Source organism: Streptomyces sp. NPDC018000, from assembly GCF_044328025.1.
In the GTDB taxonomy this organism is placed as follows: domain Bacteria; phylum Actinomycetota; class Actinomycetes; order Streptomycetales; family Streptomycetaceae; genus Streptomyces.
The window spans coordinates 817,783-873,914 of the sequence record NZ_JBIRGM010000002.1 but is presented as its reverse complement, the minus strand read 5'-3'; the positions used below and the strand labels follow the sequence as shown (position 1 = coordinate 873,914).

Sequence of the window (56,132 nt, the reverse complement as noted above, 5' to 3'; positions counted from 1 at the left end):
GGGCCGGACCGTCTTCGGTACCGCGCCCGACGGGTCCGTGTTCGCCGTCGACGGACAGGACCCCGCTCACTGGTGAGAGCGGGGTCCTGCGGCAGCGTTCGCGGCTGCCTCGGTCAGCCTTGTTCAGCCTTTTTCAGCCTTTTTCAGCCTTTTTCAGCCGAGCCTGGACACATCACGCACCGCGCCCCGGTCCGCGCTCGTCGCCATCGCCGCGTACGCACGCAGCGCCGCGCTGACCTTGCGGTCGCGGTCCTTCGGCGCGTACACGCCGTTCAGCGCCTCGCGGCGGGTGGCCAGCTCGGCCTCGGGAACGAGGAGCTCGATCGAGCGGTCGGGGATGTCGATCCTGATCCGGTCGCCGTCCTCGACCAGCGCGATCGTGCCGCCCGATGCGGCCTCCGGCGATGCGTGGCCGATGGACAGGCCGGACGTGCCACCGGAGAAGCGGCCGTCGGTCACCAGGGCGCAGCTCTTGCCGAGGCCCCGGCCCTTGAGGAAGGAGGTGGGGTAGAGCATCTCCTGCATGCCGGGGCCGCCGCGCGGGCCCTCGTAACGGATGACGACGACGTCGCCCTCCTTGATCTCCTTGCGCAGGATCTTGTCGACGGCCTCCTCCTGCGACTCGCAGACGACCGCCGGGCCCTCGAAGGTCCAGATCGACTCGTCGACACCCGCCGTCTTCACGACGCAGCCGTCCACGGCGAGGTTCCCCTTGAGGACCGCGAGGCCGCCGTCCTTGGAGTACGCGTGCGCCAGGTCGCGGATGCAGCCGCCGGCCGCGTCCAGGTCAAGGGTCTCCCAGCGCTCGGACTGGGAGAAAGCGGTCGCGGAACGGACGCATCCGGGGGCCGCGTGCCACAGCTCGACAGCCTCGGGGGACGGGGAGCCGCCGCGGATGTCCCAGTTCTTCAGCCACTCGGCGAGGGAGTCGGAGTGGACCGAGTGCACGTCCTCGTTGAGCAGGCCGCCGCGGTGCAGCTCGCCGAGGATGGCGGGGATGCCGCCGGCCCGGTGCACGTCCTCCATGTAGTACGTGCCGCCGGGGGCCACGTTGGGCGCGACCTTCGACAGGCAGGGGACGCGGCGCGAGACCTCGTTGATGTCGTCGAGGTCATAGGCCAGCTCGGCCTCCTGAGCGGCGGCGAGCAGGTGCAGGATCGTGTTGGTGGAGCCCCCCATGGCGATGTCCAGCGCCATGGCGTTGTCGAACGCGGCGCGGGTGCCGATGGACCGCGGCAGGACCGTCGCGTCGTCCTGCTCGTAGTAGCGCTTGGCGATCTCGACGACCGTACGGCCGGCCTCCTCGTACAGCGCCTTGCGGGCGGTGTGCGTGGCGAGGACGGAGCCGTTGCCGGGGAGGGAGAGGCCGAGGGCCTCGGTCAGGCAGTTCATCGAGTTGGCGGTGAACATGCCGGAACAGCTGCCGCAGGTGGGACAGGCGTTCTCCTCGATACGGAGGATGTCCTCGTCCGAGACGTTCTCGTTGACCGCGTCGGTGATCGCGTTGATCAGGTCGAGCTTGCGGACCGTACCGTCGACGAGGGTGGCCTTGCCGGCCTCCATCGGGCCGCCGGAGACGAAGACCGTCGGGATGTTGAGACGCATCGCCGCCATCAGCATGCCGGGCGTGATCTTGTCGCAGTTGGAGATGCAGATCAGCGCGTCCGCGCAGTGCGCCTCGACCATGTACTCGACGGAATCCGCGATCAGGTCGCGGGAGGGAAGGCTGTACAGCATCCCGGCGTGGCCCATCGCGATGCCGTCGTCGACGGCGATGGTGTTGAACTCGCGCGGCACGGCGCCCGCGGCCTTGATGGCGTCGGAAACGATCCGGCCGACCGGGGCCAGGTGGGTGTGGCCGGGGACGAACTCGGTGAAGGAGTTGGCGACCGCGATGATCGGCTTGCCGATGTCCTCGCTCGCTACGCCCGAGGCCCGCATAAGGGCGCGGGCGCCCGCCATGTTGCGACCATGGGTGACAGTGCGGGACCTCAGCTGGGGCATCGTCTCTCGCTCCTTCGACAGAAAAGACTGCTTTCGAGCCTACGCCTCCTGCTCCAAGATCTGGACACAGTGTCCGGTATGCGGGATGGGGTGCTCGGTGGGCGGGCAGTGCGCCCTGGTGATATCGCCGGGGCCGGTGTGGCCACCGGTCATGGGCGCGGCGCCTCGGCCGAGGACGACGCCAGGTGGAGCCGGGTGAAGGCCAGCGCCTCCGCCAGGTCGGCCTCGCGTTCGGCGGTGGACATGGCGCGGCGGGTGTTGACCTCGATGACGACGTGGCCGTCGAAGCCGGTACGGGCCAGGCGTTCCAGAAGTTCGGCGCAGGGCTGGTCGCCACGGCCGGGCACCAAGTGCTCGTCCTTGTTGGAGCCCTTGCCGTCGGCGAGATGGACGTGGGCGAGCCGGTCGCCCATCCGGTCGACCATCGCCATGCCGTCCGTGCGGGCCGTCGCGACGTGCGAGAGGTCCACGGTGAAGTGGCGGTAGTCGTCGTTGGTGACGTCCCAGGCAGGGGCGTACGCAAGCATCTCGCGGTCCCGGTAGCGCCATGGGTACATGTTCTCGACGGCAAACCGCACATCGGTCTCGTCCGCCATGCGCCAGATCCCGCTGACGAAGTCGCGCGCGTAGTTGCGCTGCCAACGGAACGGCGGGTGGACGACGACGGTCGTCGCCCCGAGCTTCTCCGCGGCGGCACGGGCCCGCTGGAGCTTCACCCACGGATCGGTGGACCAGACGCGCTGCGTGATCAGCAGGCAGGGCGCGTGGACGGCCAGGATCGGCACCTGATAGTAGTCCGAGAGCCGTCGCAGCGCCTCGATGTCCTGGCTGACGGGGTCGGTCCACACCATGATCTCGACACCGTCGTAACCAAGACGCGCGGCGATCTCGAAGGCCGTCGATGTCGACTCCGGGTAGACCGAAGCCGTCGACAGGGCGACCTTCGCATCCGGGATGCGCACCACTGGTTCTGCCACTGGGACAGCGTACGGGCAGTGCGACGCCGCGCCGAGAGACCCGGGCGGAAAGTGAGGAGGGCCATGGCGGGCTTCTGGCCGCCCCGGCGCTGCTCAGCCGGGCGAGGCTTACGACCTCGCCCACGATTGGCAGCGGGAGAAGGAGCGGCGTCTGGGGCCTTCGAATCCAAGGCGGAGGAGGGAGTGATGGCGGAGTCATCGCGACTGACGACAACGCGGGAGGCGGAGGCCCCAGACGCCGCGACGCCGCTGCCAATCGTGGGCGAGGTCGTTACTCCGTCGGCTCCGTCGGCATGTGGTCCAGGCGGCGCAGGATGACGCCCTCGCGCAGCGCCCAGGGGCAGATTTCCAGCTCCTCGACCCCGAACAGATCCATGGCTCCCTCCGCGACCAGCGCCCCGGCCAGCAACTGCGCGGCCCGGCCCTCGGAGACCCCGGGCAGAGTGCTGCGCTGCTCGACCGTCATCGCGGCCAGCTTCGGCACCCACTCCTCCAGTGCCTTGCGGGTGAGGACGCGCTGCACGTACAGGCCCTCGGTGGAGCGTGCGGCGCCCGCGATCCTGGCGAGCTGCCTGAAGGTCTTGGAGGTGCCGACGACATGGTCCGGACGCCCGAGGCGGGCGAATTCCCCGACGCTCCGGGCGATCCTGGCCCGTACATGGCGGCGCAGCGCCTTCACCTCCGCCGAGCCCGGCGGATCGCCCGGCAGCCACTCGGCGGTGAGCCGGCCGGCCCCGAGCGGCAGCGACACCGCGGCGTCCGGCTCCTCGTCCATGCCGTACGCGATCTCCAGCGAGCCGCCCCCGATGTCCAGGACCAGCAGCCGCCCGGCCGACCAGCCGAACCAGCGGCGCGCGGCGAGGAAGGTGAGCCGGGCCTCCTCCGCACCGCTGAGGACGCCGAGGTCGATGCCCGTCTCGTCCCGCACCCGGACCAGTACCTGGTCGGCGTTGCTCGCCTCCCGCACCGCGGACGTGGCGAACGGCAGAACGTCCTCGCACCCCTTGTCCTCGGCGGCCTGGAGCGCGTCGGTGATCGTCGCCACGAGCCGGTCCACACCGTGGGGGCCGATCGCCCCGTCGTCGTCGAGAAGCTCGGCCAGGCGCAGCTCCGCCTTGTGCGAGTGCGCGGGCAGCGGGCGGGCGCCGGGGTGTGCGTCCACCACCAGCAGATGCACTGTGTTCGAACCCACGTCGAGGACTCCGAGTCTCATACACGGAACGCTACCGGGACTGCGGACTTACTCTTGGCCCGTGCCAAAGACGAAAAAGGCGAAGCCGGGCAAAATCACGAAGAAGCAGAAAATGAAGCAGGAGATGCAGCAGCAGGAAGCGAACGGGCCGAACCGGTCCGAAGACGAGACGGGGATCGACTTCGCACGCGCCTGGGTCGAATTCCCCGACCCCGCGGACGACGAACAGATCTTCCGCTGCGACCTGACCTGGCTGACGTCCAGGTGGACCTGCATCTTCGGCAGTGGCTGCCAGGGCATCCAGGCAGGCCGTGCGGACGACGGATGCTGCACGCTGGGCGCGCACTTCTCGGACGAGGACGACGAGAAGCGGGTGGCGGGCCATGTCGAACGCCTGACCCCCGATCTGTGGCAGTTCCACGACGTCGGTACGGAGACGGGCTGGGTAGAGGTCGACGACGACGGGGAACGCCAGACGCGGCGCTGGAAGGGTTCATGCATCTTCCAGAACCGTCCCGGGTTCGCGGGGGGCGCGGGCTGCTCGCTGCACATCCTGGCGCTGCGGGAGGGCAAGGAGCCCCTGGAGACCAAGCCGGACGTCTGCTGGCAGCTGCCGGTCCGGCGTACGTACGACTGGATCGACCGGCCCGACGACACACGCGTGCTCCAGGTCTCGATCGGCGAGTACGACCGCAGGGGCTGGGGTCCGGGCGGCCACGATCTGCACTGGTGGTGCACATCGGCGACCTCGGCGCACGGCGCCGGGGAGCCGGTGTACGTGTCGTACCGCCCGGAACTCATCGAGCTGATGGGCAAGAAGGGGTACGACCGGCTGGTCGAGCTGTGCGAGGAGCGCCTGTCCTCGCTGCTGCCGATGGCACCGCACCCGGCGGATCCGGTCGATCCTGTGTGACGGCGTGACGGCGTGACGGCCGGGATGCCTTCCGGTGGCTCGGCGGTCACGTCGCGCGGGCTGCCGCAGCCGCGGACGGACTGTTTCAGCGCCTCCGGGCAGCAGCCGTACCCGGTTCGGCCGGGGTCGTGGAGCGGGACGGGTCCGGGGACGGCGTCGGACCGGTCGTGGACGGGTCCGTCGGTGACGGCGTGGGGGCTGTCGGGTGAGGGGTCGGGGCGGTCGGCTGCGTGGGATCCGGCGAGGACGAGGGGGTGGAGGGGTGGGCCGTACCCGGGTGGCCCGGGCCGCCGGGTGACGGTGTCGCCGCCCCGTATCCGCGGATCGCCACCGCCGAATAGGAAGGGGCGAGGGCGATGCGTGCGCTCCAAGGACCGGCGGGTTCCCGCAGGTGGTCCACACGAACGCGGATCGTGATGCTCTCGCCCGCGGCGAGCGTGCGCGAGGAGCTGCTGAGACGCAGCCAGGACGCATCCGCGCGGGCCGACCAGGCGACGGGTGCGCCGCCCGAGGCGGTCAGGCGGATCAGTGTCGTGCCGCCGGACGAGCGGGCCTCGACGGTGAGCCCGCCGGCGCCGCCCCGGCCAGGGCCCGAGCTGATCACCTCGGCCGAGACGCCCGGGGTGTGACCGTCCTTGAAACGGGCGCCGGACCGGGGACGGACGTTGCCCGCGTTCTCGTAGTGGCCGTCCGGGGCGCCGTCGAGGTCATGACGGACATCCGTCTCGGTCGCGGCGACCGACGAGCCGCCGTGGCCCTCTCCGGTCTGCGGCGCTCCGCGGTACGCCGTCCACAGCGCGATCACCGGGGCGGCGACGACCGTCGCCACCACCGTCGTCGTCACGACCCTGGCCCGCAGCCGGTCCCGCCGAGCGGCGTGGTCCTTCGGGTCCATGGGGAAGCCCGCCCGGTCGAAGCGCGGGCCGCCGGACCGGTTCCGCTGGGCTTGGACCATCGCGACGTAGGCGGAAGGCCGTGGCGCCTCGACGACCGGCAGCGCGGCGGCCGGGGTGACAGCCGCGCCCGGCCAGGGGCCCTCGGCGCCGGCCCGCTCGGCGGCCCGGCGGCAGCGGGGGCAGTCGTCGACATGGCGGACGAGTTCGCGACGCAGGGTCGCGGAGAGCAGGACGCGGTGACCGCCCGTGAACCGGGCGGCAGCGGGGCAGCTGCCGCTCTCGACGACGGCGAGGGCTGCGCAGGTGCGTTCCACCTCGCAGACCGCGGCAGCCAGGAGCTCACGGGCGGTCGCCGGTTCGAGGCCCAGGACGGAGGCGACTGCGCGGGGGGCGAGGCGGTGGCGCACGGCGAGCTCGAGCGCTTCTCGCTGTTCGGGGGTGGTGCCTGCGGCCTCCGGCCAGGCCAGCTGGGCAAGTTCGCGGCGCTTCGCCTCCCGCTTCGTCTCCTGCTTGGCCGGCTGGCTTCCCGACGGCTTCCCGGCATTGTGGCAGTGCGCCCGACGGCCCTGTTTCTGCTCGGCGATCTTGCGTAGACACGTCCATCTGGCCAGCGCATACAGCCAGGATTTACGTTCCTCCTCGTCGGCCGGGCACCGGCCGTCCTGCCGTTCCGCGATCGCGAGCACACCGCCGAGCGCCTCGGTGGCGGCATCGTGGTCGCAGAGCACGGAGAGGCAGTAGGTGAACAGGCCGTCGAGATGCGGCTCGTAACGTGCAGGCGGCCGCCGCGGCGAAGGCTGCGCCGAGGAGTGGGGCGCACGGCTCCGCGCCCGGTGTGCGCCGGTGGTGTGTGTAGGGGGCTCCAGCCTGCTGCTCGTCACCCGGCGACCGTAGGCAGCACAGAGCATGCTCTTAGAGCCTCCTCGGCTCATTTAATCCTTACGGGTGAATGTATCGCTCAAAAGGGGACAGGAATCCCTGATTGAGTCACCCGCGTCGGCGGCCTCTGCGGACCTCGCCCGGCGGCGTTGTCGGACCCCGCCTATACGGTTGCGCCATGGCTGCCCGTACGAAATCCGCGAAGGACCGGCCGTCCTACCGCTGCACCGAATGCGGCTGGACGACCGCCAAATGGCTCGGCCGCTGCCCCGAATGCCAGGCCTGGGGGACGGTCGAGGAGTTCGGCGGCGCCCCCGCCGTGCGGACCACCGCGGCCGGCCGGGTCAGCACCGCCGCGCTCCCCATCGGCCAGGTCGACAGCCGGCAGGCCACCGCCCGGTCGACCGGCGTCGGCGAGCTGGACCGGGTGCTCGGTGGCGGTCTCGTGCCGGGTGCCGTCGTGCTGCTCGCGGGCGAGCCGGGCGTCGGGAAGTCGACCCTGCTGCTCGATGTGGCCGCCAAGGCGGCGAGCGACGACCACCGCACGCTCTATGTCACCGCCGAGGAGTCCGCGAGCCAGGTGCGCCTGCGCGCCGACCGGATCCGGGCGATCAACGACCATCTGTATCTCGCCGCCGAGACCGACCTGTCCGCGGTCCTGGGCCATCTGGACGCCGTCAAGCCGTCGCTCCTCATCCTCGACTCCGTACAGACCGTCGCCTCGCCCGAGATCGACGGGGCGCCCGGTGGCATGGCACAGGTCCGAGAGGTCGCCGGAGCCCTCATCCGGGCCTCCAAGGAGCGCGGTATGTCGACGCTCCTGGTCGGCCATGTCACCAAGGACGGGGCGATCGCCGGGCCGCGGCTGCTGGAGCATCTCGTCGATGTGGTGCTGTCCTTCGAGGGCGACCGCCATGCCCGCCTGCGGCTCGTACGGGGCGTCAAGAACAGGTACGGCGCGACCGACGAGGTCGGCTGCTTCGAGCTGCACGACGAGGGCATCACCGGCCTCGCCGACCCGTCCGGGCTGTTCCTCACCCGCCGCGACGAGCCCGTGCCCGGCACCTGCCTGACCGTCACCCTGGAGGGCAAACGCCCGCTCGTCGCCGAGGTGCAGGCGCTGACGGTCGATTCCCAGATCCCTTCGCCCCGGCGCACCACCTCGGGTCTGGAGACGTCCCGGGTGTCGATGATGCTGGCCGTTCTGGAACAGCGCGGCCGGATCAGCTCGCTCGGAAAGCGGGACATCTACAGCGCGACGGTCGGCGGCGTGAAGCTCTCCGAGCCCGCCGCGGACCTCGCGGTCGCGCTGGCGCTGGCCAGCGCGGCAAGCGACACACCACTCCCCAAGAACCTGGTGGCAATCGGCGAGGTGGGCCTGGCGGGCGAGGTCAGAAGGGTTACGGGGGTCCAGCGCAGGCTGGCCGAGGCGTACCGCCTGGGCTTCACGCACGCGCTGGTTCCGACCGACCCCGGGAAGGTCCCGGCCGGTATGAAGGTCACAGAAGTCGCCAACATGGGTGATGCGCTGAGAGTGCTCCCGCGCCGGTCCCGCGCACAGGCCCCACAGGAGGAGAACGCGCGCCGGTAGACTTTGCCCTGGTCTCGCCCGTCCGTACGAACGGTATGAGGGACGTAAGGGCACCGCAAACCTGTGACCGGAGGAGTGCAGTGGCAGCCAGCGACCGGGCAGCAACGCCCGGAAAGTCCGGCCAAGGCACCGGTAATGAGGCGCTCATGCGCGCCTCATTGAGCGCCGTCGCGCCCGGAATGGCGCTGCGGGACGGCCTGGAGCGCATCCTCCGTGGCAACACCGGCGGACTGATCGTCCTGGGCATGGACAGAACCGTCGAGTCGATGTGCACCGGCGGATTCGTGCTGGACGTGGAGTTCACCGCGACGCGCCTGCGCGAGCTGGCCAAGCTCGACGGGGCACTGATCCTCGACAAGGACATGACCAAGATCCTGCGGGCCGGTGTGCAGTTGGTCCCTGACGCCTCCATCCCCACCGAGGAGACCGGCACCCGGCACCGCACGGCGGACCGGGTCTCCAAGCAGTGCAACTTCCCGGTCGTCTCGGTCTCGCAGTCGATGCGTCTCATCGCGCTGTACGTGAACGGGGAGCGCCGGGTCCTGGAGGAGTCCGCCGCGATCCTCTCCCGCGCCAATCAGGCACTCGCCACCCTGGAGCGGTACAAGCTCCGGCTGGACGAGGTCGCGGGCACCCTCTCGGCGCTGGAGATCGAGGACCTGGTGACGGTCCGCGATGTGACGGCCGTCGCGCAACGGCTGGAGATGGTCCGCCGGATCGCGACCGAGATCGCGGAGTACGTGGTGGAGCTGGGCACCGACGGCCGGCTCCTCTCGCTCCAGCTCGACGAGTTGATCGCGGGCGTCGAGCCGGAGCGTGAGCTGGTCGTGCGCGACTATGTGCCGGAGCCGACCGCGAAGCGGTCCCGTACGGTCGCCGAAGCACTGACCGAACTCGACGCGCTCTCCCACACCGAACTGCTCGAACTCCCGGTCGTGGCACGGGCGCTGGGATACAGCGGCTCGCCGGAGACGCTGGATTCGGCGGTCTCGCCGCGCGGCTTCCGGCTGCTGGCGAAGGTGCCGCGACTGCCCGGGGCGATCATCGACCGGCTGGTGGAACACTTCGGCGGTCTGCAGAAGCTCCTTGCCGCCAGCGTGGACGACCTTCAGACGGTGGACGGGGTCGGCGAGGCCCGGGCGAGGAGCGTGCGCGAGGGGCTGTCGCGACTGGCCGAGTCGTCGATTCTCGAGCGGTACGTGTAGCGGTACGCGCAGCGGACACAGGCGGTGTCGGGGCCCGGGAGACCGGGCCCCGACGTGTTTTCCGGGCCCGGGCCCGGCCCTCTTCTCAGTCCTTCGCGAGGACGAACGAGGCGCGCTGCACCGGCTCGCCCGGCGCCTTCGCCTCGACCAGGTACGTACCGGGCCCCGCGGTCCCCGCGGGCGGCGTCCCACACTGCGGGGTGCTCTTTCTGCGGTCCCATTCCACGGTGTGGGCGATGGTCGAGCCCGCCGGGACCTTCAGCAGCAGACTGCCCGCGTCGCGCGGGCAGTCCTTGGAGGACCACACCTGGCTGTCGTCGCCACCGGCCTCGGTGATGGTGAGCACCGCGCTCTTCGCCCCGAGGTCGGCCTTGCAGGTGGTGGACGAGGTGTTCTCGGCAACCAACCGGAACTTCGGCTTCTCGCCGGGGCTGTAGTTGAGTTCGGTGCTCAGGCTCAACTGCAATGCGCCGGCGGTGCAGTCGGGGAGCGAGGAACCTGCCGGAACCTGCTCCCCTTCCGTCGCGCCCTTGCCGATCGCGCCGCCGGCTCCGGTGCCGGACCCGCTGCCGGTCTCCGTGCCGCTGCCGGTCTCCGTGCCGCTGCCGGTCTCCGTGCCGCTGTCGCTCGCGCCGCCGTCCGAGCCTGTGCCCGTACCGCTGCTGTCTCCGCTGCCGGAGTCGCCCGACTCGTCGCGCCCGCCCGGCTGTTCACTGATGGCCGGCCCCGACCGGGAGGGGCCGGGAGTGATCGAGCGCGCGGGACCCGATCCGCCGGGCCGGGAGTCGTCCGTGCTCTCCTTGCCGCCCCCGGAGGTGACGGCCCACACGATCAGCAACGCGAGCAGCGCAACCAGCGTCGCCGCTACAGCCCTCCGCCGCCAGTAGATGGTGGAGGGAAGCGGCCCGATCGGATTACGCAAAGATCCCACGGCGCAAACTGTACGAGAGATCGGCGCCAACTCCCGCTCCACCCGCCGCCCGACCCCCAAGTTTTACGGATCATCATCCCGGTACGGCCTGCTCCGGCCCGGTACTTCCGTCGACTTGGGCCCTGGGGATCGCCGAAGGTGACCACCCGGTTTTGTTGACTACCCTCTGTCACATGGATAGTTCAATTACTGCCCCGCTCTACCGGGACATCACCGACTTCGCGCATGACATGCCGTCATGGGTGCAACACCTGGCCGAGATATGGACGGAGCTCGGGCTCCTGGTCTTCGGCGTCCTGTTCATAACCGGGTGGTGGCGTGCCCGACGGGCGGACGACGGCGCTCTGGCGCTGGCGGTCCTCGCGCCCATTGCGACAGCCTTCGCCTATGTGAGCAGCGAGATGCTCAAGTCCGTGGTGGACGAGGAGCGCCCGTGCCGGGCGGTCGTCGGGGCGGCGGCCTCGCTGGTGCCGTGTCCGCCGACGGGCGACTGGTCGTTCCCCAGCAACCACTCAGCGATCGCCGGCGCGGCAGCCGTCGCCCTGGCGATCGCCCGGCCCCGGCTGGCCTGGCTCACCGCGCCGCTTGCCCTGCTGATGGCCTTCTCCCGGGTCTTCGTCGGGGTGCACTATCCGCATGACGTGGCGGTCGGTCTGCTGCTGGGTGCGGCAGTGGCCGCCGTGGCGGTCGCCGTGCTGTACCGCCCGGCACGGTCGCTCGTCCGGACAGTGCGGAGCAGCGGGGCGCCACTGGCCGTCTGGGCGTCGGGCCCCGGTGCGGCGACGGCCGGCCGGTCCCGGCGGCGGGGCAAACGGCACTGAGGGCCCGGGGGAGTCTGCTTGGGCCGGTTGCCGGATATCGCGGGGACAGACGGGTGGCAATATCACCCCAAGGGCCCTCAGGAGGAACGACACCACCGTACGCGGAGCCATTGTCTGCCCGTCCGTGTCAGGATCGGCGATGCGATGACTGCCATGACTGCGACACAGACGCCCCCCGCCTCCCTCCACACTCCCGTCATCGGGTGGTTCGAACAGCACGCCCGCGATCTGCCCTGGCGCCGCCCCGAAGCGGGCGCCTGGGGTGTGATGGTGAGCGAGTTCATGCTGCAGCAGACCCCCGTCAGCCGGGTCCTCCCGGTGTACGAACAGTGGATGGCCCGCTGGCCGCGCCCGGCCGATCTGGCCGCCGAGCCGCCCGGCGAGGCGGTCCGCGCCTGGGGCCGACTCGGCTACCCGCGCCGGGCACTCCGGCTGCACGGGGCCGCACAGGCAATAACTGAACGGCACGGCGGCGACGTGCCGAGCGAGCACGGCCAGCTGCTCGCACTGCCCGGGATCGGTGAGTACACCGCGGCGGCCGTGGCCTCGTTCGCGTACGGACAGCGGCACGCCGTACTCGACACGAACGTCCGCCGGGTGTTCGCCCGGGCCGCGACCGGCATCCAGTACCCGCCGAACGCGACCACCGCCGCCGAGCGCAAGCTCGCCCGGGCTCTGCTCCCCGAGGAGGACGAACGGGCCGCCCTCTGGGCCGCCGCGACGATGGAGCTCGGCGCCCTCGTCTGCACCGCCAAGAACGAGGACTGCACACAGTGCCCGATCGCCGGGCAGTGCGCCTGGCGGCTGGCCGGGAAGCCCGCCCACCAGGGGCCCCCGCGGCGCGGTCAGACCTACGCCGGCACGGACCGGCAGGTGCGCGGAAGGCTGCTCGCCGTGCTGCGCGAGGCCGTGGCGCCGGTTCCGCAGTCGGCACTGGACGCGGTGTGGGACGAACCGGTGCAGCGAGCCCGTGCGCTGGACGGCCTGGTCGCCGACGGCCTGGTCGAGCCGCTGGCCGACGGCCAGTACCGACTGCCGCTGAGCTGAAGGTCCCTGCCGTCCTCTCCCGCGCTGTTACACAACCGATGGACAGCCGTGCGTCAGCGTATGGCTGCTCCGCACAGCCTCGTGACAACAGCTCCGTAGCGTCAGCGCAGTCAGCCCGGCCATTGATGGCCGGCGGCGGTTCTACGGGGTTCTACGGGGACGGAGGCGGTTGGAATGGCGCAGGGCGAGGTGCTCGAATTCGAGGAGTACGTACGCACTCGGCAGGATGCACTGCTGCGCAGTGCACGCCGGCTGGTCCCCGACCCCGTGGATGCGCAGGACCTGCTGCAGACCGCCCTGGTCCGTACGTACGGCCGCTGGGACGGCATCGCCGACAAGTCCCTCGCCGACGCCTATCTGCGCCGCGTCATGATCAACACCCGTACCGAGTGGTGGCGGGCCCGCAAGCTGGACGAGGTCCCCACCGAGCAACTGCCCGACGCGAGCGTCGAGGACGGCACCGAGCAGCGCGCCGACCGTGCCCTGCTGATGGATGTGCTGGGCGTACTGGCTCCCAAGCAGCGCAGCGTCGTTGTGCTGCGACACTGGGAGCAGATGAGTACGGAGGAGACGGCTGCGGCGCTCGGCATGTCGGCCGGTACGGTGAAGAGCACGCTGCACCGTGCGCTGGCGCGACTGCGCCAGGAGCTGGAGAGCCGTGAGGCAGCGAGCAGGGAGGCCCGGCTCCGGGAGGAGCGGGGCCTGACGGGGGCCGACCGTGCTCCGGCCGTCGGCGCTCCGATGAGTGCGCGGGCGACGGCGCGGGGACGGGCGCGGACGGGCAGGCGTATGGACGAACGGGGGCGGGAGCGGTGCGCGGCCTGACAGCCAGCGGTGACAGTGGCAACAGCAACGGCGACGGCGAGCGTGGCGGCGGAAGAGACGGTGGTGGCCGCGGGGCCGCCGGCAGACGTGGCCGGGTCCTGGCCGGCCGGGCGGCGAGCACCACGACCCTGGTCGGGCTCGCCGCCTTCGGGCTGCTCGTCGCCGGCTGCTCCACCGGTGGCACCGGCACCCGGGACGAGGGCCCGGCAGGCACCCAGCCGGTCGTCCAGGCCACGCCGAGCACCGACGCGCGGTCCACGGCGAAGCCCCCGCCCCGCATCGATGCCGTGGCGCTGCTCAAGCGGGACCCCAAGGTCAGCGAGCGGGTCAGGACGGATCTGAAGCCCTGCAGCGGCTCCGAGTACCCGGTGGACACCTCGTACGGCACCATGACCGGCGGCCCCTCGGCCGACGTCGTGGTGAACGTGATGACCTGCGGCGATTCGGTGGGCGTCGGCACCTACGTGTACCACCGACGGGGCAACGGCACGTACGAGAACGTGTTCGCCGTCGAGCAGCCCGCGGTGTACGGCACCATCGACCGCGGTGATCTGGTGGTGACGGCCCAGGTGTACGAGAAGAAGGACTCGGTCGAGTCCCCCTCCGGCGAGGAAGTGATCACCTACCGCTGGGCGGGCAACCGGTTCATCGAGCACGACCGGGTGCACAACGACTTCAACCAAACCGTCGGCAACGGAGGAGCCGGTCTTCCGGAACCCTCTGAACCGGCGGGGAACTGAGAGCAGTCCGATGGCCGAGACCCACGTCCTGTTCGTCGAGGACGACGACGTCATCCGCGAGGCCACCCAGCTGGCGCTGGAGCGCGACGGCTTCGCGGTCACCGCGATGCCCGACGGGCTGTCGGGCCTCGATGCGTTCCGGGCCGACCGCCCCGACATCGCCCTGCTCGATGTGATGGTGCCGGGCCTCGACGGGGTCAGCCTCTGCCGTCGCATCCGCGACGAGTCGACGGTCCCGGTGATCATGCTGTCGGCCCGGGCCGACTCGATCGACGTGGTGCTCGGCCTGGAGGCCGGCGCCGACGACTACGTCACCAAGCCCTTCGACGGGGCGGTCCTGGTCGCCAGGATCCGTGCCGTGCTGCGCCGCTTCGGGCATGCGTCGGGCGGGCAGCCGGGCAGCGGGGAGCCGGAGACGCAGCCCGTCGGCGGGCTGCTGGTCTTCAGCGATCTGGAGGTCGACACCGAGGGCATGGAAGTCCGCCGGGGCGGCCGGCAGGTGGCACTGACCCCGACCGAGATGCGTCTGCTGCTGGAGTTCTCCGCTGCGCCGGGCACAGTGCTCTCCCGCGACAAGCTCCTGGAGCGGGTCTGGGACTACGGGTGGGGCGGTGACACCCGGGTCGTGGATGTCCATGTGCAGCGGCTGCGCACAAAGATCGGCCAGGACCGGATCGAGACGGTCCGCGGCTTCGGCTACAAACTCAGGCCATGAAGCAGTTCGCCCTGCGGACGGGTGTCCGCTGGAAGATCAGCATCGCGATCGCGGCGGTCGGCGCGCTGACCGCCGTCGCGCTCAGTTTCGTCGTCCACAACGCCGCCCGGGTCTCGATGCTGGAGAACGCGCGCGAGGTGCAGCTGGAGCGCCTGACGTACGCACAGCTGCTGTACGAGGCGAAGAAGCCGCAGAAGGCCGACCCCCGGTTCGGCGCCAAGCTCAACGACCCGGCGATGCCGCGCAGCCTGCGTGCGGAGACCAGCAGGAACCGGCGCGCCACGCATGTCGAGCAGACCGGGAACGGTACGCCCGATGTATGGGCGGCCGTGCCGGTCGGCAATGGCGATGTGCTCTCGCTGCACACCCGTTTCGCCAACCGCAGCGCCACGATCATGAGCGATCTCGACCGGGCGCTGATCATCGGCTCGGTTTCTGTGGTGTTCGGCGGCTGTGCGCTGGGCGTGCTCATCGGCGGGCAGCTGTCGCGTCGGCTGCGCAAAGCGGCAGCCGCGGCGGGCAGGGTCGCACAGGGCAATACCGATGTACGTGTCAGGGAGGCCGTCGGCGGTGTCGTCCGGGACGAGACCGATGAACTGGCCCGCGCGGTGGACGCGCTGACGGACGCATTGAACGAACGCATCCAGGCGGAGCGCCGGGTCACCGCGGACATCGCGCACGAGCTGCGCACCCCGGTGACGGGTCTGCTGACGGCGGCCGAGCTGCTGCCGCCGGGCCGCCCCACCGAGCTTGTACGGGACCGGGCGCAGGCGATGCGAACCCTGGTCGAGGATGTGCTGGAGGTGGCCCGGCTGGACAGTGCGTCGGAGCGGGCCGAGCTGCAGGAGATCGCGCTGGGCGAGTTCGTCAGCCGGCGGGTCGCGCTGCTGGACCCGGATGTGCGGGTGCAGGTCGTCCACGAGTCCTGGGTCAGCACCGATCCGCGCCGGCTGGAGCGGATCCTCGGCAATCTGCTGGGGAACGCCGCCAAGCACGGTGCCACTCCGGTGGAGGTCACGGTCGAGGGCCGGGTGGTGCGGATCCGCGATCACGGTTCCGGGTTCCCGGCGGCGCTGCTGCGTGAGGGCCCGAGCCGGTTCCGTACCGGAAGCAGCGACCGGGCCGGACACGGACACGGTCTGGGGCTGACGATCGCGGCCGGTCAGGCGCGAGTCCTCGGGGCCCGGCTGACCTTCCGCAACGCGGCGCCGGAAGGCGCGGCGAAGGGCGCGGGCGGGGCGGTCGCCGTGCTGTGGCTGCCCGAGCACGCACCGACGAACACCGGCAGCTTCCCGATCCTGCGCGAACTGCGCACGCCGGGCAGCGGCAACAAGGAAAGCGCGGACCCCGGGCGCACAACCCGGGGTCCGTCGAGCAGCGGGATGCATCCCGGTCGGGTCAGATCCTGACGCCTTGCTTGTGCAGGAACGAGACCGGGTTGATCGCGGAACCGTAGTTCGGCGAGGTCCGGATCTCGAAGTGCAGGTGCGGGCCGCTGGAGTTTCCGGTGTTGCCGGAGAGGGCGATGTGCTCACCCGTCTTCACGGTCTGGCCGATGTGCACATCGATCCGCGACAGGTGGGCGTACTGCGAGTACACGCCGTTGCCGTGGCTGATCACGACGGCATTGCCGTACGCGGGACCGTCGCCGCCGCCGTTCGGACCGGCCTTCACTACGGTGCCGCTGTGCGCAGCCTGGACCTCGGTGCCGGTCGGCACGGCAAAGTCCTGGCCGGAGTGCTTGTGGGCCCAGCGGGCGCCGTCGTTGCCGTAGCTGGCGCTCAGCACGTAGCGGCTCACCGGGGCCTCCCAGGCGGCGGCCTTCTTCACGGCCGCCGCCTGGGCCGCCGCGCGTTCGGTCTCGGCCGCCTTGGCCGCCTGGCGCTGCACGGCCGCCTGCTTGGCGACCGAGTGGGCCGCGCCGTTATCGATCAGGCTCGCGGCGCGGGGGGCACTCGCCGGGTCGGCCGCGAACGCAGCGCCCACGCCGAGAACCATCGATGTCCCCACGCCGGCTGCAACCACGGCGCCACGGACACGGGACAGAGACGGGCGACGGGAGTGCTGGAACGAAACGCGCTTCGACATAGGCGGAGATCCTCCGGAGATGACTGGACCCGGCGCTTGGGCCGGGCTGGCCATTCCTTGGTAACCCGCACCTCCACCGATGCCCAAACACCCCATCTACGAACAAAAGCCGTAGCCGAAGCCTCGGGAATTCGCCGGAAGCGGTGTGGCGCGTGCCGCTTCCGAACTCATCGAAACTCTTTTTCGGACAGGTTTAACCCCAGCTCAAAACCGCTTGAATCGGACTAAACATAGCGATCCCGACTTCTCTCCCTCCGCCCGCGAAAGCCCCTCCCCGCGCAGGGGCACAAGCCCCTGCGGCGATCACGGCGCTTCGCCCTATCGCCCCTAGTAGGCCCCGAACGGGCTGTGCGCCTTGTCACTTCCGGTGGGACCAAGGGCCGTCCGATTCGGGACTTTCGGCCCGCTCGACGGCTGGATGCTCCTGAACGGCCTCCGGCTGGAAATCCTCCGCTGCGGGCAGGGGCTGCCCCTGCCCGCAGCGCGTGGCGGGCACGGCGGGCGCCGCGCCACGGCAAAGGGGCTGCCCCGGACCGTTCTCACGGTTCCGGGGCAGCCCCTTCAGATGCTCAGGCGCTCGGAGGCGTCCTTACACGTCCTTCGACATGTTCGGGCCTGCGCCGCCTGCCGCCTGCTCGATCGGGGGGACGTCGGGCAGAGCCGACTTCTCCTCGCCGCGGAAGGTGAACTTCTTCTCCTCACCCTCGCCCTCGGTGCCGACGACCACGATGTGGCCCGGGCGCAGCTCACCGAAGAGGATCTTCTCGGAGAGGATGTCCTCGATCTCGCGCTGGATCGTCCGGCGCAGCGGCCGGGCGCCCATCACGGGGTCGTAGCCCTTCTTCGCCAGGAGCGACTTGGCTTCCGAGCTCAGCTCGATGCCCATGTCGCGGTCCTTGAGGCGCTCGTCCACCTTGGCCAGCATGAGGTCGACGATCTGGATGATGTCTTCCTCGGTGAGCTGGTGGAAGACGACCGTGTCGTCGACACGGTTGAGGAACTCGGGGCGGAAGTGCTGCTTGAGCTCTTCGTTGACCTTGTTCTTCATCCGCTCGTAGCCGGTCTTGACGTCGCCCTGGGCGGCGAAGCCCAGGTTGAAGCCCTTGGAGATGTCCCGGGTCCCGAGGTTGGTCGTCATGATGATGACCGTGTTCTTGAAGTCCACGACCCGGCCCTGGGAGTCGGTCAGCCGACCGTCTTCCAGAATCTGGAGCAGGGAATTGAAGATATCGGGGTGGGCCTTCTCGACCTCGTCGAAGAGGACGACGGAGAACGGCTTGCGGCGCACCTTCTCGGTGAGCTGGCCGCCCTCTTCGTAACCCACGTAGCCGGGGGGAGAACCGAAGAGGCGGGAAACCGTGTGCTTCTCGCTGAACTCCGACATGTCGAGGGCGATCAGCGCGTCCTCGTCGCCGAAGAGGAATTCGGCGAGCGTCTTGGAGAGCTCCGTCTTACCGACACCGGACGGACCGGCGAAGATGAACGAGCCACCGGGGCGCTTCGGGTCCTTCAGCCCGGCTCGCGTACGGCGGATCGCCTGCGAGAGGGCCTTGATGGCGTCCTTCTGGCCGATGACGCGCTTGTGGAGCTCGTCCTCCATGCGCAGCAGACGGGAGGACTCCTCCTCCGTCAGCTTGAAGACCGGAATACCGGTCGCGGTGGCAAGGACTTCGGCGATCAGCTCGCCGTCGACCTCGGCCACGACGTCCATGTCGCCGGCCTTCCATTCCTTTTCGCGCTTGGTCTTCGCAGCGAGAAGCTGCTTCTCCTTGTCGCGCAGGGACGCGGCCTTCTCGAAGTCCTGCGAGTCGATCGCGGACTCCTTGTCACGGCGTACGCCGGCGATCTTCTCGTCGAACTCGCGGAGGTCCGGCGGCGCGGTCATCCGCCGGATACGCATCCGGGAACCGGCCTCGTCGATCAGGTCGATCGCCTTGTCCGGCAGGAAGCGGTCCGAGATGTACCGGTCCGCCAGCGTCGCGGCCTGGACCAGCGCCTCGTCCGTGATGGAGACGCGGTGGTGGGCCTCGTAGCGGTCGCGCAGACCCTTGAGGATCTCGATGGTGTGCGGCAGCGACGGCTCCGCGACCTGGATGGGCTGGAAGCGGCGCTCGAGAGCGGCGTCCTTCTCCAGGTGCTTGCGGTACTCGTCGAGCGTTGTGGCACCGATGGTCTGGAGCTCGCCACGGGCCAGCATGGGCTTGAGGATGCTGGCGGCATCGATCGCGCCCTCGGCGGCGCCCGCACCCACCAGGGTGTGGAGCTCGTCGATGAACAGGATGATGTCGCCGCGGGTGCGGATCTCCTTGAGGACCTTCTTCAGGCGCTCCTCGAAGTCACCGCGGTAGCGGGAACCGGCGACCAGCGCGCCGAGGTCGAGGGTGTAGAGGTGCTTGTCCTTGAGGGTCTCGGGCACCTCGCCCTTGACGATGGCCTGCGCCAGTCCTTCGACGACCGCCGTCTTGCCGACGCCGGGCTCGCCGATGAGAACCGGGTTGTTCTTGGTTCGGCGGGACAGCACCTGCATGACCCGCTCGATCTCCTTCTCGCGCCCGATGACCGGGTCGAGCTTGGATTCGCGAGCGGCCTGGGTGAGATTCCTGCCGAACTGGTCGAGCACCAGGGACGTGGAGGGCGTGCCTTCCGCGGGGCCTCCCGCGGTTGCCGCCTCCTTGCCGCCCGAGTAGCCGGAGAGCAGCTGGATGACCTGCTGCCGCACCCGGTTCAGGTCGGCGCCCAGCTTCACGAGGACCTGGGCTGCGACGCCCTCGCCCTCGCGGATCAGGCCGAGCAGGATGTGCTCGGTGCCGATGTAGTTGTGGCCGAGCTGGAGGGCCTCGCGGAGCGACAGCTCCAGGACCTTCTTGGCCCGGGGGGTGAAGGGGATGTGCCCGGACGGGGCCTGCTGGCCCTGGCCGATGATCTCCTCCACCTGCTGGCGGACCGCCTCGAGCGAAATCCCGAGGCTCTCCAGGGCCTTAGCGGCGACACCCTCACCCTCGTGGATAAGGCCCAGGAGGATGTGCTCGGTGCCGATGTAGTTGTGGTTGAGCATCCGGGCTTCTTCCTGAGCCAGGACGACAACCCGCCGCGCGCGGTCGGTGAACCTCTCGAACATCGTTAATCGCTCCTCAGAGCGGTCAGGCAGTAAGGGGTCGGTCCCCTCCCTGTCCTTCCGCAGCTTAGTCCCGCAAGCGGGGACCGCTCATTCCAACTGCCGACACCGTCCTTGGCCTCCTGCCCCGAACGCCGACATCTGCTCCAACCCGATGGTGCGAGACGATGTTCCCGCAGGCCAGGCAGATACCCCTTTCGCCAGTACGCCGATGGCGAACGTGAGATGCCCGAGCCTGCGTGTCGCCCCTCCCCACTAAGGATGTCTTACCCGCAATTACAGACGGTCCATGCGGTGCGCGCCGGTTCCCTCCGCTACGGGCGAACATCTTCGCGCCCCCGAATGTGCCTCTACGCCCCCATCTCGGACACAGTGCGCGCCCGCCCGCATGCTCTGCGTAACTCCGGGGGTGACTCGGCCGTTCCTCCGACATGGCCATCACCGTCCCACCTCCCCGGCCGCCGCTCGCCGACGAGCGGCAGAGCCACGGCGACTGCGCACAGTGGGCGCAGTGGTACGAATGCGAGCTCGGCTGGGCAACGGAGGGCACCACACCGGTGCGGTTGCTGACCGGGCTGCGGTTCGACGTGCTCCAGGTGCCCGCGGTCGCCGGTCACGCGGCATTGCGGCGGGTGGGCCGCACCGGACCGGTGACGCTGTCGGGCGCCCGGATGAACCTGCTGGTGGCCGCCGGAAGCGCCGACGAGCTGCCCGGGCTGCTCGACTGGCTGGAGTGGGGCGGGGTCACCCTCTCACTGACCGCCATCGGTACGGGCGGTCGGATCATTGCGCCGGCGCCGCCCGGTCGGGTGGCGGGCCGGTCGGGGGCCGCCGTATGGCTGCGGCCCCCCGGGCTGCGGCACGAGGGAGAGCCGGAACTCCCGGCCCTCGTCGGCCTCGGGAGCAGGGGTGGGGGTACTCCCGATCTCGTACGGCTCGTGGACGCGGTGGCGACGGAATGCCACCGGGCCCGGTTGATGCGCGCCCGAACGGGGCGGTCGACCGATGAGTCGACAGCTCAGCCGTTGGCCTTCTCGTAAGCCTCACGGATCTCCGCGGGAACACGGCCGCGGTCATTCACATTGTGGCCGTTCTCGCGCGCCCACTTACGGATCTCCGCGGTGTCCTTGTTGCCGCCCGCAACAGCGCGGCCCTTGCCACGGCCGGCCGCCGCGCGGCCACCCGTACGCCGGCCACCCTTGGTGTACGGCTCAAGAAGGCCACGGAGCTTGTCCGCGTTGCTCGTGGTGAGGTCAATCTCGTACGTCTTGCCATCCAGAGCGAACGTGACTGTCTCGTCCGCCTCGCCACCGTCGAGGTCATCGACAAGAAGGACCTGAACCTTCTGTGCCACCGGATTTCCTTTCATCGAAAATGCAGTACGCGGAAAGGAAACCGCTTTTCCCCGGAAAACACAAACCCTCGGGAGAGGTTCAGGATCCCGAGAAGACGGGAAACGTGCGCGATTCGGACATAGAGCTACGGCTTCTTGTGGCGGTCACAGGTGCAGAAGCATCCGGCTGTTGCCCAAGGTGTTCGGCTTCACTCGTTCGAGACCCAGGAACTCTGCTACACCCTCGTCATAGGAACGCAGCAGCTCGCTGTAGACATCTCCGTCGACCGGTGTCTCTCCGATCTCCACGAAGCCGTGCTTCGCGAAGAAGTCGACTTCGAAGGTGAGACAGAAAACCCGCCGCACACCCAGCCAACGGGCGGTCTGCAACAACTTGTCCAGTACTTGATGCCCGACTCCGGCGCCCCTGATGCTGTGATCGACCGCGAGAGTACGGACTTCGGCGAGGTCCTCCCACATCACATGCAGTGCGCCGCAGCCGATCACCCGGGCGTCCTCGTCGCGTTCTGCGATCCAGAACTCCTGGATGTCCTCGTAAAGCGTCACCGTTGCTTTGTCGAGCAGGATGCCTTCACGTACGTACCCGTCGAGGAGACGGCGTACCGATGCCACATCGCTGGTCCTGGCACGGCGGACAGTGATCGCCGCGTTGTTTATGACCGACGGTTCGGTACGGAAATCGGTATGCGGAAGCTCTGAGGACATACCCAGACGCTATCGCCCGGCCTCCGGGCCTGCTTCGTCGGCCGCTTCTCCGGCCGGTTCATCAGTCGGCTCATCGACCACTTCATGGGGCGCTTCGTCCGCTGCTTCGTCGGGCGGCAGCCCGAGGGCCCCGTGCAGGCCGGGCAGAACGATCCGCATGGCGTCCTGCAGGGCCTCGCGCTGCTCGGCGGACATCATGCCGAAGAAGGCGACAAGAGCGGCGGCGGGGTTGTCGCTGTGCGACCAGGCTTCGTTCATCAGTGCGGCCGAGTAGGCGGCGCGGGTGGAGACCGCCGTATATCGATATGCGCGGCCGTCGACTTCCCTGCGCACCCAGCCCTTCTGATGGAGATTGTCCATTACCGTCATGACGGTTGTGTAGGCGATGGAGCGTTCCCGCTGAAGGTCCTCAAGGACTTCCCGCACGGTGACCGGACGGTTCCATTGCCAGACCCGCGTCATCACGGCATCTTCCAGATCTCCCAATTGGCGGGGCACAATGTCACTTTAGTGCCAGATGCCAGGAATCTTCGGTTATTTACGCAGCAAAAGGGCGCACGACTCCTGACAAGTCGTGCGCCCTTCACGTGCTGCGAGGTCGGGGAAGTCAGACACCGTCGGTGTGCTGCGCCTGCCGGGCCGATTCGGCGCGGCTCATCGCCATGTCCACGGCCGCGTCCTCCTTGGCCTTGTTGGGACCACCCTGGCTCTTGATGATCGTCACGACGAGGCCGATGAAGAAGGCGGCCATCACCACGGGGGGCAGGAGCGCGGCTACGTAGTCCATGGCATCCAGAGTAGCGAGGCCGGTACCGGCTTCCGCGCGCCCCCTCCGTCTTGCGGCGAGGCTATCCCGCGGCCCTCTGCTGGGGCGGCGGGACCGGGCGGCGCGGCGGGAAGACCTCCGAGGGCTTTGGCGCCGGGCGCTTGGACGGCGGAGCCGGCCGGGGTGGGGCCGCCGGGGTCTTCGGCCGCTCGGGTTCGCTGTCGGCGGCCCGGCCGCCGGGCAGGGCGAGGAGCCGGCTGCGGGGTACACGGGCGACCGACCGCGCGGCACGTCCGGCGAGGCGGGCCCGTACCGACCGCTCCGCCAGCACCTGACAGCGGTCCAGGAGCGCCGCGGCCGCCGGTCTGTGGCGCAGGGCGCGCAGCGCGGCGAGGTCATCGGGGCAGGGGTCGTATCCGCCCGCCAGGGCGTCCTGGAGCAGCTCCAGATAGCCACTGAGGGAGCCGGGGAGGGCGTTGCGGTAGCGGACGAGGTCGGCGAGGAGGAACGCGCGCAGCCGTCCCGCCTCGCCGACCGCCTCGTCCACGGCACCCGCCAACCGCAGGCAGTCCTGGACATCCTCGTCGGGCAGGGGCGTGGGGTGAAGGGCGATGGCGAGGGCGCGTCGGAGCACACGCAGCTCGTCCGCGCTGAACGCCATACCGCCGCGTGATCCGTAGGGCGTGGGCATGACGCGACAATACGTGCTAAATGGACAAAATCGGCTTAACTGGCATTCGGTGGCGCGGCGGGGCCCGCCCCCGCCGAACCGATACCGCAGCTACCGCTCCGTATCCCTACATCCGGGACACGTTCCGCTCGTACACCAGACGCAGACCGATGAGGGTGAGCCAGGGCTCGTGCTCGTCGATGACGGAGGACTCGCCCAGCACCATCGGCGCAAGGCCGCCCGTCGCGATGACGGTGACGTCGTCGGGGTCGGCCGCCAGCTCCTTCTTCATCCGTGCGACGACCCCCTCGACCTGGCCCGCGAAGCCGTAGATGATGCCCGACTGCATCGCCTCAACGGTGTTCTTGCCGATCACGCTGCGCGGCCGGGCCAGCTCGATCTTGCGGAGCTGGGCGCCCTTGACGCCCAGTGCATCGACCGAGATCTCGATGCCGGGGGCGATGACACCGCCGGTGTACTCGCCGCGGGCGGAGACCGCGTCGAAAGTGGTGGCCGTGCCGAAGTCGACGACGATCGCCGGACCGCCGTACAGGTCGACGGCGGCCACCGCGTTGATGATGCGGTCCGCGCCGACCTCCTTCGGGTTGTCCATCAGGATCGGCACCCCGGTCTTGATGCCCGGCTCGACGAGGACCGCGGGGACGTCGCCGTAGTAGCGGCGGGTCACCTCGCGCAGCTCGTGCAGGACGGCCGGGACCGTGGAGCAGATCGCGATGCCCTCGATGCCGTCGCCCAGCTCCTCGCCGAGCAGCGGGTGCATGCCCATCAGGCCCTGGAGCAGGACCGCGAGCTCGTCCGCGGTGCGGCGGGCGTCGGTGGAGATCCGCCAGTGCTCGACGATCTCCTCGCCGTCGAACAGGCCGAGGACGGTGTGGGTGTTGCCGACGTCGATAGTGAGCAGCATCAGACGTCGGCCCCGTCGGTGTCGCGGAAGTCCAGGCCGATGTCGAGGATCGGCGAGGAGTGGGTGAGCGCACCGACCGCCAGGTAGTCGACGCCCGCTTCCGCGTAGGCGCGTGCGTTGTCCAGGGAGAGCCGGCCGGAGGACTCCAGGACCGCGCGGCCGCCGACCAGGGCGACTGCCTCGGCCGTCTGCAGCGGCGTGAAGTTGTCCAGCAGGATCAGGTCGGCGCCCGCGTCGAGGACTTCGCGGACCTGCTGCAGGGTGTCGACCTCGACCTCGATCGGTACGTCCGGGAACTCGTCGCGTACCCGCTTGAAGGCCTCGGCCACGCCGCCCGCCGCGACGACGTGGTTGTCCTTGACCAGCGCCGCGTCCGACAGCGACATGCGGTGGTTGACGCCGCCGCCGCAGCGCACCGCGTACTTCTCCATGGCGCGCAGGCCCGGGGTGGTCTTGCGGGTGTCGCGGACCTTGGCCTTCGTGCCTTCGAGCGCATCGGCCCAGGCACGGGTGGCGGTCGCGATGCCGGAGAGCCTGCACAGCAGGTTGAGTGCGCTGCGCTCGCCGGTGAGCAGGTCGCGGGTGCGGGTGGTGACGGTCAGCAGCTTCTGGCCGGGGGCGACGCGGTCGCCGTCCTCGACATGGCGCTCGACGGCGAACTCGTCCGTACAGACGATGGACAGGACGGCCTCGGCGACGCGGAGACCGGCCACGACGCCCGCCTCACGGGCGGTGAAGTCTCCGGTGGCCACCGCGTCCTCGGAAACGGTCGCGACGGTGGTGACGTCGACACCGCCGTCGAGGTCCTCCTCGATGGCGACGTGCGCGATGTCCTCGACCTGGACCGGGTCCAGGCCCGCGTCGGCGAGGAGCTGGGCGAGGTCGGGGTCGAGGCCGCATTCCAGGAGGCCCGGCTCGTAGAACTCGTCCCCGCCGCAGCCGCAGCCGTCCCCGCAACCGCCCGCGGACGGTGCGGGCGCGCCGATCTGGATCAGCGGTACGTCCACGGGTGCGGGGCGCGGATTCTCTTCGGGCGTGCTCACGGTTACGGCTCCTCGGTGACGTCGGCGGGGTGAATCAGTGGTGCTGCTGCGCAGTCTGGTGCCTGCGTCGGGTGTACGGGCCCGAATGCCTCGGTCTCCGTCCGGCGGAGGACCGGTTGACACTCCGGGGTGAGCCGGACGACGAGGTGGCGGCGCCAGTTCTCGTCGTCGCGCTCGGGCCGGTCCTCGCGCCAGTGGCAGCCGCGGGTCTCCTCGCGCCGACGGGCGGCGGCGACCAGGACGCGCGAGACGAGGAGCAGGTTGGTGGCCTCCCACGCCTCGACGCCGGGCACCGCGGCCTTGGGCTCGGCGGCCCCGGCTGCCCCGGCGGCGTTGGTGTGCAGGGCCTCCAGCTCCTCGGCGGCGGCGGCCAGGCTCTCGGCGGAGCGAAGGACTCCGGCGCCCCGGGTCATGATCCGCTGGATCGTGCCGCGTGCCTCGGGGGCGAGCAGCGGCAAGGGGGCGGGGGAGGTGCGGGCGGTCGCGGGGCCGGCGCTGGGACGGTCCTCGACGATGTCCGCCGCGATGCGCTCGGCGAAGACGAGGCCCTCCAGGAGGGAGTTGGACGCCAGCCGGTTCGCGCCGTGCACGCCGGTGCAGGCGACCTCACCGCAGGCGTACAGACCAGGCACGGTCGTACGTCCCCGCAGGTCGGTGCGGATGCCGCCGGAGGCGTAGTGCGCGGCGGGGGCGACCGGGACAGGTTCGGTGATCGGGTCGATGCCGTTGGCGCGGCAGGCCGCCAGGATGGTGGGGAAGCGCTGTTCCCACATCTCGGCGCCGAAGTGGCGGGCATCGAGATACATGTGCTCGGTGCCGTGCAGCTCCATCTGGCGTGTGATGGCCTTGGCGACGATGTCGCGCGGGGCCAGTTCGGCCAGTTCGTGCTGCCCGGCCATGAAGCGCGTACCGGACGCGTCGACGAGATGGGCGCCCTCGCCCCGTACCGCCTCCGACACCAGGGGCTGCTGCCCCTCGGAGCCGGCGCCGAGGAAGAGGACCGTCGGGTGGAACTGGACGAATTCGAGGTCGGAGACCTCCGCACCGGCCCGCAGCGCCAGGGCCACGCCGTCGCCGGTGGAGACCGCCGGGTTGGTGGTGGCGGAGAAGACCTGGCCCATGCCGCCGGTGGCGAGGACCACCGCGGGGGCGTGTACCGCACCGACGCCGTCGTGCTGGCCCTCGCCCATGACGTGCAGGGTGACGCCCGCGGTACGGCCTTCGGCATCGGTCAGGAGATCCAGGACCAAGGCGTTCTCGACGGTGTACAGGGCGGCTTCGCGGACCGCTTCGACCAGGGCGCGGGAGATCTCGGCGCCCGTCGCGTCACCGCCCGCGTGGGCGATACGGCGGCGGTGGTGGCCGCCCTCGCGGGTCAGCGCGATGTCGCCGCTGTCCGTGGTGTCGAAGTGGGCGCCGGTCTCGATCAGCCGGCGTACGGCGTCGGGGCCCTCGGTGACCAGGGTCCGTACCGCGGCCTCGTCGCACAGGCCCGCGCCCGCGACCAGGGTGTCGTCCAGATGCTGCTCGGGGGTGTCGCCGTCACCGATGGCAGCCGCGATGCCGCCCTGCGCCCAGCGGGTGGAGCCGTCGTCGAGGCGGGCCTTGGTGACGACGACGGTGGCAAGGCCCGCGGCCGCGCAGCGCAGCGCGGTGGTGAGACCGGCCACGCCGGAGCCGACCACCACGACGTCGGCGTCGATGGACCAGCCGGGGGCGGGGGCGGTCAGCCGTATTCCGGTCACGTGGTGGCTCCGAAGGTCAGCAGGATGTTGTCGATGAGGCGGGTCTTGCCGACCTTCGCGGCGATGGCGAGGAGCGCGTCACCGGTGGTGCGGTCGTCGGGGATCTCGGTGAAGTCCGCCGGGTCCACGAGCGCGAGGTAGTCCAGGGCGAGCGGCGGCTGTTCGGCGGCCGCGTCGTCGAGGATCAATTGCGCCGCGGCGCGTACCGCCGCGGGTCCGTCCACGGGACGGGCCAGCGCCACCGCCTGGGTGTCGGCGGCCGCGCGGGCCTCGCCGAGCGCGGTGAGCGCGGCGGCCCTGCCGGTGGTCGCCGCGGTGGTCTGCGCGCGGGCGTGCAGCGCCTGCTGGGCGGCGAGCCTGTCCCGTGCGGCGAACAGGGCCCGGGAGAGGGCGAGGGCGGTGTGCCGTTCCTCGGCGTCCAGGAAGCGGTTGCGGCTGGAGAGCGCGAGGCCGTCCGGTTCGCGGACCGTCTCCACGCCGACGATCTCCACGGGGAAGTTCAGATCGCGCACCATGCGGCGGATCAGCGCCAGCTGCTGGGCGTCCTTCTGCCCGTAGAACGCGACGTCGGGGCGGGTGAGGTGCAGGAGCTTGGCGACGACGGTGAGCATCCCGTCGAAGTGCCCGGGGCGCGAGGCCCCTTCGAGCCGCTCGCCCATGGAGCCGGCCGAGATCCGGACCTGCGGTTCGCCGCCGGGGTAGACCTCGTCGACGGACGGTGCGAAGACCGCGTCCGCCCCGGCGGCGCCGGCCACGGCGAGGTCGGCGTCGAGGGTACGGGGGTAGCGCTCCAGGTCGGCGGCCTCGCCGAACTGGAGCGGGTTGACGAAGACCGTGACGACGACCTGGCCGTCCGGGCCCGCGGCCGCGCGGGCGGTACGGATCAGGGTGGCGTGGCCCTCGTGCAGGGCGCCCATGGTCATGACGACGGCCCGCTGCCCCTTGAGGGGGGCGAACGCGGCGAGTTCGGCGGCCGTACGGAGAAGGGTGGCCGCAGGGGAGGTGCCGGGCGGGGCTGCGGGGTAGGTGCCGGGCGTGTGGGTGGTGGCGGGCATACCGCTCCTGCCGGTTCTGCTTGTCATCGGGGCTCCTGTGATCCGGTGCCGCCCGTGGTGCCGGCGCCGTCGGCCAGGACTCCGAGCAGGTCCTCGGCCAGTTCCGGCTTGAGCATGCCGTGGGCGAGTGCGCGGTCGGCGGTGGCGCGGGCCATCGCGACATAGCCGGCCACGGCCTGCGGAGCGTGCCGGCGCAGCTCGCCGATGTGCGCGGCGACCGTACCCGCGTCGCCGCGGGCCACCGGGCCGGTCAGCGCGGCGTCGCCGGAGCGCAGGGCGTTGTCGAGCGCGGCCCCGAGGAGGGGGCCGAGCATCCGGTCGGGGGCGGCGACCCCGGCCGTACGCAACAGTTCCATCGACTGGGCGACCAGGGTGACCAGGTGGTTCGCGCCGAGGGCGAGCGCCGCGTGGTAGAGCGGGCGGGACTCCTCCGCGATCCATTCGGGCTCGCCGCCCATCTCGATGACCAGCGCCTCGGCCGCGAGCCTCAGCTCCTCGGGGGCGGTCACGCCGAAGGAGCAGCCGGCCAGCCGCTGGACGTCGACGGAGGTGCCGGTGAACGTCATCGCCGGGTGCAGGGCGAGCGGCAGGGCGCCGGCCCGCAGAGCCGGGTCGAGCACCTTCGTCCCGTACCGCCCCGACGTGTGGACGATCAGCTGTCCCGGCCGCACCGCGCCGGTCTCGGCGAGGCCCTCGACCAGGCCGGGCAGGGCGTCGTCGGGGACGGTCAGCAGCACCAGCTCTGCGCGCGCGAGGACCTCGGCGGGCGGCATGAGCGGTACGTCGGGGAGCAGGGCGGCAGCCCTGCGCACGGACGCGTCGGAGACGCCCGACACGGCTACCGGCCGGTGTCCGGCGAGTTGCAGGGACGCGGCGAGAGCGGGGCCGACGCGGCCCGCGCCCACGACGCCGACCGTGAGGCGGGCAGGGCGGTCCCTCGCGTCGAGGGGCTCCTTGGGGGTTGTTGCGTTCACGCGGCTGTGGCCTTCCGTTCCAGTCCGCAGGGGGTACCGGACGATTTCTCTGCATGCTACGCCAGCGTTTCGTCCGGCTTCCCGGCTGTCCACAGCCTGTGGGAAAAGTATGGGCGGGGGCCGCCCCGGGCCCCCGCCCATACTGTTTTCCGCCCTCAGTCGCCGGGCGGGCCGGCATCGCCGGGCCGTGCGAACCATTTGCGGCGGTAGTGGTCACGGATGGCCCGCAGCACGGACCAGTCGTGCCGGCCCGGCGGTGGCGGCGGCGGTTCCCCGTGCTGAGCTGCGCGATGGCTGTCGATCATGTGCTGCTGAATGGCGTCCATGGCCTCAGCGTGGGCCGGTCCCGGCTCGTGGGGCCCGTCGATTGACGACCATCGTCAAATGGAGCGTGACCTTCCGCGCTCACCCCGCACCATGGACGGGTGAGCGTGCACATCGACATCGCGGGGCTGACGCCCGAGCACATCGTTTTCGAGTCCTCCCCCCTCGCCGAGCTGGGGCTGGCCCTGCATGCCCTCTCCGAGCCGGGACACCATCCGGGCCTGCACGGCTGGGCGACGGCGACCGCCAGCGCACTGGAGCCCGATCTCGCCGACCGGCTGCACGAGGCCGAGTTCCTGTGGCGCAACACGTTCTCGGACGTCTTCCTGCCGTTCGCCGGGGTCCGTGGCGGCAACGGCAGGACGGGGGCGGACCTCACCGAGGACCTGGACATCCTCGACCGGCTGGACGACGAGCGGTTCGTCTCCGCCGCCCTGGAGTTCACCTGCTCCAGGCTGTACGGGATGGGCGCTCCCTCCCCGCTCCGCAACGCGACGATGCGCGCCCGCGCCCTGGACCTGGCGGCAACGCGCGGCCCCCAGCAGGTGGAGTTCACCAAGCAGCTGCTGGCCGACCCCGCCTCCGTACGCCGCTGGATCCGGCGCCTCTTCGAGGACTGCGAGCAGGCGTTCTTCGCTGACACCTGGCGGCGGGTGCAGGTCCAGCTGATCGCCGACGCCCGGCACAAGACGGATCTGCTGCGGCGCAAGGGGCTCGGCGAGGCGATACAAGCGGTGTCCACGGCGCTGTCGCTCGACGAGGCCGCGACCCGGATCAGCGTCGACAAGCTGATCGAGGGCCGGACCAGCGCGGCCGACCCGGCCTCCGGCCCCGGGCTCACCCTCGTCCCGTCCGCCTTCGGCTGGCCGCACCTGAGTGTGCTGCACGCGCCGGGCTGGCGCCCGGTGATCCACTACCCGGTGCACCACCCCGAGCTGCCCTCCCCCGCCTCCGTGGAGCTGCTCCAGCTACGGATGGAGGCGCTGGCCCACCCGATGCGGATGCGTCTGTGCCGTCACCTCGCCCGTTCCGCGTACACGACCGGTGAACTCGCCGATTCCCACAGCGTCACGGCCCCCGAGGTCTCCCGGCATCTCGCGGTGCTGAAGAAGGCAGGCCTGGTCACCACCCGGCGGCGCGGCCGGTACGTGCTGCACCAGCTGGATCTGACCGTGGTGGCGCGGCTGGGCAGCGACTTCCTGGAGGGCATCCTGCGCTGAGCTTGGCGGGTGACCCGAGGTTGAACGTCAAGCCGAGAGCCTGTCGGGTGACCTCAGACGGAGCGGATGTGCTTGGTTCCCGTCCGGGTACGCCGCACCCGGTGGCGCAGCACGCTGTCCCGGTCCGGCAGCACGGTCAGCCCGCCCCGCCTCCGCCGGCCCTGACCAGCCCCGTCTCGTACGCGAGGACGACGACCTGCACGCGGTCGCGCAGGCTCAGCTTGGTGAGGATGCGGCCCACGTGCGTCTTCACGGTCGCCTCGGAGAGCACGAGGCGGGCCGCGATCTCGCCGTTCGACAGCCCCTGCGCGACCAGCAGCATCACTTCGCGTTCGCGTTCGGTGAGCTTGCCGATGCCGTTGTGCTGCGGTTCGCTGCTGCCGCTCGGCAGCGACTGCGAGAACCGGTCGAGCAGCCGGCGGGTGGTGGACGGGGCGACGACGGCGTCGCCGCTGTGCACGGAGCGGATGGCGGCGAGCAGTTCGGCGGGCGGCACATCCTTGAGCATGAAGCCGCTGGCCCCGGCCCTCAGCCCGGAGAAGGCGTACTCGTCGAGGTCGAACGTGGTCAGGATGAGCACCTTGGGCGCGTCCGGCTGCGCACAGATGCGACGGGTGGCCTCGACGCCGTCCAGCCTCGGCATCCGGACATCCATCAGCACCACATCGACGGCGGTGGAGCGCAGGATCCCGATCGCCTCCGCGCCGTCGCCGGCCTCGGCCACGACCTCCATGTCCGGCTGAGCGGCGAGCACCATCCGGAAGCCGGTGCGCAGCAGCACCTGGTCGTCGACGAGCATCACGCGGATCGCCATGAGGTGTCCTGTCTCCTGTCTGTCCTGCAAGGTCCTGCAAAAATCCGAAGATCTAGCGCCCCGGCTTGAGCGGCAGCAGGACGCTGATCCGGAACCCGCCGCCGGGCCGCGGCCCGGCGTCCAGCGTGCCGCCGACCATGCCGACCCGTTCGCGCATGCCGATCATTCCGTGGCCCGCGCCGTCGGCGCCGCCGTCCTCGTACAGCTCGTGCGCCGCACCCCGCCCGTCGTCCTCGACCAGCAGCCCGAGCCCGTCGTCGAAGTAGACCAGCCGCACACTGGCCCCGGCGTCCGGGCCGCCGTGCTTGCGGGTGTTGGTCAGGGCCTCCTGCACAATGCGGTACGCGGTCAGCTCGACCCCGCTGGGCAGTGGACGCGGGGTGCCCTCGACCTTGAAGTCCACCGCCAGGCCGGTCTGCCTGACCTGCTCGACGAGGTCCTCGATCTGCTCGACGTCGGGCTGCGGGACGTACTCCCCGCTCTCCTTCGTGTCACCGGTCCGCAGCACCCCGAGCAGCCGCCGCATCTCGGCGAGGGCCTGCCTGCCGGTGCTGGAGATGGTCTCCAGGGCCTGCCGGGCCTGGTCGGGGGCCGCGTCCATGACGTATGCCGCACCGTCGGCCTGCACCACCATCACCGAGACGTTGTGCGCGACGACATCGTGGAGTTCGCGGGCGATACGGGCCCGCTCGGCGGCCACCGCGACCTTCGACTGCGCCTCGCGCTCCCGCTCCAGCCGGGCCGCGCGTTCCTCCAGCTGGCTGAAGTAGGCGCGCCGGGTCCGCATCGAGTCGCCGAGCACCCAGGCGAGCACGAACGGCACGGTCATCACCACGACGACGAAGACCTGCTGGGGCCAGCTGCCATCCGGTCCGTTCTGCGGCCAGCGCAACTGGGAGAGACCGGCCGCGCTCAGGCTGCAGACCAGTGCGAGCCGGGACGCCCAGCGCTCCCCGACGGTGGCCACGGTGAAGGTGATCACCAGCATGGCGAAGTTCGCGACGCCCGGTCCGACGCCGAACACGAGTTGCGCGACGCCCAGCGCCACGGCGAGCAGCAGCATCTTCTCGGGTGCCCGTCGGCGCAGTGCGACGACGAGGCAGAGGCCGATGACGATCGGCGCTGTGGCGATGCGCTCCGTGCTGCTCGAGCCGACCTGGCCGGCCACCAACGACACGCCGGAGAGCCCGAGGAGGAAGACAGCCCAGAAGCCGTCGACGCCCGTCGGGTGTCTGCGGATGAAGTCGTAGAGGCGCTGCACGTAACCCAGCGTAGGGACAGGTGGTGGGTGCGTGGGTCAGCCGAAGGGCCGATCCAGTCGCTGGGACCGTACTCCCCAGGGTGGAGACTTGGAAACGTGATGGACGAGTGGCGTGGGTGGCAGGAGGCGGCACAGACCGCTTTGTACGGAGACGGGGGGTTCTACCGGAGTCCCGAAGGACCGGCGGGCCACTTCCGTACCTCCGTCCACGCATCCCCGCTGTTCGCCTCCGCCGTCGCCCGGCTGCTGGTCGCAACGGCACGGGAGCTGGGCACCGGCTCGGTCGACCTGGTGGACCTGGGGGCGGGGCGGGGCGAACTGCTGGCAGGGGTACTGGCGGCGCTGCCGGCCGTGGACGCCGACGGTCTCGCCGTACGGGCGTACGCCGTGGAGATCGCCGCCCGCCCGGCCGGTCTGGACCCCGGGATCGAGTGGTGTGCCGAACCGCCGCCGGGGACGCACGGCCTGCTGTTCGCCAACGAGTGGCTGGACAACGTCCCGACCGACGTCGCCGAGACCGACGCGAACGGCGTCGACCGGTATGTCCTCGTCCGGACGGCGGACGGTACGGAACGGCTGGGCGAGCCGGTGACCGGGGCCGACGCCGAGTGGCTGCGCCGCTGGTGGCCGTCGGCCGGACCGGGCAGCCGTGCGGAGATCGGCCGCCCGCGCGACGAGGCCTGGGCGCGGGCGGTGTCCACGCTGTCCGGTGGGCTCGCGGTGGCGGTGGACTACGCCCATGTACGGGAGGCACGGCCCCCCTTCGGCACCCTGACCGGCTTCCGGTCCGGCCGCGAGGTGCGGCCGGTGCCGGACGGCAGCTGCGACCTCACCTCACACGTGGCGCTGGACGCGTGCGCGGCGGCGGTGGACGCCGGGGCCGACGCGCCGCCCGAGGTGCTGACGCAGCGTGAGGCGCTGCGCCGCCTCGGCATCAGCGGCGAGCGCCCACCACTGACCCTGGCGTCGACCGACCCGGCCGGATACGTACGGGCCCTCGCTTCGGCGGGCGAGGCAGCGGAGCTCACGGCCCGGGGCGGCCTGGGCGACTTCGGCTGGCTGATACAACGGCGGGGCTCAGTAACCAGCCCCGCCGTTGATTGAGGCGCGGGGGCCGGGGCGGAGCCCAGGGCGCTCAGGGAATACTGGCCGTATGACGGAGACGACAGTCGGCATCGGCGGCGCAGCGGAGAGCACCGACATGGTGCTCAACATCGGCCCCCAGCACCCCTCCACCCACGGCGTGCTCCGTCTGCGCATCGTCCTCGACGGCGAACGCATCCAGCACGCCGAACCGGTCATCGGCTACATGCACCGCGGCGCGGAGAAGCTGTTCGAGGCCCGTGACTACCGGCAGATCGTGATGCTCGCCAACCGCCACGACTGGCTGTCGGCGTTCTCCAACGAGCTGGGCGTCGTCATGGCCGTCGAGCGCATGCTCGGCATGGAGGTCCCGGAGCGCGCGGTCTGGACGCGCACCCTGCTGGCCGAGCTGAACCGGGTCCTGAACCATCTGATGTTCCTCGGTTCGTACCCGCTCGAACTCGGCGGGATCACCCCGGTGTTCTACGCGTTCCGCGAGCGCGAGGAGCTCCAGGCCGTGATGGAGGAGGTCTCCGGCGGCCGGATGCACTACATGTTCAACCGGGTCGGCGGCCTCAAGGAGGACCTCCCCGCGGGCTGGCTCGGCCGCGCCCGGGACACCGTCGCCTCGGTCCGGTCCCGGATGGACGTGTACGACGACCTGGTGCTCGGCAACGAGATCTTCCGGGGCCGTACGCGCGGTGTGGGTGTGCTGTCCGCCGGGACCGTGCACGCCTACGGGGTGTCCGGGCCGATCGCCCGCGCCTCGGGCGTCGACTTCGACCTGCGGCGCGACGAGCCGTATCTCGCGTACGGGGAGCTCCAGGACACCCTCGAGGTCGTCACCCGCACCGAGGGCGACTGCCTGGCGCGCTTCGAGTGCCTGTTGGAGCAGACCCACAACTCCCTGGATCTGGCGGACGCCTGCCTGGACCGGATGGCCGGCCTGGCGCCCGGCCCGATCAACCAGCGGCTGCCCAAGGTGCTGAAGGCTCCGGAGGGCCACACCTACGCCTGGACCGAGAACCCGCTCGGCATCAACGGCTACTACCTGGTGTCCAAGGGCGAGAAGACCCCCTACCGGCTGAAGCTCCGCTCCGCCTCGTACAACAACATCCAGGCGCTCACCGAGCTGCTGCCGGGCACGCTGGTCGCCGACATGGTGGCGATCCTGGGCTCGCTCTTCTTCGTCGTCGGCGACATCGACAAGTAGGACCGGCCGCCCAGCGCCTGCGCGCCTACGAGATCGCGCTGCGCAGCTCCACCACGTCCAGCTGCTCGGTCTCGTCGTGCGCGGTCAGGTCGACGACCTTGCCGACGGCCCGGTTCTCGGCCGTGCCCGTGCGGTGCGCGGCCAGCGCCTCCTCGCCCACCACATCCGCGAGGTCCTCGTTCTGCACGGACTCGATCGCGGCGTGCGTCTTGTGCGTACCGAAGAAGTCGAAACTGCCCTGGGGCACCGGATGACGGCGGGACGCCGTGTACGGAGCGACGGCGCCGGCGGCCGGCGCGGTGCGCGCCGCGGGCGGCCGGGTCGCGGGAAGGGCGGTCGGCGGGCGGAGGTGCTGTGCCCCGGACGCGTCCGCGGCCGCCGCGTGCTTCCCCTGCCGCTCCTCCGTCTCCCGGGCCCGCTCCGCGAGATCCCGCTTCCTGGCCTGCTCGGCGGTACGGCGCGCCTCCTGGAGTGCCCCGTTGCGCGAGAGGTCCTCCAGCGCCTGAGCGGCACGCAGATAGGCGGACGGTGTCGGTGTGCTGCGTGCGGCGGGCAGCTCCCGGGGCACGGCGGCTTCGCGCTCGAGCTGCCTGCGGCCCTCCAGCGCGCTGGCCCGTCCGGTCTCGGCGTTGGCGTACCGCCGCAGCAGCGCCGCATGCTCCCCGCGCAGACCGGCGAGCTCCACACGCTTGCGGCGCAGCTTCGTCTCCAGCTGTACGCGCAGCTCCCGCGACTCCTCCAGGTCGGCCTCCAGTTCGGCCGTGCGCTCCTCGGCACGCAATGCGTCGCCGGCGCGGGCACGCGTCAGCTCCGCGACCCGACGGCCCGCTTCCCGGTCCCAGCTGCGCATCAGATACGCGCCGGTCACGGCAGCGGCCGCCGCGGCGGCCACCAGACCGCGCAGGACCAGGGGATCGGCGAGCAGCCAGGCGCCCGCGGCACTGAGGATCGAGACTCCGACGACGGCCGAAGGCGGAAGGATTCTGTGCAGAGGTGGCGAATGGCGATGACGTCCGCGTGGCATGGCCTGAAATTTACCGTGTGTACGGGCCGATTGGGGGGCCGCCCACCAATCTGTTCCCGGCCGGTTACCTGGCGGCCCCCCGATACCCCCAATCCTTACTTCTTGATGAGGCCCTTTGACTGCAGATAGTCCTTGGCCACATCGGCGGGCTTTGCCCGCTCGGCGTCGACCTTGCGGTTCAGTTCCGCCAGATCCTCGGTGGTGAGGGTCTTGGTGATCTTGCTGAGTGCGTCGGCAATGTCCTGGGATCCCGCGTCCTTGGCATTGACGACCGGCAGAACGTTGTCCGCGTTCTGGAGCTTCTTGTCGTCCTCCAGGAACACCAGGCCGTAACTGTCCAGCACCGCGTCCGTGGTGGTGGTGAGGACCAGCTGATCCTTGCCGTCCTTGACGGCCTGCTTGGACTGTGGCGTACCGAATCCCTTGGGGTCGATACCGGTGACATTGACGCCGTACGTCGTCTTCAGGCCCGGTGCGCAGAACGGCCGCACCTCGCACTCGTCGCCCGCCGCGATCTTCACTTCGATCTTCGACCTGCCGAGATCCGAAAGAGTCCTGAGCTTGTTCTCGGCGGCGAATTGCTTGGTCACCGCGAAGGCGTTCTGGTCGACCGCCTCGCCTGCCGGGAGCACCTTCAGTCCACGCGGGGTGGCGAGCTTCTCCAGCGCCGCGACCGTGGCGGCCGCGTCACCGGAAGCGACCGGCTTCTTCCCGGCCTCCTTCGCCCCGTTCACCTTGGCATTGAGGAATTCGGCGAGTGTCGCGGCATATTCGGGGACGACGTCGATCTCGCCCTTCTCCAGAGACGGTTCGTACAGTTCCCGGTTGGCCACCGTGGTGACCGAAGTGCTGTATCCGGCGTCGCCCAGGATCTGTGCGTACAGCTCCGCGAGCACCTTGGACTCGGTGAAGGAGGCCGCGCCGACAACGAGCGACCCCTTCTTGCCGGAGCCGTCGCCGGAGGATGCCGAGCCCCCCTTGCCCTTCTCCAGGCTGTCGCCACCGCAGGCGGCGAGCGAGCCGGCCAGCGCGGCCATGGCGACGACCGCGCCCGCTATTCGCAAGGTCTTGCTCATGAGTTGTTCTCCGTCCACAGCAACAGGGTCTGTTCGAGATGGGATCCGGATCGAGGGGTGCGATGGCGTGCGCCCGGCGGGCGGTCGCGCCGCACCGTCATGCCGTCCTGCGGCGGCGCAGCGGTGACAGCATCCGGTCCAGGCCCACCAGCACCGCCTCCACCAGCAGGGCGAGCACGGCGACCAGCAGCGCCCCCGCGACCACCTGCGGCGTGTTGTACGTGTTGAATCCGGCGGTGATGATCCGTCCGAGACCGCCCTGGCCGGCCATCGCGGCGATCGTCGCCGTGGCGACCACCTGGACCGCGGCCGAGCGCAGCCCGGTCATGATCATCGGGTAGGCCAGCGGGAGTTCGACCCGTATGAAGAGCTGGCGCCGGGACATTCCCATGCCCCGCGCCGCCTCGGCCACCGACCGGTCGACCTCCGTCATTCCGACATAGGCGTTGGTGAGCAGTGGCGGCACGGCGAACAGCACCAGCGCGGTGATCGTCGGCACATATCCGGCGTTGCGCAGCGGCGAGACCATGAAGAGGGCCAGCACCGCGAAGACCGGGATCGCCCGCCCCGCATTGGAGATGTTGACGGCTAGCGCGCCCCCCTTCCCGATGTGCCCGAGGTACAGCGCGATCGGCAGGGCTATGGCGCAGGCCAGGGCGAGCGCGACGCCGCTGACGTACAGATGCTCACCGAGCCGGTGGGCCACCCCGCTCTCCCCCGACCAGTTGGCGCCGGTGGTGAGCCAGGTCCAGGCCTCGCCGAGAACTCCCATGGTTCAGACCGCCTTTGCCGTGGCACCCGCGACCGCACCCGCGTGAGCGGTGCGTATTCGGGTCCAGGGGGTCAGCAGCCGCTGGAGGCCCAGCAGCAGCAGATCCGCAACGACAGCGAGCAGTACGCACAGGACCGAGGCGGTGAGCACCTGGGCCTTGAAGAGGCTGGGCAGAGCGTCCCCTATGAGGTTGCCGAGGCCGCCCCTGCCGATGATCGATCCGACCGTCGTCAGCGCGATGGTCGAGACCGTCGCGATCCGCAAACCGGCCATCACCGCGGGCATGGCAAGGGGGAGTTCGACCTCCCACAGCAGCCGGACCGGCCCGTACCCCATTCCCTTCGCGGCTTCCTTCGCCTCCTGCGGAACCGCTTCGAGGCCCGCCAGGATGTTCCGTACGAGAACGGTCAGCGAATACAGCACCAGGCCGGTGACGACCAGCGCCGCGGAAAGTCCGAACAGCGGAAGCAACAGCGAGAACATGGCGAGCGAAGGCACGGTGTAGAGCACCGTCGTCAGCCCGAGGACCGGTCCGGCGAAGCGGCGGCCGCGACGGGCGAGCAGCGCAAGCGGAAACGCCACCAGGAGTCCGATCAGCACCGAGACCGCGGTGATCCAGATGTGCTGGACCGTCGCGTCGGTCAACTCCTGACTGCGGGAACGGAGATACTCCCCGCAGATCCAGTCGTTCGTCACCATGCAGTTCTCTGCGGCAGCCATCCGTCCCCCCTCCGATTACCGCCTCGTACCGATGTTCCAGTGACCCTATCCTCGACCACTGACAATCGCCGAGGCCGGTGTATTCCAGCAACATGTCCTTCACAGAACACGCGCGACAATGGGGAACCATGATCCGTTTCGAGCATGTCAGCAAGCGGTACGCGGACGGCACCATCGCCGTCGACGACCTTTCCTTCGAGGTCGCCGAGGGTGAACTGGTCACGCTCGTCGGACCATCGGGCTGCGGCAAGACGACCACCATGAAGATGGTGAACCGGTTGATCGAACCGACCGAGGGCCGGATATTCCTCGACGGGGACGACATATCCGCCATCGACCCCGTCCGGCTGCGCCGCCGTATCGGCTATGTGATCCAGCAGGTGGGGCTCTTCCCGCACCGTACAGTCCTCGAAAACACCGCGACCGTTCCTCACCTCCTCGGCTGGAAACGAGGAAAGGGCCGTGAGCGCGCGGCGGAACTCCTCGACCTTGTCGGACTTGATCCTTCCGTTTATGGCGACCGCTATCCGGAACAGCTCTCCGGCGGTCAGCGTCAACGCGTGGGCGTAGCAAGGGCGCTGGCCGCGGATCCGCCGGTGCTGCTGATGGACGAACCCTTCGGCGCCGTCGACCCGGTCGTGCGGGAACGACTGCAGAACGAATTCCTGAAACTCCAGGCGCAGGTCCGTAAAACCGTCCTGTTCGTCACGCACGACATCGAGGAAGCGGTCCGGCTCGGTGACCGCATCGCCGTCTACGGACAGGGCTCCATCGAGCAGTTCGACTCCCCGGCGACCGTGCTCGGCGCCCCCTCCACCCCCTATGTCGCGGACTTCGTCGGCGCCGACCGCGGCCTGAAAAGGCTCTCCGTGACCCCCATAGAAGAGGGCGACCTCGACCAGCCGCCGGTCGTCCACCTCGACGACTCCCTGGAGAGGGCGACCGAGCGGCTGCGGGCCGAAGGGGCGCGCTGGGCCGTCGTGCTGGACGGCGAGGACAATCTGCACGGCTGGATCCCGGCGGACGGCTCCACCACCGGGACCGAGGACACGGTGCGCGCCCACGCCCGCAGGATGGAGGCGTGGCTGCCCGTCGGCGCCCCGCTCAAGCAGGCGTTCGCCACCATGCTCCAGCACGACGCGGGCTGGATCGCCGTCATCGACAAGGAGAGCAACGGCCGTTTCCTCGGCGTGCTCACCCCGGCCCGGCTCCATGAGGCGTTGCGCCGCTCGATCGACGCGGACGCCCAGGACGTCCCGCGTGCCGATGTGGCCGTCGAGACGGTGGGGAGCCTCACCAAGACAGCCGCACGGTGAACAGGGAGACGGGAGCCGGGGTGCGGGCCGGGGACCGGGCCCGGCTCGGACCGGCCGGCACATGGGGAGTTGGCCTCAGTTCTCGCTGAGCCGGCTGCTCATCCAGTCCAGCGCCGAAGGGATCTCCCGCCGCCAGGTGTTGAAGTTGTGCCCGCCGCTGTCGAGCACGATCGACGAGACCTGGGCGGGCGGCTTCACCTTGGCTATGAACTTCCGCGTCGTGCGGTAGTTCCCCTCGCCGCGCTTGGAGGTCGTGACGAGGAAGGACGAGTCGGGCTGCGGCAGATTGTCCAGGCTCCACATCAGATCGGCGCGGTTGCGCGCGCCCTGGTCACCGTGGAAGAGGTCGCCGGTCGTCGGATCCTCGGCCGCCTTGTAGTACGCGGAGAGCCCGGCGCTCGCGGCGAACCGGTCCGGATGGTGGAGCCCGATCTTCAGCGCACAGTATCCGCCGGTCGAATTGCCCATTATGCCCCAGTTGCGGGCCAACATGCCGACCCGGTAAGCATCCGAGACCGCCCGCGGCAGATCCTCGGCGAAGAACGTCTCGGTCTGCGGTCCGCCCTCTATGTCCACGCACTCGGTGTCCCGCGGCGGCGCCACCGTCGGCCGCAGCATGACCAGGATCATCGGCTGCGCCCGGCCGGCCTTCACCCGTTCGCGCGCCGTACGCGGGTACTGAAGACCCTTCAGAAGGTTCTCCGTGGTACCCGGGTAGCCGGTGAGGACGACGACCGCAGGGAACTTCCGGCGGGCGAACGCCGGCTGGAAGTACTCCGGCGGCAGATACACATACGCCGAACTCTCGATCTTCGACTTCCGCCCCGCGATCACGACCTTGTCTATCCGGCCGCCCGTCGTGGGCCGCAGACCGTCCGGCCCCTCAGGCCTCTGCACCCCGACCCGCACGATGTTCTTGGATGCCGGCGTTCCGTCCGCGTGGTCCGTGACCACGCCCAGATCCTGCTTCTGACCGAAGAGATCGGCCCAGGAGCCGTAGAAGAGGAACGAGTTGTTGGCCACAAGACCGACGGAGACGAAGACCATCACCTGAGTCGCCAGCAGCAGGCCGACCCTGCCGAACACCGCGGACACGCTGCGCCGGGCCAACCGCGGCCAGAGCCAGACCGTGGCGGCGAAGAACACCACGGCCACCACGACGGCAAGGGCCAGAATCGTCTTGCTGGTAAGACCCATGGGGGGTGTGAGCTTTCTTGTCGGGAGATTTCCGGCCGACGGGTGAACCCTGGCCCCGGAAGCCTCGTCCTACAGATCGCACATCGTCCGGAGGGCCTCGGCCGAAGGACTCAAGAATCTCTCGCAAAAACCACGGGAAACGATGTCTGTCACGCTAGATGGGGAGAAATCAGGATCGGTTCCGAGTCGTGTACGCAAGTTCGTACGCGGCCCGCGCCCCGAATCCGTACCGGCGCTGGTCGGTGCCGCCTGCACCGTCGTCGGCCTGATCGATGTCACCGCGGGCGTTTTCCCGCGCTTCCGGCACAGCCGGATGCACACGCTCGCCGAGGTGCTCCCCGGCGCCCTCGGGCCGTTCGCCGCCGCTCTCTCCCTGAGCGCAGGTGTCCTGCTGCTGCTCCTCGCCCACGGCCTAAAGCGGCGCAAGCGGCGGGCCTGGCGGGCGGCCGTCGCGCTGCTGCCGGCCGGTGCGCTGGCACAGTTCGCCTACCGGCACTCGGTCACCGGCACGCTCGTCTCCCTGGCGCTCTGCCTGCTGCTGGTCCGCCACCGCGGTGAATTCGCCGCACTCCCCGACCCCAGGAGCCGCTGGCGGGCCCTGGCCAACTTCGTGCTCCTCGGCGCGGGTTCGCTGGGCCTGGGGCTGATCATCGTCAGCGCCCACCCCGGCCGGGTCGTGGGGAACCCCAGCATCGCCGACCGGCTCCAGCACGTGCTGTACGGGCTGTTCGGCTTCGAGGGCCCCATCGAGTACGCCGGAGACACCTCCTGGACCGTGGCGTACTCGCTCGGCGCCCTCGGGCTGCTGACCGCCGTCACCACCATCTACCTCGCCTTCCGCCCCGAGCACCCGGCGGCCCGCCTCACCGAGGACGACGAGGCCCGGCTGCGCGCCCTGCTGGAGAAGCACGGCGGCCGCGACTCGCTCGGCCATTTCGCGCTCCGCCGCGACAAGGGCGTCGTCTTCTCCCCCAGTGGCAAGGCCGCCGTCTGCTACCGCGTCGTGTCCGGGGTGATGCTGGCGAGCGGCGACCCGATAGGCGACGTGGAAGCCTGGCCCGGAGCCATCGAGCGCTTCATGGACGAGGCCAAGGCCCACTCCTGGACCCCTGCCGTGATGGGCTGCAGCGAGACCGGCGGCGAGGTCTGGACCCGCGAGACCGGACTCGACGCGCTGGAACTCGGCGACGAGGCGGTGGTGGATGTCGCGGATTTCTCGCTCGCCGGGCGCGCGATGCGCAACGTACGCCAGATGGTGAAGCGCATTGAACGTCTTGGCTACGAGACCCGGGTCCGGCGCGTGAGCGACATCGGCGAAGCCGAACTGGCCCGCATCCGGCGGGCCGCCGCCGACTGGCGCGACACCGACAACGAGCGCGGCTTCTCCATGGCACTCGGCCGGATGGGCGACCCTGCCGACGGGGACTGCATCATCGCCACCGCCCACAAGGCCGACGAGTACACCGCCGACTCCCCGTACGGCGACCTGAAGGCCGTACTCCACTTCGTCCCGTGGGGCAGGGACGGCATGTCCCTCGATCTGATGCGCCGCGACCGCTCCGCCGACCCGGGCATGAACGAGCTGCTGATCGTCGCCGCCCTGCAGGCCGCCCCCCGGCTCTCCGTCGAGCGCGTCTCGCTGAACTTCGCGATGTTCCGCTCGGCGCTCGCCCGCGGCGAGAAGCTGGGCGCGGGACCGGTGCTGCGGACCTGGCGCGGACTGCTGATCTTTCTGTCGCGCTGGTTTCAGATCGAGTCGCTGTACAAGTTCAACGCCAAGTTCCGGCCCCGCTGGGAGCCCCGCTTCGTCGTCTACCGAAACGCCCGTGACCTGCCCCGCATCTCCTTCGCGGCCATGCAGGCCGAGGGCTTCGTGAGCCTCGCGCTGCCCCGCCCCCTCGCCCGCCGACTCCCGGCTCGCCGGCCGCGCCCCTGCGCGCACACCCGGGCGCCGGGCCAGGAGCACCACGCCCGCGCGGCGTAACGACCCCGCCGTGCGGGGCCTACGCTGGTCGCATGAGTACGTTGCGTGGACGAGGCACGGTCCGAGGTCTGCCGGAATGGGACCGCTGTGCGGTCATGGGTGTCGTCAATGTGACCCCGGACTCCTTCTCCGACGGCGGCCGCTGGTTCGACACCGCGACCGCGATCAAACACGGCCTCGACCTGGTCGCCGAGGGCGCCGACCTGATCGATGTCGGCGGCGAGTCGACCCGTCCCGGAGCCAGCCGGGTGGACGCCTCGGAAGAGCTGCGGCGCGTGGTCCCCGTGGTCAAGGGCCTGGTGTCCGAAGGGGTCACGGTCTCCGTGGACACCATGCGGGCCCGTGTCGCCGAGGAGTCGGTCGCGGCCGGAGCCGCCCTGGTCAACGATGTGAGCGGCGGCCTCGCCGACCCGGACATGATCGGGGTCGTCGCCGCGGCCGGAGCGCCGTTCGTCGTGATGCACTGGCGCGGCTTCAGCGAGTCCATGAACAGCCGGGCGGTGTACGAGGACGTCGTCGCCGAGGTCGTCGCGGAGCTGCGGGAGCGGATGGACGCCGTGGTCGCGGGCGGTGTCGCCCCGGAACGGATCGTGATCGACCCCGGTCTCGGCTTCGCCAAGGACGCCGGCCACGACCTCTCGCTGGTCGCCCACCTCGACGAGCTGCGTGCCCTGGGCCGCCCGCTGCTGGTCGCCGCCTCCCGCAAGCGCTTCCTCGGCCATGTGCTGGCCGGCGAGGGCGCCGCACCGCCGCCCGCCCGCGAACGCGACGCCGCCACTGCGGCGATCTCCGCGCTCTCCGCCCGCGCCGGCGCCTGGGCCGTCCGGGTCCACGAGGTACGGGCCACGGCGGATGCCGTACGGGTCGCCCGCGCCGTCGAGGGAGCCGCGTGAGCGGGCCCCGCGACGAGCACGCGGAGGCGGCCGCCGACATCGCGGCCGTCGAGCAGGCGAACACCGCCTTCTACGAGGCGATGGAGCGCGGAGACTTCGACGAGCTCTCCGGGCTCTGGCTGCCGGGCGAGGACCTCACCGTCTCCTGCGTCCACCCCGGCTGGCCGGTGCTCACCGGCCGCGGCGAGGTGTTGCGCAGTTACGCCCTGATCATGGCGAACACCGAGTACATCCAGTTCTTCCTGACCGATGTCGGGATCTCGATGACCGGCGACACGGCCCTGGTGACCTGCACGGAGAACATCCTCAGCGGCGGCCCCGCAGAGGACGGCAACGCGCTCGGACCGCTGGTCGGCCAACTCGTCGTGGCCACCAATGTGTTCCGGCGCACACCCGACGGCTGGAAGCTCTGGTCCCACCACGGCTCGCCCGTCCTCACCGAATCCGGTGAGGACGAGGACGAGGACACATCCTCCTGACCGAGGCATCCGCCCGACGGCGGGTTGGAATCCCGGACCGCGGGTAGAAGCGGCTACCAGCCCCGCAAGGTCCTGTCCATGGCCCCCGCGGGCGAGCGCTGTCGGTGCTCGCAGGTAGATTCGAAAGAGTGGTACCCGGCCGCCCGCACGCGGCCTCGTGCCTCTACGCCCAACGACAGTCAGGAGTGATTCGCGTGGATCGTGTCGCGCTGCGCGGCCTCAAGGCCCGTGGACACCATGGCGTCTTCCCGCGGGAACGCGAAGAGGGCCAGACGTTCATCGTGGACCTGGTGCTCGGCCTCGACACCCGCCCAGCGGCAGCCGCCGACGACCTGACGAAGACCGTGCACTACGGCATCGTCGCGGAGGAAGTCGTCGAAGTGGTGCAGGGGGAACCGGTCGATCTGATCGAAACGCTCGCCGAGCGCATCGCGCAGAAGTGCCTCAAGCACGAAGGAGTCGAGGAGGTGGAGGTGGTGGTGCACAAGCCGGATGCGCCGATCACCGTCCCCTTCGACGATGTCACCGTCACCATCACCCGGAGCCGAGTATGACTGGATTTTCCACCCAGGGGCAGAGCGACCCGACCGTACAGCCGGTTCCCGCCTCCGTGGTCGAGCAGGTGGACGCCGCGGACATCACCCTCTCCAACCCCAAACGCGCCGTGATCTCCCTGGGCTCCAATCTCGGCAATCGCCTGGAGACGCTCCAGGGCGCCATAGACGCCCTGGAGGACACCCCCGGCCTGCGGGTCAAAGCGGTCTCCCCGGTGTACGAGACGGAGCCCTGGGGCGTCGCTCCCGGCTCCCAGCCCTCGTACCTCAACGCGGTGATCGTCGTGAAGACGACGCTTCCTCCGTCCTCCCTCCTGGAGCGCGGCCAGGCCGTCGAAGAGGCCTTCGACCGGGTCCGTGAGGAACGCTGGGGCCCGCGCACCATCGACGTCGACATCGTGGCGTACGCGGATGTCGTCTCCGACGACCCGGCGCTCACCCTCCCCCACCCGCGGGCCCATGAGCGCGCCTTCGTGCTCGCCCCGTGGCACGACGTCGACCCCGAGGCCCAGTTGCCCGGCGCCGGCCCCGTCGCGGAGCTGCTGGCCGGTGCCGGCCGGGAGGGCGTACTGCCCCGGGCCGATCTGGAACTCCGTCTGCCCGAGTAGTCGTTAGGCTCGACGGAAACGGATCACCGGCGACACGGATCGCCGGCGACATGGACCACTGGTGACGCGGATCACCGGTGACACGCACCACTGGCGGCGAAGGGCGGATCACTCGGTGAAGCAACTACGGCTCGGGGTACTGGCCGGCCTCTTCGCGGCGGCCGGGGTGCTCTCCTGGGGCGGTGCCCGCCTCTGGGACTCCCTGGGCAGCCTGCCGAGCGTTCCCCTCGCCGCGCCGATCGTGCTCGCGGTGATCGCCGCCATCCTGCTCGCGACGGCGCTCTCCATCCGTTCCCGGCTGCGCGCCCAGCGCGAGCGCCGACCGGGCGCCAAGGGCGTCGAGCCACTCATGGCGGCCCGTGCAGTCGTCTTCGGCCAGGCCAGCGCGCTGGTCGTCTCCCTGGTCTCCGGCATGTACGGCGGCACGGGCGTCTTCCTGCTCGGCTCCCTCGACATCCCGGCCCGCCGCGACCAGGCAATCTACGCGGGCTTCGCGGTCCTGGCCGGCGTCGCGGTGGTTGCCGCGGCCCTCTGGCTGGAGCGCATCTGCAAGCTCCCGGAGGACGAGGACAACGACAAGAGCTCGGCGGCCGCGTAGCGGTCACCGAGCTCTCCCGGGAGCTCAGCCCGCCATGATCAGGCTCATGGCCTCGGCGCGCGTCGCGGGGTCGCGCAGCTGGCCGCGCACCGCCGAGGTCAGCGTCTTCGCACCCGGCTTGCGGATTCCGCGCATCGACATGCACATGTGCTCGCACTCGACGACGACGACGACCCCGCGCGGTTCCAGGATCTCCATGAGCGAATCGGCGATCTGCGTGGTGAGCCGCTCCTGGACCTGCGGACGTCGGGCGAAGACATCGACGAGGCGGGCCAGCTTCGACAGGCCGGTGATCTTGCCGCTGGTGGCCGGGATGTATCCGACATGCGCGACGCCCCGGAACGGCACCAGGTGGTGTTCACAGGTGCTGAACACCTCGATGTCCTTGACCAGCACCATCTCGTCGTGGCCGAGGTCGAACGTGGTCGTCAGGACGTCCTCGGGCTCCTGGTAGAGGCCCGCGAATATCTCCTTGTACGCCCGTGCCACTCGCCCCGGCGTCTCGCGCAGTCCCTCTCGGTCCGGGTCCTCGCCGACGGCGAGAAGGAGTTCGCGTACGGCGGCCTCGGCCCGCTTCTCGTCGAACTCACCGATCGAACCCTGGCCGTCCAACGTCACCGGGTCGGTCATCTGTGCCTCGTTCCTCTGAGCGGTCACCCGCACATGCCTCCGCACGGGCGTACGAAAAAGCCGCGCCCCCACAGGCTAAAACCTGCGGAGGCACGGCACACATTCCGGGCCCGGTACGGCTCCCGTGACAGGGGCCACACCGGGGTCGCGGAACCTCAGCTCTCGGAGCGGTCCTCCGGGAGCACCTCGGTGGCCGGGACGGTGTCCGTGGGGACGACCGAGCCGTTCGCCGCGGTGGCGCCGTTGGTGAGAGCGAGCTCCTTCGGCGAGAGCACCGGCGGCCGCGTCGACGGCGTGCGTCGGGCGGAACCGGTCCACGCCGGACGGGACGGGCGCTTCACGATCGGGGCGAAGATCTCGGCGATCTCCTCCTTGCCGAGCGTCTCCTTCTCGAGGAGCTGGAGCACGAGGGCGTCCAGCACGTCGCGGTTCTCGACGAGGATCTCCCACGCGTCGTTGTGCGCGGTCTCGATGAGCTTCTTGACCTCTTCGTCGACAAGGGCCGCGACCTCTTCCGAGTAGTCGCGCTGGTGGCCCATCTCACGGCCCACGAACGGCTCGGTGTGGTCGCCGCCGAACTTGATCGCACCGAGCCGCTCCGTCATGCCGTACTGCGTGACCATCGCGCGGGCCGTTGCAGTGGCCTTCTCGATGTCGTTCGCAGCGCCGGTGGTCGGGTCGTGGAAGACCAGCTCCTCGGCCGCGCGCCCGCCCAGCATGTAGGCCAGCTGGTCGAGCATCTCGTTGCGCGTCGTGGAGTACTTGTCCTCCTCCGGGAGCACCATCGTGTAACCGAGGGCGCGGCCGCGGGAGAGGATCGTGATCTTGTGGACCGGGTCCGACTGGGGGGAAGCCGCCGCGACCAGGGCGTGTCCGCCCTCGTGGTACGCGGTGATCTTCTTCTCCTTCTCGGACATGATCCGGGTCCGCTTCTGCGGACCCGCCACGACGCGGTCGATGGCCTCGTCGAGCATCTTGTTGTCGATCAGCTTCAGGTTGCCGCGCGCCGTGAGGAGCGCCGCTTCGTTCAGCACGTTCGACAGGTCGGCACCGGTGAAGCCGGGCGTACGACGGGCAACGGCGCCGAGGTCGACGTCCTTTGCGACCGGCTTGCCCTTCTGGTGCACCTTGAGAATCTCGAGACGGCCCTGCATGTCCGGCCGGTCGACCGCGATCTGCCGGTCGAAGCGGCCCGGTCGCAGCAGCGCCGGGTCGAGGATGTCCGGCCGGTTCGTGGCAGCGATCAGGATGACGCCGCCCTTCACGTCGAATCCGTCCATCTCGACGAGCAGCTGGTTCAGCGTCTGCTCGCGCTCGTCGTGACCGCCGCCCATTCCGGCACCGCGGTGCCGGCCGACGGCGTCGATCTCGTCGACGAAGACGATCGCCGGGGCGTTCGCCTTGGCCTGCTCGAAGAGGTCACGGACCCGGCTGGCACCGACACCGACGAACATCTCGACGAAGTCGGAACCGGAGATCGAGTAGAACGGGACGCCCGCCTCGCCCGCGACGGCGCGTGCGAGCAGCGTCTTGCCCGTACCGGGAGGCCCGTACAGCAGGACGCCCTTGGGGATCTTGGCGCCGACGGCCTGGAACTTCGCCGGCTCCTGGAGGAACTCCTTGATCTCCTGAAGCTCCTCGACGGCCTCGTCCGACCCCGCCACATCGGCGAACGTCGTCTTCGGGGTGTCCTTGGTGATCAGCTTGGCCTTGGACTTCCCGAACTGCATGACCCGGGAGCCGCCGCCCTGCATCTGGTTCATCAGGAACAGGAAGACGACCACGATCAGGACGAAGGGCAGCAGCGAGAGGAGGATCGAGATGAACGGGGACTGCTTCGACGGCGAGACGGTGTATCCCTTGTCGATCTTGCCGCTCTCGAACTTCTTCTGCAGTGTGTCGGCCAGCTGGACGCCCTGGTCGCCGATGTAGCTCGCCTGGAACTTGCTGCCGGACTCGCCCGCAAGTTTCTGGCCCTTGTTCAACTCGATCTTGATGATCTGTTCGTCACCGGTGGTCAGCTTGGCCTGCGCCACCTGGTCCTTGCTGATCGCCTGGATCACCTTGCCGGTGTCCACCGATTTGTAGCCGCCCGACGAGCCGACGACCTGCATCAAAACGACCACGGCGAGGACGGCCAGCACGATCCACATGACCGGCCCACGGAAGTATCGCTTCACGTCCATCCATACGGGGCGATGACGCCCCGTCCCTCCTGCCCGTAGGTAAATGCTGCTGTGAGAAAAGACTGTTCTTCGGACGGTACCCCAGCATTGTCGCCTGCGACCGTCGAGGACGTCTGTCAAAACCCGCCTTCGATGGCTCAACGGCGGGAATCCGGTGAAAGGTTCCCCGCCGTCCTCCCGGCCGGGCCGGGCACCCCGGCCGGGCGTCGGACGCCGGGAGGCGGTCAGCCCCCGTATACGTGCGGGGCGAGTGTGCCGACGAAGGGGAGGTTGCGGTACTTCTCCGCGTAATCCAGCCCGTATCCGACGACGAACTCGTTCGGGATGTCGAAACCGACCCACTTGCAGTCGAGCGCGACCTTGGCCGCGTCCGGCTTGCGCAGCAGGGTGCAGATCTCCAAGGACGCCGGCTCACGCGAGCCGAGGTTCGACATCAGCCAGGACAGCGTCAGGCCCGAGTCGATGATGTCCTCGACGATCAGGACGTGCTTGCCCTTGATGTCGGTGTCCAGGTCCTTGAGGATCCGGACCACTCCGGAGGACTGGGTGCCCGCACCGTACGACGAGACGGCCATCCAGTCCATGGTGACGGGGGTGGACAGCGCGCGCGCCAGGTCCGCCATCACCATCACTGCGCCCTTGAGGACGCCGACGATGAGCAGGTCCTTGCCCGCGTACTCCGCGTCGATCTTCGCGGCCAGCTCGACCAGCTTCGCGTCGATCTCTTCCTTGGTGAGGAGCACCGACTGAAGGTCGGTGCTCATGTCCTTCTCGTTCACCCGCGTCTCTTTCTCTGCCTGCCGGAACCGGGGTGGTGCCCCGGCCCTGCGCGCCGCTCGCCTGCGTGTCAGCCGCTCGTGCTTCAGCTCTGCCGAATCACCAGTCTGCCACCCTGACGCGTGGCTTCGACCCGGCCGGGCAGGTTGATGGCCCGCTGGCCGCGCCAGCCGGTGATCAGACGGTCGACTTCCTCGATGTGCCGGGCGAAGAGGGAACCGGCCGGGGAGCCCGCCTCCATGGCGGCCCGGCGCAGTACCCGTCGGCGTACGGCGGGCGGCAGCGCGTACAGCTTGGCGCACTCCAGCCGGCCCGCGTCGTCCCGTACGGCGCGGTCGGCCTCGGCGGCCCATGTGTCCAGGGCATCGGCGTCGTCGCGGGAGAGCTGTGCCGTTCGGGCCAGAGCCTCGACGACTCCTTTGCCCAGGGCCTTCTCCAGGGCGGGCAGACCCTCGTGGCGCAGCCGGGAGCGGGTGTAGGCGGGGTCGATGTTGTGCGGGTCGTCCCAGACGGGCAACGCCTGGACGAGGCAGGCCTTGCGGGCGGTCTGCCGGTCGAGCTGGAGGAAGGGGCGGCGGTAGCGGCCGGCCGGGCCGGATGCGGCGGCCATGCCGGAGAGCGAGCGGATGCCGGAGCCGCGGGCGAGGCCCAGCAGCACCGTCTCCGCCTGGTCGTCACGGGTGTGGCCGAGCAGGACGGCGGCGGCGCCGTGCCGCTCGGCCGCGGCGTCCAGGGCGGCGTAGCGGGCGTCGCGGGCCGCAGCCTCGGGTCCGCCCTCCTGGCCGACCTGCACGGCGACGGACTCGACCGGGTCGAGGTGCATCGTGGTGAGACGGTCGACGACCTCGGCGGCCCGGGTGTCGGATCCGTCCTGGAGGCCGTGGTCGACGGTGATGCCGCCGGCCCGGACGTCGAGTTTGCGGGCCTCGAAGGCGAGGGCGGAGGCGAGTGCCATGGAATCGGCACCGCCGGAGCATGCCACCAGCACCAGCGGGGTGTCGGGGCGTCCGGGGAGTGTGCCGCGCTGCCTGCCCGGACCGGTTTCGGCGAGCTCGGGGTGGGGGGTGCGCCGGGTGTGCTCGGCGCTCCGGGCGTGTTCTGTCAGTACGTCGTGGAGTACGCGGCGGACCGCCAGGCGTATCGCCGCGACCGCAGGATGGGGACCCATGTCCGGTGCCCTTCGTGAAGTTTTGGGAGGTGTCTCGGAGTGCCGGGACGGAAAAAGTGCCGTCACTCAGCGTGCATCGATGGTGACAGAGGCAAGTCGCCCCCCGAGCATTGCACGCCTTCCCATGCCCCTACGGTCCCTCGGATGGGTGATTACCGACGCGTACATGTCCTGTCGTCCGCCGTCCGGCTCGTCGTGATCAGGACTCTGCCTTACGGTGCACTCTCGCGATCCAGTCCGCCGGTTTCGCGATCTCCGCCTTGGTCGGGAGGGTGTTCGGCGAGGTCCAGACCCGGTTGAAGCCGTCCATGCCGACCTCGTCGACCACGGCGCGGACGAATCGCTCGCCGTCGCGGTACTGGCGCAGTTTGGCGTCGAGACCGAGGAGCTTGCGCAGCGCCTGGTCGAGACGGCTCGCACCGCGCTCCCTGCGCTGCTGGAACTTCTCCCGGATCTCGCCGACGGAGGAGACGACCTCGGGGCCGACACCGTCCATCACGTAGTCGGCATGGCCCTCGAGCAGGGACATCACGGCGGTGAGCCGGCTGAGGATCTCGCGCTGGGCGGGTGTCTGGACGAGTTCGACGAGACTGCGGCCGCCGTCCTCGCCGGCCTCGCCCTCGGGGCGGCCCCCGGCCAAGGACTGGGCGGCCTCGCGGAGCCGTTCCAGCACGGTCATCGGGTCGACGTCGGTCTCTTCGAGGAACGACTGGATCTCGCCTTGCAGATGGTCGCGGAGCCAGGGCACACCGGTGAACTGGGTGCGGTGGGTCTCCTCGTGGAGGGCGACCCAGAGCCTGAAGTCGTGCGGGTCGGCCTCGAGTTCGCGCTCGACGTGGACGATGTTCGGGGCGACGAGCAGCAGCCTGCCGCCTCCGTCGGCCGAGGCCGGGAACTCACGGCCGGCAGGGGCGAACGTCTCGTACTGACCGAGGACCCTGGAGGCCAGGAACGACAGCAGCATCCCCACCTCGACGCCGGTCACCTTGCCGCCGACCGCGCCGAGCACGGCGCCGCCCGGACCGTTGCCGCGCCGGTCCTGCATCTTGCCCAGCAGCGGGCGGAGCAGTTCGCGGAAGCCCGCGACATTGGCCTTGATCCAGCCGGCCCGGTCCACGACCAGAACCGGGGTGTCCTCCGGTTCGGTCCCCTCGGGGATCATGCGGGTGAAGGAACGGACGTGCTCCTCCGCGGCCTTGGCATGCCGTCGCAGCTCCGCTACGACCTCGCGGGCCTCCTCGCGGCTGATCTCGGGCCCCGGCCGCACAAGTCGGGTCGCGGTCGCGACCGCGAGATTCCAGTCGACCATCTCGTCACCACCGATGCTCGTCATGTGTCAACCGTACGTGCTCGGGTGCGTCCGCGGTGTGGTGTTGACCGGCCCATCAGGTACGCCCGGCGAGGCTGGTGGCAAGTGCGTCGAGGGAGGACTGGGCCTCGGACGGGGATGTCGTACCGGATGCCAGGAAGGCGAAGGCGAGCAGCCGGCCCTGCTTGTCGACGACCGTACCGGCGAGGCTGTTCACGCCGGTGAGGGTGCCGGTCTTGGCGCGGACCAGCCCGGTGCCTGCGGACTTCTGGGTGTAGCGGCCGCTGAGGGTGCCACTGAACCCGGCCACCGGGAGGCCGGTGAGGACGGGGCGCAGTTCGGGGTGGTCCGGGTCGGCGGCGCGGGCGAGAAGGCCGGCCAGCAGTCCGGCGGTGACCTTGTCCTTGCGGTTCAGCCCGCTGCCGTCGGCGAGGTTCACACCTTTCATCGGCAGGCGGAGCTTCTTGAGCTGTGCCGTGACGGCCCGTCGGCCGCCGTCGAAGTCCGCCCGTTCGCCCGCGGCCAGGGCGGTCTGCCGGGCGAGCGCCTCGGCGATGTCGTTGTCGCTGTTGGTCAGAGTCCGTTCGGCCAGTGCGGAGAGCGGGGCGGAGAGGTGCTTGGCGACCGGCCGGGACTTGGTGGCCGGCCGGCCGGCCGCCGGGCCGGACCGGGTGGTGATCCCGGCGTCGTCGAGCAGCCTGCCGAAGGTCCGGGCGGCGTCACCGGCCGGATCGTTGCTGCGCGGGGCGGGTCCTCTGTCGGTGCTGTCGAGCCTGCCCTCGTCGGTCATCAGGGCGCTGACGGGCGCGATGTTCTCGTTGGGGCCGATCGGGTGCCGTGCCGGGCCCGAGTAGCGGGAGGTGTCGTACGTGAGGCGGACCGTTTTCACGCCCCGGTCCTTCAGGGCGCGGGCGGTGTCGGCGGCCAGAGCGCCGAGGGCGGCCTTGTCGAGGGTGGGGTCGCCGCCGCCGACCAGAGTGATGCTGCGGGAGTCGGGGGACGCCCGGACCGTCGTGGCGATGCGGTGGTCGGGGCCGAGCGCGCTCAGGGCGGCGACCGAGGTGGCGATCTTGATGGTGGAGGCGGGCGTCATGGGTGTGTCGGCGCCCTGGCCGTACAGCCGCTCACCGGTGGCGGTGTCGATGACGGCGGCCGTGCGCGCGGTGCCCAGGGCGGGGGCCTTCAGCAGTGGACCGAGGGTAGCGCGGAGGGCGGCCGCTGCGCCGTCGGGGGCGTCGCGGGCGTCCGGAGCGGCGTTGTCCACGACTGAGGAGAGGGGCGCGAGGACGGCGGGCGCACTGGGTGCGGGCTTGGGTCCGGGCGGTGCGTCGGCTCCGTGATGTACGCCACCTGTGCGGCTCCGAGCGGCGGCCCGGTCCTGCTCGGCCTTACGCTGACCCGAGTCCCAGGGGCCGGCGGCAAGGACGACGCCGGCTGCGAGCGCCAGCCCGAGGCCGGCGGAGACAGCCGTGAACTGCCTGTTGTTCAGTCCCTTCGGCCTGATCACGCCGCCCGGCCGGGTGAGCCTGCTCAGCTTGTCGAGCGGATCGACCGACGGTCTTTTCACCGGCTCGTCCACCGTTGACCAGCCCCTTTCGCGAGCACACATCTGCGTGGGGGACACTTAATCACCAGTCGTATGTCTTGATCATGGAGGAGCCACCCGTGGAGTTCGACGTCACCATCGAGATCCCGAAGGGTTCGCGGAACAAGTACGAGGTGGACCACGAGACCGGTCGGATCCGCCTGGACCGTCGACTCTTCACTTCGACCAGCTACCCGGCGGACTACGGCTTCGTCGAGAACACCCTCGGCGAGGACGGCGACCCGCTGGACGCGCTGGTCATCCTGGACGAGCCGACCTTCCCCGGCTGCCTCATCAAGTGCCGCGCCATCGGCATGTTCCGGATGACGGACGAGGCCGGCGGCGACGACAAGCTGCTGTGCGTGCCGGCCTCCGACCCCCGGGTGGAGCACCTGCGCGACATCCACCACGTGTCGGAGTTCGACCGCCTGGAGATCCAGCACTTCTTCGAGGTCTACAAGGACCTGGAGCCCGGCAAGTCCGTCGAGGGCGCCGACTGGGTCGGCCGCGCCGAGGCCGAGGCCGAGATCGAGGCCTCCTACAAGCGCCTTGAGGCGCAGGGCGGCGCGCACTGACCCGAGGGGTCGCGGCCGGATTCCGGCCGAGGTACATCGCGCGGTTCCGTTTACGGTTCCGCGCCGGAGACGGGCGGCACTCCAAGACGGGGTGCCGCCCGTTTCGTATGCCCGCCCTGGCCGCTCCGCGTGCCCCACCCGCTCCGCGCGCCCTGGCCGTTCCGTGGGTCGGCCCTCGTCGCATCCACGCCCTGGTACGTGGCCATACTGGCAGCAGCGCAACCGAAGACGCGCAGCCGATGAGGAGCGAGGTCGAGTGGTGGCGGAACCGGGCGGTCCGGAGGACCAGAAGCCCCAGTCCGACGAGGCGCGCAGCGCCTTCGTCCCGCCGGCCGGGGTGGGGAGACCCACGGCTGCCTCCGACGACGATCACCCGACATCGGAATTCGCCATTCCGGCCGGTCTGACGGCCGAGCCCCAGGGGTCGGGGACAGGTTCCGCTTCGGGCCCCGGTCCGGCCTCCGGCTCGGACACGATCGGCTCCGCATTCGCCCCGCCGCGCATCCACAACGCCCAGCACCCGCCGCCCGCCTTCACTCCGGCGCACGGCAGCCCGATGCTCCAGCTGACCAAGGAAGCCCCTTGGCAGGACCGGATGCGCACGATGCTCCGGATGCCGGTCGCCGAGCGCCCGGCACCCGAACCCGTCCAGAAGTCCGACGAGACCGGGCCCGCGGTGCCGCGCGTGCTCGACCTGACGCTGCGCATCGGGGAGCTGCTGCTCGCCGGCGGTGAGGGCGCCGAGGAGGTCGAAGCGGCGATGTTCGCGGTGACCCGCGGCTACGGCCTGGACCGCTGCGAGCCCACGGTCACCTTCACCCTGCTGTCGATCTCGCACCAGCCGTCGCTGGTCGACGACCCGGTGACGGCGAGCCGTACCGTACGCCGTCGTGGCACCGACTACACGCGGCTGGCCGCCGTCTTCCGGCTCATCGACGACATCACCACCGAGGATGTCGAGGTCTCGCTGGAGGAGGCCTACCGGCGCCTGGCGGAGATCCGGCGCAACCGGCATCCGTACTCCGGCTGGGTGCTGACGCTGGCCGCCGGCGGTCTCGCGGGGGCGGCATCGGTACTGGTCGGCGGCGGCGCGCTGGTGTTCGTGGCGGCCGCGATCGGCGCGATGCTCGGCGACCGGCTCGCCTGGCTCTGTGCCGGGCGGGGGCTGCCGGAGTTCTACCAGTTCGTGGCGGCGGCGATGCCGCCCGCCGCGATGGGCGTCGCGCTGACCCTCACCCACTGGTCGGACGTACGGCCCTCCGCGGTGATCACCGGTGGGCTGTTCGCGCTGCTGCCGGGGCGGGCCCTGGTGGCGGGCGTGCAGGACGGGCTGACCGGCTACTACATCACCGCCGCGGCGCGCCTGCTCGAAGTCATGTACCTCTTCATCGGCGTCGTCGTCGGTGTGCTGTCCGTGCTGTACATGGGGCTTCAGCTGGGCGCCCAGCTGAATCCCGAGGCCAGGTTCATCGCCAACGACCGGCCCGTGGTGCAGATCCTGGCTTCGATGGCGCTCTGTTTCGCCTTCGCGATCCTGCTCCAGCAGGACCGGTCCACGGTGCTCGCGGTGACCCTCAACGGCGGTGTGGC

Annotated in this window: 54 protein-coding genes (2 of these 54 only partly in view); 23 read left to right on the top strand and 31 right to left on the bottom strand. The window is 70.3% G+C overall.

Annotation, left to right across the window (positions count from 1 at the left end):
- A protein-coding gene (locus ACH4EW_RS08495) for a serine/threonine-protein kinase (RefSeq protein WP_398253226.1) crosses the window boundary here: on the top strand, positions 1 to 76 show its 3' end. Its footprint begins 2,135 nt before the window's first position; 76 of the gene's 2,211 nt are visible here — the last part of the coding sequence; its start codon lies off the left edge, out of view; its stop codon occupies positions 74 to 76.
- A 77-nt stretch (positions 77 to 153) separates the two neighbouring features.
- Here the strand turns inward: ACH4EW_RS08495 and ilvD are convergent, their stop codons facing one another.
- The 3 genes from ilvD to ACH4EW_RS08480 all read right to left on the bottom strand — a co-directional run bounded on the left by ilvD (position 154) and on the right by ACH4EW_RS08480 (position 4,194).
- Positions 154 to 2,004 carry a dihydroxy-acid dehydratase gene (ilvD, locus tag ACH4EW_RS08490; protein ID WP_398253223.1) on the bottom strand — a complete coding sequence of 617 codons (1,851 nt, stop codon included), beginning with the start codon at positions 2,002 to 2,004 and terminating at the stop codon, positions 154 to 156.
- A gap of 149 nt (positions 2,005 to 2,153) precedes the next feature.
- Positions 2,154 to 2,969, bottom strand: a complete 816-nt coding sequence (locus ACH4EW_RS08485) for a sugar phosphate isomerase/epimerase family protein (RefSeq protein ID WP_398253371.1) — start codon at positions 2,967 to 2,969, stop codon at positions 2,154 to 2,156.
- A 283-nt stretch (positions 2,970 to 3,252) separates the two neighbouring features.
- The gene (locus ACH4EW_RS08480; RefSeq protein WP_398253221.1) at positions 3,253 to 4,194 is read right to left on the bottom strand and encodes a Ppx/GppA family phosphatase; all 942 of its coding nucleotides are present in this window, start codon (positions 4,192 to 4,194) and stop codon (positions 3,253 to 3,255) included.
- 40 nt (positions 4,195 to 4,234) lie between these two features.
- On the opposite strand from ACH4EW_RS08480, the gene ACH4EW_RS08475 reads away from it, so the two are divergent.
- Positions 4,235 to 5,086, top strand: coding sequence for a hypothetical protein (locus ACH4EW_RS08475; protein WP_398253218.1), 852 nt, complete (start codon positions 4,235 to 4,237; stop codon positions 5,084 to 5,086).
- A gap of 85 nt (positions 5,087 to 5,171) precedes the next feature.
- Here the strand turns inward: ACH4EW_RS08475 and ACH4EW_RS08470 are convergent, their stop codons facing one another.
- Entirely contained in the window at positions 5,172 to 6,914 is a 1,743-nt protein-coding gene (locus ACH4EW_RS08470; protein ID WP_398253216.1) for a hypothetical protein, read from the bottom strand.
- Positions 6,915 to 7,039: 125 nt separating this feature from the next.
- Between ACH4EW_RS08470 and radA the strand changes: the two genes are divergently transcribed.
- Positions 7,040 to 8,452, top strand: coding sequence for a DNA repair protein RadA (gene radA / locus ACH4EW_RS08465; protein ID WP_114245191.1), 1,413 nt, complete (start codon positions 7,040 to 7,042; stop codon positions 8,450 to 8,452).
- An 80-nt stretch (positions 8,453 to 8,532) separates the two neighbouring features.
- The gene (gene disA, locus ACH4EW_RS08460; RefSeq protein WP_398253212.1) at positions 8,533 to 9,657 is read left to right on the top strand and encodes a DNA integrity scanning diadenylate cyclase DisA; all 1,125 of its coding nucleotides are present in this window, start codon (positions 8,533 to 8,535) and stop codon (positions 9,655 to 9,657) included.
- A gap of 85 nt (positions 9,658 to 9,742) precedes the next feature.
- On the opposite strand, the gene ACH4EW_RS08455 is transcribed toward disA, so the two are convergent.
- Entirely contained in the window at positions 9,743 to 10,588 is an 846-nt protein-coding gene (locus ACH4EW_RS08455) for a hypothetical protein (RefSeq protein WP_398253209.1), read from the bottom strand.
- Between the two features lie 173 nt (positions 10,589 to 10,761).
- Between ACH4EW_RS08455 and ACH4EW_RS08450 the strand changes: the two genes are divergently transcribed.
- From ACH4EW_RS08450 to cseC, 6 genes are all read left to right on the top strand, one after another.
- The gene (locus ACH4EW_RS08450) at positions 10,762 to 11,409 is read left to right on the top strand and encodes a phosphatase PAP2 family protein (RefSeq protein ID WP_398253207.1); all 648 of its coding nucleotides are present in this window, start codon (positions 10,762 to 10,764) and stop codon (positions 11,407 to 11,409) included.
- 144 nt (positions 11,410 to 11,553) lie between these two features.
- Positions 11,554 to 12,456, top strand: a complete 903-nt coding sequence (locus tag ACH4EW_RS08445) for an A/G-specific adenine glycosylase (RefSeq protein WP_398253204.1) — start codon at positions 11,554 to 11,556, stop codon at positions 12,454 to 12,456.
- Between the two features lie 174 nt (positions 12,457 to 12,630).
- Positions 12,631 to 13,281, top strand: coding sequence for a SigE family RNA polymerase sigma factor (locus ACH4EW_RS08440; protein WP_398253201.1), 651 nt, complete (start codon positions 12,631 to 12,633; stop codon positions 13,279 to 13,281).
- Entirely contained in the window at positions 13,269 to 14,021 is a 753-nt protein-coding gene (locus tag ACH4EW_RS08435; RefSeq protein ID WP_398253199.1) for a hypothetical protein, read from the top strand. The genes ACH4EW_RS08440 and ACH4EW_RS08435 overlap by 13 nt, the downstream gene beginning before the upstream one ends.
- 10 nt (positions 14,022 to 14,031) lie before the next feature.
- A complete protein-coding gene (cseB, locus tag ACH4EW_RS08430) occupies positions 14,032 to 14,736 on the top strand; it encodes a two-component system response regulator CseB (RefSeq protein WP_398253196.1) in 705 nt (234 codons plus the stop codon).
- Positions 14,733 to 16,145, top strand: coding sequence for a two-component system sensor histidine kinase CseC (gene cseC, locus ACH4EW_RS08425; protein ID WP_398253193.1), 1,413 nt, complete (start codon positions 14,733 to 14,735; stop codon positions 16,143 to 16,145). Before cseB ends, cseC begins: the two co-directional genes overlap by 4 nt.
- Here the strand turns inward: cseC and ACH4EW_RS08420 are convergent.
- Positions 16,135 to 16,824, bottom strand: a complete 690-nt coding sequence (locus ACH4EW_RS08420) for a M23 family metallopeptidase (protein WP_398253190.1) — start codon at positions 16,822 to 16,824, stop codon at positions 16,135 to 16,137. The two genes, cseC and ACH4EW_RS08420, sit on opposite strands and share 11 nt — an antisense overlap.
- Before the next feature lie 589 nt (positions 16,825 to 17,413).
- Complete coding sequence (locus ACH4EW_RS08415) at positions 17,414 to 19,942, bottom strand: ATP-dependent Clp protease ATP-binding subunit (protein WP_093894034.1); 2,529 nt, start codon at positions 19,940 to 19,942, stop codon at positions 17,414 to 17,416.
- Between the two features lie 428 nt (positions 19,943 to 20,370).
- On the opposite strand from ACH4EW_RS08415, the gene ACH4EW_RS08410 reads away from it, so the two are divergent.
- Positions 20,371 to 20,979, top strand: a complete 609-nt coding sequence (locus ACH4EW_RS08410) for an SCO3374 family protein (RefSeq protein WP_398253186.1) — start codon at positions 20,371 to 20,373, stop codon at positions 20,977 to 20,979.
- Here ACH4EW_RS08410 and ACH4EW_RS08405 read toward each other — a convergent pair.
- The 11 genes from ACH4EW_RS08405 to ACH4EW_RS08355 form a co-directional block, all read right to left on the bottom strand.
- Complete coding sequence (locus tag ACH4EW_RS08405) at positions 20,958 to 21,293, bottom strand: Lsr2 family protein (protein ID WP_362193591.1); 336 nt, start codon at positions 21,291 to 21,293, stop codon at positions 20,958 to 20,960. The genes ACH4EW_RS08410 and ACH4EW_RS08405 overlap by 22 nt on opposite strands.
- Before the next feature lie 144 nt (positions 21,294 to 21,437).
- Positions 21,438 to 21,905: an amino-acid N-acetyltransferase gene (locus tag ACH4EW_RS08400; RefSeq protein ID WP_398253369.1), complete on the bottom strand. Its 468-nt coding sequence runs from the start codon at positions 21,903 to 21,905 to the stop codon at positions 21,438 to 21,440.
- Between the two features lie 102 nt (positions 21,906 to 22,007).
- Complete coding sequence (locus ACH4EW_RS08395; protein WP_398253183.1) at positions 22,008 to 22,496, bottom strand: BlaI/MecI/CopY family transcriptional regulator; 489 nt, start codon at positions 22,494 to 22,496, stop codon at positions 22,008 to 22,010.
- A gap of 109 nt (positions 22,497 to 22,605) precedes the next feature.
- Positions 22,606 to 22,785, bottom strand: coding sequence for a hypothetical protein (locus ACH4EW_RS08390; RefSeq protein WP_398253180.1), 180 nt, complete (start codon positions 22,783 to 22,785; stop codon positions 22,606 to 22,608).
- 61 nt (positions 22,786 to 22,846) lie between these two features.
- Positions 22,847 to 23,425 carry a hypothetical protein gene (locus ACH4EW_RS08385; RefSeq protein WP_398253367.1) on the bottom strand — a complete coding sequence of 193 codons (579 nt, stop codon included), beginning with the start codon at positions 23,423 to 23,425 and terminating at the stop codon, positions 22,847 to 22,849.
- A 136-nt stretch (positions 23,426 to 23,561) separates the two neighbouring features.
- Positions 23,562 to 24,359: a type III pantothenate kinase gene (locus tag ACH4EW_RS08380; RefSeq protein ID WP_398253178.1), complete on the bottom strand. Its 798-nt coding sequence runs from the start codon at positions 24,357 to 24,359 to the stop codon at positions 23,562 to 23,564.
- A complete protein-coding gene (nadC, locus tag ACH4EW_RS08375) occupies positions 24,359 to 25,402 on the bottom strand; it encodes a carboxylating nicotinate-nucleotide diphosphorylase (protein WP_398253175.1) in 1,044 nt (347 codons plus the stop codon). The genes ACH4EW_RS08380 and nadC overlap by 1 nt, the downstream gene beginning before the upstream one ends.
- A gap of 2 nt (positions 25,403 to 25,404) precedes the next feature.
- A complete protein-coding gene (locus ACH4EW_RS08370) occupies positions 25,405 to 27,147 on the bottom strand; it encodes an L-aspartate oxidase (protein ID WP_398253172.1) in 1,743 nt (580 codons plus the stop codon).
- A complete protein-coding gene (gene panC / locus ACH4EW_RS08365) occupies positions 27,144 to 28,202 on the bottom strand; it encodes a pantoate--beta-alanine ligase (protein ID WP_398253364.1) in 1,059 nt (352 codons plus the stop codon). Before panC ends, ACH4EW_RS08370 begins: the two co-directional genes overlap by 4 nt.
- A gap of 23 nt (positions 28,203 to 28,225) precedes the next feature.
- Positions 28,226 to 29,176, bottom strand: a complete 951-nt coding sequence (locus ACH4EW_RS08360; protein WP_398253169.1) for a Rossmann-like and DUF2520 domain-containing protein — start codon at positions 29,174 to 29,176, stop codon at positions 28,226 to 28,228.
- Positions 29,177 to 29,331: 155 nt separating this feature from the next.
- Complete coding sequence (locus tag ACH4EW_RS08355) at positions 29,332 to 29,502, bottom strand: hypothetical protein (RefSeq protein WP_398253166.1); 171 nt, start codon at positions 29,500 to 29,502, stop codon at positions 29,332 to 29,334.
- Positions 29,503 to 29,607: 105 nt separating this feature from the next.
- Between ACH4EW_RS08355 and ACH4EW_RS08350 the strand changes: the two genes are divergently transcribed.
- On the top strand, positions 29,608 to 30,720 hold the full coding sequence (locus ACH4EW_RS08350; RefSeq protein ID WP_398253361.1) for a DUF5937 family protein: 1,113 nt from the start codon (positions 29,608 to 29,610) through the stop codon (positions 30,718 to 30,720).
- Between the two features lie 136 nt (positions 30,721 to 30,856).
- Here the strand turns inward: ACH4EW_RS08350 and ACH4EW_RS08345 are convergent, their stop codons facing one another.
- Together ACH4EW_RS08345 and ACH4EW_RS08340 are read right to left on the bottom strand one after the other, a co-directional pair.
- On the bottom strand, positions 30,857 to 31,534 hold the full coding sequence (locus ACH4EW_RS08345) for a response regulator (RefSeq protein ID WP_398253163.1): 678 nt from the start codon (positions 31,532 to 31,534) through the stop codon (positions 30,857 to 30,859).
- Between the two features lie 52 nt (positions 31,535 to 31,586).
- The gene (locus tag ACH4EW_RS08340) at positions 31,587 to 32,795 is read right to left on the bottom strand and encodes a sensor histidine kinase (RefSeq protein ID WP_398253160.1); all 1,209 of its coding nucleotides are present in this window, start codon (positions 32,793 to 32,795) and stop codon (positions 31,587 to 31,589) included.
- Between the two features lie 96 nt (positions 32,796 to 32,891).
- Here ACH4EW_RS08340 and ACH4EW_RS08335 point away from each other — a divergent pair, with 96 nt between their 5' ends.
- Both ACH4EW_RS08335 and ACH4EW_RS08330 read left to right on the top strand, forming a co-directional pair.
- The gene (locus ACH4EW_RS08335; RefSeq protein ID WP_398253157.1) at positions 32,892 to 33,899 is read left to right on the top strand and encodes an SAM-dependent methyltransferase; all 1,008 of its coding nucleotides are present in this window, start codon (positions 32,892 to 32,894) and stop codon (positions 33,897 to 33,899) included.
- Between the two features lie 49 nt (positions 33,900 to 33,948).
- Complete coding sequence (locus tag ACH4EW_RS08330; RefSeq protein ID WP_398253154.1) at positions 33,949 to 35,091, top strand: NADH-quinone oxidoreductase subunit D; 1,143 nt, start codon at positions 33,949 to 33,951, stop codon at positions 35,089 to 35,091.
- A 25-nt stretch (positions 35,092 to 35,116) separates the two neighbouring features.
- Here the strand turns inward: ACH4EW_RS08330 and ACH4EW_RS08325 are convergent, their stop codons facing one another.
- The 4 genes from ACH4EW_RS08325 to ACH4EW_RS08310 form a co-directional block, all read right to left on the bottom strand.
- The gene (locus ACH4EW_RS08325) at positions 35,117 to 36,115 is read right to left on the bottom strand and encodes a hypothetical protein (RefSeq protein ID WP_398253152.1); all 999 of its coding nucleotides are present in this window, start codon (positions 36,113 to 36,115) and stop codon (positions 35,117 to 35,119) included.
- Between the two features lie 95 nt (positions 36,116 to 36,210).
- Positions 36,211 to 37,191, bottom strand: coding sequence for an ABC transporter substrate-binding protein (locus ACH4EW_RS08320; protein WP_398253149.1), 981 nt, complete (start codon positions 37,189 to 37,191; stop codon positions 36,211 to 36,213).
- A 97-nt stretch (positions 37,192 to 37,288) separates the two neighbouring features.
- The gene (locus ACH4EW_RS08315) at positions 37,289 to 37,963 is read right to left on the bottom strand and encodes an ABC transporter permease (protein WP_398253146.1); all 675 of its coding nucleotides are present in this window, start codon (positions 37,961 to 37,963) and stop codon (positions 37,289 to 37,291) included.
- A gap of 3 nt (positions 37,964 to 37,966) precedes the next feature.
- On the bottom strand, positions 37,967 to 38,683 hold the full coding sequence (locus ACH4EW_RS08310; RefSeq protein ID WP_398253143.1) for an ABC transporter permease: 717 nt from the start codon (positions 38,681 to 38,683) through the stop codon (positions 37,967 to 37,969).
- Between the two features lie 128 nt (positions 38,684 to 38,811).
- Here ACH4EW_RS08310 and ACH4EW_RS08305 point away from each other — a divergent pair, with 128 nt between their 5' ends.
- Positions 38,812 to 39,999, top strand: coding sequence for an ABC transporter ATP-binding protein (locus ACH4EW_RS08305; RefSeq protein WP_398253140.1), 1,188 nt, complete (start codon positions 38,812 to 38,814; stop codon positions 39,997 to 39,999).
- Positions 40,000 to 40,074: 75 nt separating this feature from the next.
- Here the strand turns inward: ACH4EW_RS08305 and ACH4EW_RS08300 are convergent, their stop codons facing one another.
- The gene (locus tag ACH4EW_RS08300; RefSeq protein ID WP_398253137.1) at positions 40,075 to 41,196 is read right to left on the bottom strand and encodes an alpha/beta hydrolase; all 1,122 of its coding nucleotides are present in this window, start codon (positions 41,194 to 41,196) and stop codon (positions 40,075 to 40,077) included.
- A gap of 142 nt (positions 41,197 to 41,338) precedes the next feature.
- On the opposite strand from ACH4EW_RS08300, the gene ACH4EW_RS08295 reads away from it, so the two are divergent.
- The 6 genes from ACH4EW_RS08295 (at position 41,339) to ACH4EW_RS08270 (ending at position 46,312) form a co-directional block, all read left to right on the top strand.
- Entirely contained in the window at positions 41,339 to 43,180 is a 1,842-nt protein-coding gene (locus ACH4EW_RS08295) for a phosphatidylglycerol lysyltransferase domain-containing protein (protein ID WP_398253134.1), read from the top strand.
- Between the two features lie 95 nt (positions 43,181 to 43,275).
- The gene (gene folP, locus ACH4EW_RS08290; protein WP_398253358.1) at positions 43,276 to 44,073 is read left to right on the top strand and encodes a dihydropteroate synthase; all 798 of its coding nucleotides are present in this window, start codon (positions 43,276 to 43,278) and stop codon (positions 44,071 to 44,073) included.
- Entirely contained in the window at positions 44,070 to 44,552 is a 483-nt protein-coding gene (locus ACH4EW_RS08285; RefSeq protein WP_351202188.1) for a nuclear transport factor 2 family protein, read from the top strand. The genes folP and ACH4EW_RS08285 overlap by 4 nt, the downstream gene beginning before the upstream one ends.
- Positions 44,553 to 44,746: 194 nt before the next feature.
- Positions 44,747 to 45,106, top strand: a complete 360-nt coding sequence (folB, locus tag ACH4EW_RS08280; protein ID WP_398253131.1) for a dihydroneopterin aldolase — start codon at positions 44,747 to 44,749, stop codon at positions 45,104 to 45,106.
- Complete coding sequence (folK, locus tag ACH4EW_RS08275) at positions 45,103 to 45,714, top strand: 2-amino-4-hydroxy-6-hydroxymethyldihydropteridine diphosphokinase (RefSeq protein ID WP_398253128.1); 612 nt, start codon at positions 45,103 to 45,105, stop codon at positions 45,712 to 45,714. The genes folB and folK overlap by 4 nt, the downstream gene beginning before the upstream one ends.
- Positions 45,715 to 45,829: 115 nt before the next feature.
- Entirely contained in the window at positions 45,830 to 46,312 is a 483-nt protein-coding gene (locus ACH4EW_RS08270) for a DUF3180 domain-containing protein (protein ID WP_398253356.1), read from the top strand.
- Between the two features lie 24 nt (positions 46,313 to 46,336).
- Here ACH4EW_RS08270 and folE read toward each other — a convergent pair whose 3' ends face one another.
- The 6 genes from folE to dacB all read right to left on the bottom strand — a co-directional run bounded on the left by folE (position 46,337) and on the right by dacB (position 53,991).
- On the bottom strand, positions 46,337 to 46,942 hold the full coding sequence (gene folE, locus ACH4EW_RS08265) for a GTP cyclohydrolase I FolE (RefSeq protein WP_398253353.1): 606 nt from the start codon (positions 46,940 to 46,942) through the stop codon (positions 46,337 to 46,339).
- Between the two features lie 155 nt (positions 46,943 to 47,097).
- Positions 47,098 to 49,128 carry an ATP-dependent zinc metalloprotease FtsH gene (ftsH, locus tag ACH4EW_RS08260; RefSeq protein ID WP_398253125.1) on the bottom strand — a complete coding sequence of 677 codons (2,031 nt, stop codon included), beginning with the start codon at positions 49,126 to 49,128 and terminating at the stop codon, positions 47,098 to 47,100.
- 224 nt (positions 49,129 to 49,352) lie between these two features.
- The gene (gene hpt, locus ACH4EW_RS08255; protein ID WP_358858782.1) at positions 49,353 to 49,892 is read right to left on the bottom strand and encodes a hypoxanthine phosphoribosyltransferase; all 540 of its coding nucleotides are present in this window, start codon (positions 49,890 to 49,892) and stop codon (positions 49,353 to 49,355) included.
- Between the two features lie 98 nt (positions 49,893 to 49,990).
- Entirely contained in the window at positions 49,991 to 51,073 is a 1,083-nt protein-coding gene (gene tilS, locus ACH4EW_RS08250) for a tRNA lysidine(34) synthetase TilS (RefSeq protein ID WP_398253121.1), read from the bottom strand.
- Between the two features lie 199 nt (positions 51,074 to 51,272).
- Positions 51,273 to 52,406, bottom strand: coding sequence for a zinc-dependent metalloprotease (locus ACH4EW_RS08245; RefSeq protein ID WP_398253118.1), 1,134 nt, complete (start codon positions 52,404 to 52,406; stop codon positions 51,273 to 51,275).
- Between the two features lie 52 nt (positions 52,407 to 52,458).
- Entirely contained in the window at positions 52,459 to 53,991 is a 1,533-nt protein-coding gene (gene dacB / locus ACH4EW_RS08240) for a D-alanyl-D-alanine carboxypeptidase/D-alanyl-D-alanine-endopeptidase (RefSeq protein WP_398253115.1), read from the bottom strand.
- Positions 53,992 to 54,047: 56 nt separating this feature from the next.
- On the opposite strand from dacB, the gene ACH4EW_RS08235 reads away from it, so the two are divergent.
- Together ACH4EW_RS08235 and ACH4EW_RS08230 are read left to right on the top strand one after the other, a co-directional pair.
- Positions 54,048 to 54,542 carry an inorganic diphosphatase gene (locus ACH4EW_RS08235; protein WP_003968257.1) on the top strand — a complete coding sequence of 165 codons (495 nt, stop codon included), beginning with the start codon at positions 54,048 to 54,050 and terminating at the stop codon, positions 54,540 to 54,542.
- A 256-nt stretch (positions 54,543 to 54,798) separates the two neighbouring features.
- Positions 54,799 to 56,132, top strand: partial view of a threonine/serine exporter ThrE family protein gene (locus ACH4EW_RS08230; protein ID WP_398253112.1) — the 5' portion only. The gene runs 370 nt beyond the window's last position; the window shows 1,334 of its 1,704 coding nt (coding positions 1-1,334); it begins with the start codon at positions 54,799 to 54,801; its stop codon lies off the right edge, out of view.

Excerpts from the sequence above, each read along its gene's own strand:
- ilvD (WP_398253223.1), bottom strand. The coding sequence starts at position 2,004 with ATGCCCCAGCTGAGGTCCCGCACTGTCACCCATGGTCGCAACATGGCG.
- ACH4EW_RS08480 (WP_398253221.1), bottom strand. The coding sequence starts at position 4,194 with ATGAGACTCGGAGTCCTCGACGTGGGTTCGAACACAGTGCATCTGCTG.
- ACH4EW_RS08470 (WP_398253216.1), bottom strand. The coding sequence starts at position 6,914 with ATGAGCCGAGGAGGCTCTAAGAGCATGCTCTGTGCTGCCTACGGTCGC.
- radA (WP_114245191.1), top strand. The coding sequence starts at position 7,040 with ATGGCTGCCCGTACGAAATCCGCGAAGGACCGGCCGTCCTACCGCTGC.
- ACH4EW_RS08450 (WP_398253207.1), top strand. The coding sequence starts at position 10,762 with ATGGATAGTTCAATTACTGCCCCGCTCTACCGGGACATCACCGACTTC.
- ACH4EW_RS08445 (WP_398253204.1), top strand. The coding sequence starts at position 11,554 with ATGACTGCCATGACTGCGACACAGACGCCCCCCGCCTCCCTCCACACT.
- ACH4EW_RS08440 (WP_398253201.1), top strand. The coding sequence starts at position 12,631 with ATGGCGCAGGGCGAGGTGCTCGAATTCGAGGAGTACGTACGCACTCGG.
- cseB (WP_398253196.1), top strand. The coding sequence starts at position 14,032 with ATGGCCGAGACCCACGTCCTGTTCGTCGAGGACGACGACGTCATCCGC.
- cseC (WP_398253193.1), top strand. The coding sequence starts at position 14,733 with ATGAAGCAGTTCGCCCTGCGGACGGGTGTCCGCTGGAAGATCAGCATC.
- ACH4EW_RS08420 (WP_398253190.1), bottom strand. The coding sequence starts at position 16,824 with ATGTCGAAGCGCGTTTCGTTCCAGCACTCCCGTCGCCCGTCTCTGTCC.
- ACH4EW_RS08415 (WP_093894034.1), bottom strand. The coding sequence starts at position 19,942 with ATGTTCGAGAGGTTCACCGACCGCGCGCGGCGGGTTGTCGTCCTGGCT.
- ACH4EW_RS08410 (WP_398253186.1), top strand. The coding sequence starts at position 20,371 with ATGGCCATCACCGTCCCACCTCCCCGGCCGCCGCTCGCCGACGAGCGG.
- ACH4EW_RS08390 (WP_398253180.1), bottom strand. The coding sequence starts at position 22,785 with ATGGACTACGTAGCCGCGCTCCTGCCCCCCGTGGTGATGGCCGCCTTC.
- ACH4EW_RS08385 (WP_398253367.1), bottom strand. The coding sequence starts at position 23,425 with ATGGCGTTCAGCGCGGACGAGCTGCGTGTGCTCCGACGCGCCCTCGCC.
- ACH4EW_RS08380 (WP_398253178.1), bottom strand. The coding sequence starts at position 24,359 with ATGCTGCTCACTATCGACGTCGGCAACACCCACACCGTCCTCGGCCTG.
- panC (WP_398253364.1), bottom strand. The coding sequence starts at position 28,202 with ATGCCCGCCACCACCCACACGCCCGGCACCTACCCCGCAGCCCCGCCC.
- ACH4EW_RS08355 (WP_398253166.1), bottom strand. The coding sequence starts at position 29,502 with ATGGACGCCATTCAGCAGCACATGATCGACAGCCATCGCGCAGCTCAG.
- ACH4EW_RS08345 (WP_398253163.1), bottom strand. The coding sequence starts at position 31,534 with ATGGCGATCCGCGTGATGCTCGTCGACGACCAGGTGCTGCTGCGCACC.
- ACH4EW_RS08330 (WP_398253154.1), top strand. The coding sequence starts at position 33,949 with ATGACGGAGACGACAGTCGGCATCGGCGGCGCAGCGGAGAGCACCGAC.
- ACH4EW_RS08325 (WP_398253152.1), bottom strand. The coding sequence starts at position 36,115 with ATGCCACGCGGACGTCATCGCCATTCGCCACCTCTGCACAGAATCCTT.
- ACH4EW_RS08320 (WP_398253149.1), bottom strand. The coding sequence starts at position 37,191 with ATGAGCAAGACCTTGCGAATAGCGGGCGCGGTCGTCGCCATGGCCGCG.
- ACH4EW_RS08315 (WP_398253146.1), bottom strand. The coding sequence starts at position 37,963 with ATGGGAGTTCTCGGCGAGGCCTGGACCTGGCTCACCACCGGCGCCAAC.
- ACH4EW_RS08310 (WP_398253143.1), bottom strand. The coding sequence starts at position 38,683 with ATGGCTGCCGCAGAGAACTGCATGGTGACGAACGACTGGATCTGCGGG.
- ACH4EW_RS08305 (WP_398253140.1), top strand. The coding sequence starts at position 38,812 with ATGATCCGTTTCGAGCATGTCAGCAAGCGGTACGCGGACGGCACCATC.
- ACH4EW_RS08300 (WP_398253137.1), bottom strand. The coding sequence starts at position 41,196 with ATGGGTCTTACCAGCAAGACGATTCTGGCCCTTGCCGTCGTGGTGGCC.
- ACH4EW_RS08295 (WP_398253134.1), top strand. The coding sequence starts at position 41,339 with ATGTCTGTCACGCTAGATGGGGAGAAATCAGGATCGGTTCCGAGTCGT.
- folP (WP_398253358.1), top strand. The coding sequence starts at position 43,276 with ATGGGTGTCGTCAATGTGACCCCGGACTCCTTCTCCGACGGCGGCCGC.
- folK (WP_398253128.1), top strand. The coding sequence starts at position 45,103 with ATGACTGGATTTTCCACCCAGGGGCAGAGCGACCCGACCGTACAGCCG.
- folE (WP_398253353.1), bottom strand. The coding sequence starts at position 46,942 with ATGACCGACCCGGTGACGTTGGACGGCCAGGGTTCGATCGGTGAGTTC.
- ftsH (WP_398253125.1), bottom strand. The coding sequence starts at position 49,128 with ATGGACGTGAAGCGATACTTCCGTGGGCCGGTCATGTGGATCGTGCTG.
- hpt (WP_358858782.1), bottom strand. The coding sequence starts at position 49,892 with ATGAGCACCGACCTTCAGTCGGTGCTCCTCACCAAGGAAGAGATCGAC.
- tilS (WP_398253121.1), bottom strand. The coding sequence starts at position 51,073 with ATGGGTCCCCATCCTGCGGTCGCGGCGATACGCCTGGCGGTCCGCCGC.
- ACH4EW_RS08245 (WP_398253118.1), bottom strand. The coding sequence starts at position 52,406 with ATGACGAGCATCGGTGGTGACGAGATGGTCGACTGGAATCTCGCGGTC.
- dacB (WP_398253115.1), bottom strand. The coding sequence starts at position 53,991 with ATGTGTGCTCGCGAAAGGGGCTGGTCAACGGTGGACGAGCCGGTGAAA.